Annotated in this window: 59 protein-coding genes (2 of these 59 only partly in view); 24 read left to right on the plus strand and 35 right to left on the minus strand. The window is 67.1% G+C overall.

The features are described 5' to 3' along the window. From JHW45_RS09890 to JHW45_RS09905, 4 genes are all read right to left on the minus strand, one after another. On the minus strand, positions 1–27 hold the start of the coding sequence (locus tag JHW45_RS09890) for a F0F1 ATP synthase subunit B' (protein ID WP_272857537.1). It extends 579 nt beyond the left edge of the window; only the first 27 of its 606 coding nucleotides appear in the window; the start codon lies at positions 25–27; its stop codon lies off the left edge, out of view. 76 nt (positions 28–103) lie between these two features. Then, on the minus strand, positions 104–340 hold the full coding sequence (locus JHW45_RS09895) for a F0F1 ATP synthase subunit C (protein WP_101751961.1): 237 nt from the start codon (positions 338–340) through the stop codon (positions 104–106). 68 nt (positions 341–408) lie between these two features. After that, a complete protein-coding gene (locus tag JHW45_RS09900) occupies positions 409–1149 on the minus strand; it encodes a F0F1 ATP synthase subunit A (protein WP_272857538.1) in 741 nt (246 codons plus the stop codon). A 14-nt stretch (positions 1150–1163) separates the two neighbouring features. Next, complete coding sequence (locus tag JHW45_RS09905; protein WP_272857539.1) at positions 1164–1511, minus strand: AtpZ/AtpI family protein; 348 nt, start codon at positions 1509–1511, stop codon at positions 1164–1166. A gap of 203 nt (positions 1512–1714) precedes the next feature. Here JHW45_RS09905 and JHW45_RS09910 point away from each other — a divergent pair, with 203 nt between their 5' ends. From JHW45_RS09910 to JHW45_RS09925, 4 genes are read left to right on the plus strand one after another with little or no spacing between them, the layout of a single operon-like run. Next, the gene (locus tag JHW45_RS09910) at positions 1715–2062 is read left to right on the plus strand and encodes an ArsR/SmtB family transcription factor (RefSeq protein WP_272857540.1); all 348 of its coding nucleotides are present in this window, start codon (positions 1715–1717) and stop codon (positions 2060–2062) included. Next, entirely contained in the window at positions 2059–2946 is an 888-nt protein-coding gene (locus JHW45_RS09915) for a PfkB family carbohydrate kinase (RefSeq protein WP_272857541.1), read from the plus strand. The genes JHW45_RS09910 and JHW45_RS09915 overlap by 4 nt, the downstream gene beginning before the upstream one ends. After that, on the plus strand, positions 2943–3866 hold the full coding sequence (locus JHW45_RS09920; protein WP_272857542.1) for a pseudouridine-5'-phosphate glycosidase: 924 nt from the start codon (positions 2943–2945) through the stop codon (positions 3864–3866). The genes JHW45_RS09915 and JHW45_RS09920 overlap by 4 nt, the downstream gene beginning before the upstream one ends. Before the next feature lie 32 nt (positions 3867–3898). After that, the gene (locus tag JHW45_RS09925; protein ID WP_272857543.1) at positions 3899–4594 is read left to right on the plus strand and encodes a DUF502 domain-containing protein; all 696 of its coding nucleotides are present in this window, start codon (positions 3899–3901) and stop codon (positions 4592–4594) included. On the opposite strand, the gene JHW45_RS09930 is transcribed toward JHW45_RS09925, so the two are convergent. Next, on the minus strand, positions 4540–5607 hold the full coding sequence (locus JHW45_RS09930; protein ID WP_272857544.1) for a patatin-like phospholipase family protein: 1068 nt from the start codon (positions 5605–5607) through the stop codon (positions 4540–4542). The genes JHW45_RS09925 and JHW45_RS09930 overlap by 55 nt on opposite strands. Before the next feature lie 101 nt (positions 5608–5708). Next, complete coding sequence (gene prfB / locus JHW45_RS09935; RefSeq protein ID WP_272857545.1) at positions 5709–6836, minus strand: peptide chain release factor 2; 1128 nt, start codon at positions 6834–6836, stop codon at positions 5709–5711. Between the two features lie 172 nt (positions 6837–7008). Between prfB and JHW45_RS09940 the strand changes: the two genes are divergently transcribed. Both JHW45_RS09940 and JHW45_RS09945 read left to right on the plus strand, forming a co-directional pair. After that, entirely contained in the window at positions 7009–7551 is a 543-nt protein-coding gene (locus JHW45_RS09940; protein ID WP_272857546.1) for an MgtC/SapB family protein, read from the plus strand. 47 nt (positions 7552–7598) lie between these two features. Continuing rightward, positions 7599–8072 carry a hypothetical protein gene (locus tag JHW45_RS09945; RefSeq protein ID WP_272857547.1) on the plus strand — a complete coding sequence of 158 codons (474 nt, stop codon included), beginning with the start codon at positions 7599–7601 and terminating at the stop codon, positions 8070–8072. A gap of 132 nt (positions 8073–8204) precedes the next feature. Here JHW45_RS09945 and JHW45_RS09950 read toward each other — a convergent pair whose 3' ends face one another. The 3 genes from JHW45_RS09950 to JHW45_RS09960 form a co-directional block, all read right to left on the minus strand. Then, positions 8205–10757, minus strand: coding sequence for a penicillin-binding protein 1A (locus JHW45_RS09950; RefSeq protein ID WP_272857548.1), 2553 nt, complete (start codon positions 10755–10757; stop codon positions 8205–8207). A gap of 92 nt (positions 10758–10849) precedes the next feature. Continuing rightward, on the minus strand, positions 10850–12067 hold the full coding sequence (locus JHW45_RS09955; protein WP_272857549.1) for an N-acetylmuramoyl-L-alanine amidase: 1218 nt from the start codon (positions 12065–12067) through the stop codon (positions 10850–10852). Continuing rightward, positions 12064–13197 carry a pyridoxal phosphate-dependent aminotransferase gene (locus tag JHW45_RS09960; RefSeq protein ID WP_272857550.1) on the minus strand — a complete coding sequence of 378 codons (1134 nt, stop codon included), beginning with the start codon at positions 13195–13197 and terminating at the stop codon, positions 12064–12066. Before JHW45_RS09960 ends, JHW45_RS09955 begins: the two co-directional genes overlap by 4 nt. Before the next feature lie 149 nt (positions 13198–13346). Between JHW45_RS09960 and JHW45_RS09965 the strand changes: the two genes are divergently transcribed. Further along, on the plus strand, positions 13347–14099 hold the full coding sequence (locus JHW45_RS09965; RefSeq protein WP_272857551.1) for a DsbA family protein: 753 nt from the start codon (positions 13347–13349) through the stop codon (positions 14097–14099). Positions 14100–14118: 19 nt separating this feature from the next. Here the strand turns inward: JHW45_RS09965 and betA are convergent, their stop codons facing one another. The 3 genes from betA to betI are packed head-to-tail and all read right to left on the minus strand — an operon-like array spanning position 14119 to position 17787. Next, positions 14119–15750: a choline dehydrogenase gene (betA, locus tag JHW45_RS09970; protein ID WP_272857552.1), complete on the minus strand. Its 1632-nt coding sequence runs from the start codon at positions 15748–15750 to the stop codon at positions 14119–14121. Positions 15751–15778: 28 nt separating this feature from the next. Next, the gene (betB, locus tag JHW45_RS09975) at positions 15779–17218 is read right to left on the minus strand and encodes a betaine-aldehyde dehydrogenase (protein ID WP_272860592.1); all 1440 of its coding nucleotides are present in this window, start codon (positions 17216–17218) and stop codon (positions 15779–15781) included. Next, on the minus strand, positions 17215–17787 hold the full coding sequence (gene betI / locus JHW45_RS09980; protein ID WP_272857553.1) for a choline-binding transcriptional repressor BetI: 573 nt from the start codon (positions 17785–17787) through the stop codon (positions 17215–17217). Before betI ends, betB begins: the two co-directional genes overlap by 4 nt. A gap of 87 nt (positions 17788–17874) precedes the next feature. On the opposite strand from betI, the gene JHW45_RS09985 reads away from it, so the two are divergent. The 4 genes from JHW45_RS09985 to JHW45_RS10000 all read left to right on the plus strand — a co-directional run bounded on the left by JHW45_RS09985 (position 17875) and on the right by JHW45_RS10000 (position 22083). Then, a complete protein-coding gene (locus tag JHW45_RS09985) occupies positions 17875–18816 on the plus strand; it encodes a choline ABC transporter substrate-binding protein (protein ID WP_272857554.1) in 942 nt (313 codons plus the stop codon). A gap of 101 nt (positions 18817–18917) precedes the next feature. Continuing rightward, the gene (gene choW / locus JHW45_RS09990; protein ID WP_272857555.1) at positions 18918–19766 is read left to right on the plus strand and encodes a choline ABC transporter permease subunit; all 849 of its coding nucleotides are present in this window, start codon (positions 18918–18920) and stop codon (positions 19764–19766) included. Continuing rightward, complete coding sequence (choV, locus tag JHW45_RS09995) at positions 19763–20791, plus strand: choline ABC transporter ATP-binding protein (RefSeq protein ID WP_272857556.1); 1029 nt, start codon at positions 19763–19765, stop codon at positions 20789–20791. The genes choW and choV overlap by 4 nt, the downstream gene beginning before the upstream one ends. Before the next feature lie 128 nt (positions 20792–20919). Then, positions 20920–22083, plus strand: a complete 1164-nt coding sequence (locus JHW45_RS10000; protein WP_272857557.1) for an NAD-dependent epimerase/dehydratase family protein — start codon at positions 20920–20922, stop codon at positions 22081–22083. Between the two features lie 30 nt (positions 22084–22113). Here JHW45_RS10000 and JHW45_RS10005 read toward each other — a convergent pair whose 3' ends face one another. Further along, entirely contained in the window at positions 22114–22497 is a 384-nt protein-coding gene (locus tag JHW45_RS10005; protein ID WP_272857558.1) for a DUF2147 domain-containing protein, read from the minus strand. Between the two features lie 140 nt (positions 22498–22637). On the opposite strand from JHW45_RS10005, the gene hisA reads away from it, so the two are divergent. Further along, on the plus strand, positions 22638–23354 hold the full coding sequence (hisA, locus tag JHW45_RS10010; RefSeq protein WP_272857559.1) for a 1-(5-phosphoribosyl)-5-[(5-phosphoribosylamino)methylideneamino]imidazole-4-carboxamide isomerase: 717 nt from the start codon (positions 22638–22640) through the stop codon (positions 23352–23354). 18 nt (positions 23355–23372) lie between these two features. Here hisA and JHW45_RS10015 read toward each other — a convergent pair whose 3' ends face one another. Then, positions 23373–23636, minus strand: a complete 264-nt coding sequence (locus JHW45_RS10015; RefSeq protein ID WP_272857560.1) for a hypothetical protein — start codon at positions 23634–23636, stop codon at positions 23373–23375. A 213-nt stretch (positions 23637–23849) separates the two neighbouring features. Between JHW45_RS10015 and hisF the strand changes: the two genes are divergently transcribed. From hisF to aat, 5 genes are all read left to right on the plus strand, one after another. Next, the gene (gene hisF / locus JHW45_RS10020) at positions 23850–24611 is read left to right on the plus strand and encodes an imidazole glycerol phosphate synthase subunit HisF (RefSeq protein ID WP_272857561.1); all 762 of its coding nucleotides are present in this window, start codon (positions 23850–23852) and stop codon (positions 24609–24611) included. Beyond that, positions 24608–24919: a phosphoribosyl-ATP diphosphatase gene (locus JHW45_RS10025; RefSeq protein WP_272857562.1), complete on the plus strand. Its 312-nt coding sequence runs from the start codon at positions 24608–24610 to the stop codon at positions 24917–24919. Before hisF ends, JHW45_RS10025 begins: the two co-directional genes overlap by 4 nt. 118 nt (positions 24920–25037) lie before the next feature. Next, a complete protein-coding gene (accB, locus tag JHW45_RS10030; protein ID WP_272857563.1) occupies positions 25038–25556 on the plus strand; it encodes an acetyl-CoA carboxylase biotin carboxyl carrier protein in 519 nt (172 codons plus the stop codon). A gap of 7 nt (positions 25557–25563) precedes the next feature. After that, entirely contained in the window at positions 25564–26910 is a 1347-nt protein-coding gene (gene accC, locus JHW45_RS10035; RefSeq protein WP_272857564.1) for an acetyl-CoA carboxylase biotin carboxylase subunit, read from the plus strand. A gap of 10 nt (positions 26911–26920) precedes the next feature. Continuing rightward, on the plus strand, positions 26921–27550 hold the full coding sequence (gene aat / locus JHW45_RS10040; protein WP_272857565.1) for a leucyl/phenylalanyl-tRNA--protein transferase: 630 nt from the start codon (positions 26921–26923) through the stop codon (positions 27548–27550). On the opposite strand, the gene JHW45_RS10045 is transcribed toward aat, so the two are convergent. The 5 genes from JHW45_RS10045 to JHW45_RS10065 all read right to left on the minus strand — a co-directional run bounded on the left by JHW45_RS10045 (position 27517) and on the right by JHW45_RS10065 (position 30925). Next, positions 27517–27879, minus strand: coding sequence for a DUF2155 domain-containing protein (locus JHW45_RS10045; protein ID WP_272857566.1), 363 nt, complete (start codon positions 27877–27879; stop codon positions 27517–27519). The two genes, aat and JHW45_RS10045, sit on opposite strands and share 34 nt — an antisense overlap. After that, on the minus strand, positions 27876–28355 hold the full coding sequence (gene mlaD, locus JHW45_RS10050) for an outer membrane lipid asymmetry maintenance protein MlaD (protein WP_272857567.1): 480 nt from the start codon (positions 28353–28355) through the stop codon (positions 27876–27878). Before mlaD ends, JHW45_RS10045 begins: the two co-directional genes overlap by 4 nt. After that, a complete protein-coding gene (locus JHW45_RS10055; protein WP_272857568.1) occupies positions 28356–28730 on the minus strand; it encodes an NADH:ubiquinone oxidoreductase subunit NDUFA12 in 375 nt (124 codons plus the stop codon). Between the two features lie 129 nt (positions 28731–28859). Beyond that, positions 28860–30125, minus strand: coding sequence for an ATP-dependent Clp protease ATP-binding subunit ClpX (clpX, locus tag JHW45_RS10060; protein WP_272857569.1), 1266 nt, complete (start codon positions 30123–30125; stop codon positions 28860–28862). Between the two features lie 167 nt (positions 30126–30292). Continuing rightward, a complete protein-coding gene (locus tag JHW45_RS10065; RefSeq protein WP_272857570.1) occupies positions 30293–30925 on the minus strand; it encodes an ATP-dependent Clp protease proteolytic subunit in 633 nt (210 codons plus the stop codon). Positions 30926–31091: 166 nt separating this feature from the next. Between JHW45_RS10065 and pth the strand changes: the two genes are divergently transcribed. Genes pth through JHW45_RS10085 form a run of 4 tightly spaced genes read left to right on the plus strand, consistent with a single transcriptional unit; the run spans position 31092 to position 33857 of the window. Next, positions 31092–31802 (plus strand): aminoacyl-tRNA hydrolase, encoded by a 711-nt coding sequence (gene pth / locus JHW45_RS10070; RefSeq protein WP_272860593.1) that lies wholly within the window; start codon positions 31092–31094, stop codon positions 31800–31802. Then, positions 31799–32881, plus strand: a complete 1083-nt coding sequence (locus JHW45_RS10075; RefSeq protein WP_272857571.1) for a DUF2332 domain-containing protein — start codon at positions 31799–31801, stop codon at positions 32879–32881. The genes pth and JHW45_RS10075 overlap by 4 nt, the downstream gene beginning before the upstream one ends. A 27-nt stretch (positions 32882–32908) precedes the next feature. Then, positions 32909–33286 carry a DUF2237 family protein gene (locus tag JHW45_RS10080; RefSeq protein WP_272857572.1) on the plus strand — a complete coding sequence of 126 codons (378 nt, stop codon included), beginning with the start codon at positions 32909–32911 and terminating at the stop codon, positions 33284–33286. A 52-nt stretch (positions 33287–33338) separates the two neighbouring features. Then, positions 33339–33857 (plus strand): DUF4893 domain-containing protein, encoded by a 519-nt coding sequence (locus tag JHW45_RS10085; protein WP_272857573.1) that lies wholly within the window; start codon positions 33339–33341, stop codon positions 33855–33857. A gap of 98 nt (positions 33858–33955) precedes the next feature. Here the strand turns inward: JHW45_RS10085 and JHW45_RS10090 are convergent, their stop codons facing one another. The 6 genes from JHW45_RS10090 to rpsA form a co-directional block, all read right to left on the minus strand. After that, entirely contained in the window at positions 33956–34774 is an 819-nt protein-coding gene (locus tag JHW45_RS10090) for a hypothetical protein (protein WP_272857574.1), read from the minus strand. Between the two features lie 109 nt (positions 34775–34883). Beyond that, positions 34884–36110, minus strand: a complete 1227-nt coding sequence (trpB, locus tag JHW45_RS10095; protein WP_272857575.1) for a tryptophan synthase subunit beta — start codon at positions 36108–36110, stop codon at positions 34884–34886. A 133-nt stretch (positions 36111–36243) separates the two neighbouring features. Beyond that, positions 36244–36876 (minus strand): phosphoribosylanthranilate isomerase, encoded by a 633-nt coding sequence (locus tag JHW45_RS10100; RefSeq protein ID WP_272857576.1) that lies wholly within the window; start codon positions 36874–36876, stop codon positions 36244–36246. A 9-nt stretch (positions 36877–36885) separates the two neighbouring features. Next, positions 36886–37341 carry a LapA family protein gene (locus tag JHW45_RS10105; protein WP_272857577.1) on the minus strand — a complete coding sequence of 152 codons (456 nt, stop codon included), beginning with the start codon at positions 37339–37341 and terminating at the stop codon, positions 36886–36888. Positions 37342–37410: 69 nt separating this feature from the next. Continuing rightward, positions 37411–37695 (minus strand): integration host factor subunit beta, encoded by a 285-nt coding sequence (gene ihfB, locus JHW45_RS10110; protein ID WP_272857578.1) that lies wholly within the window; start codon positions 37693–37695, stop codon positions 37411–37413. A 234-nt stretch (positions 37696–37929) separates the two neighbouring features. Continuing rightward, positions 37930–39609: a 30S ribosomal protein S1 gene (gene rpsA, locus JHW45_RS10115; RefSeq protein ID WP_272857579.1), complete on the minus strand. Its 1680-nt coding sequence runs from the start codon at positions 39607–39609 to the stop codon at positions 37930–37932. A gap of 309 nt (positions 39610–39918) precedes the next feature. Here rpsA and modA point away from each other — a divergent pair, with 309 nt between their 5' ends. From modA to modC, 3 genes are read left to right on the plus strand one after another with little or no spacing between them, the layout of a single operon-like run. Beyond that, the gene (gene modA / locus JHW45_RS10120) at positions 39919–40659 is read left to right on the plus strand and encodes a molybdate ABC transporter substrate-binding protein (protein WP_272857580.1); all 741 of its coding nucleotides are present in this window, start codon (positions 39919–39921) and stop codon (positions 40657–40659) included. A gap of 1 nt (position 40660) precedes the next feature. After that, complete coding sequence (gene modB / locus JHW45_RS10125) at positions 40661–41356, plus strand: molybdate ABC transporter permease subunit (RefSeq protein ID WP_272857581.1); 696 nt, start codon at positions 40661–40663, stop codon at positions 41354–41356. Further along, positions 41353–42432, plus strand: a complete 1080-nt coding sequence (modC, locus tag JHW45_RS10130; RefSeq protein ID WP_272860594.1) for a molybdenum ABC transporter ATP-binding protein — start codon at positions 41353–41355, stop codon at positions 42430–42432. Before modB ends, modC begins: the two co-directional genes overlap by 4 nt. On the opposite strand, the gene JHW45_RS10135 is transcribed toward modC, so the two are convergent. The 10 genes from JHW45_RS10135 to JHW45_RS10180 form a co-directional block, all read right to left on the minus strand. Next, positions 42378–43256 carry a metallophosphoesterase family protein gene (locus JHW45_RS10135; protein WP_272857582.1) on the minus strand — a complete coding sequence of 293 codons (879 nt, stop codon included), beginning with the start codon at positions 43254–43256 and terminating at the stop codon, positions 42378–42380. The genes modC and JHW45_RS10135 overlap by 55 nt on opposite strands. Continuing rightward, positions 43253–44203: a diacylglycerol/lipid kinase family protein gene (locus JHW45_RS10140; RefSeq protein ID WP_272857583.1), complete on the minus strand. Its 951-nt coding sequence runs from the start codon at positions 44201–44203 to the stop codon at positions 43253–43255. Before JHW45_RS10140 ends, JHW45_RS10135 begins: the two co-directional genes overlap by 4 nt. 66 nt (positions 44204–44269) lie before the next feature. Further along, positions 44270–44470: a formate dehydrogenase subunit delta gene (locus JHW45_RS10145; RefSeq protein WP_272857584.1), complete on the minus strand. Its 201-nt coding sequence runs from the start codon at positions 44468–44470 to the stop codon at positions 44270–44272. Then, positions 44460–45284, minus strand: a complete 825-nt coding sequence (fdhD, locus tag JHW45_RS10150) for a formate dehydrogenase accessory sulfurtransferase FdhD (protein ID WP_272857585.1) — start codon at positions 45282–45284, stop codon at positions 44460–44462. Before fdhD ends, JHW45_RS10145 begins: the two co-directional genes overlap by 11 nt. A 1-nt stretch (position 45285) precedes the next feature. Next, the gene (gene fdhF / locus JHW45_RS10155) at positions 45286–48219 is read right to left on the minus strand and encodes a formate dehydrogenase subunit alpha (protein WP_272857586.1); all 2934 of its coding nucleotides are present in this window, start codon (positions 48217–48219) and stop codon (positions 45286–45288) included. Then, positions 48216–49733 carry a formate dehydrogenase beta subunit gene (locus JHW45_RS10160; RefSeq protein ID WP_272857587.1) on the minus strand — a complete coding sequence of 506 codons (1518 nt, stop codon included), beginning with the start codon at positions 49731–49733 and terminating at the stop codon, positions 48216–48218. The genes fdhF and JHW45_RS10160 overlap by 4 nt, the downstream gene beginning before the upstream one ends. After that, positions 49730–50206, minus strand: coding sequence for a formate dehydrogenase subunit gamma (locus JHW45_RS10165; RefSeq protein ID WP_272857588.1), 477 nt, complete (start codon positions 50204–50206; stop codon positions 49730–49732). The genes JHW45_RS10160 and JHW45_RS10165 overlap by 4 nt, the downstream gene beginning before the upstream one ends. An 85-nt stretch (positions 50207–50291) precedes the next feature. After that, positions 50292–51179 carry a LysR family transcriptional regulator gene (locus tag JHW45_RS10170; RefSeq protein WP_272857589.1) on the minus strand — a complete coding sequence of 296 codons (888 nt, stop codon included), beginning with the start codon at positions 51177–51179 and terminating at the stop codon, positions 50292–50294. A gap of 54 nt (positions 51180–51233) precedes the next feature. Further along, complete coding sequence (locus tag JHW45_RS10175; RefSeq protein ID WP_272857590.1) at positions 51234–54389, minus strand: efflux RND transporter permease subunit; 3156 nt, start codon at positions 54387–54389, stop codon at positions 51234–51236. Between the two features lie 55 nt (positions 54390–54444). Beyond that, positions 54445–55487 carry the 3' portion of an efflux RND transporter periplasmic adaptor subunit gene (locus JHW45_RS10180; protein ID WP_336385783.1) on the minus strand. The gene runs 382 nt beyond the window's last position, so 1043 of the gene's 1425 nt are visible here — the last part of the coding sequence; the start codon falls outside the window, past its right edge; its stop codon occupies positions 54445–54447.

Here is a 55487-nt window from a genome sequence, read left to right on the forward strand (position 1 = left end):
CGCGGCCTCTTGCAACAGGCTGAACATGTCCTATCCCCTGGCCTTCAAAGTCACGAAGGGGTGGAGGTTGCACACCCCCACCCCGCCGCAAGGATGGGATGGATCAGACCGCGAACATCAGCAGAAGCGCGACGAGGAACGCGAAGATCCCCAGGGCTTCCGCGAAGGCGATGCCGATGAACAGCGTGGCGGTCTGGCCGGCGGCGGCCGACGGGTTGCGCAGGGCACCCGACAGGAAGTTCCCGGCGACATTGCCCACACCGACGGCGGCAGCGCCCGAGCCGATGGCAGCCAGACCGGCACCGATATACTGACCCAGTTCGGCGATATTACCTTCCATGATGATACTCCTTGCGGTTGGAAGTTGTGAATTCGGGTTGAGATGTGGTCCTGAACCGCGCCGGCCCGTCAGTGGGCCGGATGCAGCGCGTCCTTCAGATAGACGCAGGTCAGGATGGTGAAGACATAGGCCTGGATGAAGGCGACCAGCACCTCAAGCCCGTACATCGCAGTGACGGCCAGCACCGAGACGGGGCTGATCAGCGCGATTGCCGAGAACCCGGCGAAGACCTTGATGACGGCGTGGCCGGCCATCATGTTGCCGGCAAGACGAATGGAGTGGCTGACCGGGCGCACGAAATACGAGATCACCTCGATCACGGCCAGAACCGGACGCAGCACCAGGGGCGCCGAGGTGACCCAGAACAGGCCCAGGAAATCGGTGCCGTTCTTGACGAAGCCCAGCACGGTCACGCTGATAAACACCGCCAGCGCCAGGACGCCCGTCACCGCGATATGCGAGGTGGTGGTGAACGCCATCGGGATCAGGCCCAGCATGTTCGAGAACACGATGAACATGAACAGCGTCATGATGTAGGGAAAGTATTTCAGCCCGTCGCGGCCGACGACATCCTCGACCATCTTGTGGATCATGCCATAGGCCAGTTCGGCGATGGATTGCACGCGGCTGGGCACGATGGCGCGACCGCGGGTTCCGGCCACCAGCAGCGCGGCGATCGCCAGCACGGCGATGAACATCCACAGCGTCACGTTGGTGGGGGTATACCAGTGAACCTCGCCCTGACCGAACAACGGCTTGACCATGAACTGATCCATCGGGTGGAAGGACAGGCCGGTTGATTCTTCCATCTCGGTCGCCACGATCAATCCCTCTCATCCGTTCCCGACGCCGGGTCGGGGGTCCTGCCAAGTTCGGCCGCGGTGCGCATCATCACCTTGATGCCGGCCGCGAAGCCGAAGAAAATGAACAGGATCATCAGGAACGGCGTGGTGCCGAACAGACGATCCAACCCGATACCGATGCCGAAGCCGATCCCGATGCCGGCCACGATCTCGATCACCATGCGCCAGGCGACATGCGCCTGGTCATAGCTTGCCATCTGGCCCTTGGCCTTCGGCTTGGGTGACAATTCGGACAGCCGGCTTTCCAGATCGCGCAGCCGCGCCGCATCGTCGCGACCCTCGCTGCCATTCCGGGGCCCTTCGGCCATCTCTCACGCCCCCGTTATTCTTGCGGGGTGTCTAGGGTGGAACGCCGGCCAAGTCAAGCAACTGGCCCGGCGTGACAAGCTGTTGATTCGACGCGCCTTTACTGGCCGTGCAATTTCCGCCGACGGCTTGCAATCCGCGCCGCGACCCGACATTATTCAACCACCGGGTTGACCATTCGCCCTCTCTGAACGCCGGGATCGCCATGGCCGCGCCCTTTCCTGAACGGCTGGACCTGATTTTCGCCGCGCTGGCCGACCCCACGCGGCGGCAATTGCTGTCGATGCTGCTGGAGGACGACATGGCAGTCAGCGACGTGGCCCAGCCCTTTCGGATGAGCCTTGCGGCCATCTCGAAACATCTTGCGGTGCTTGCGGCGGCCGGGCTGATCCGGCAGGAACGCAGGGGCCGGATCACCTGGTGCATGCTGGACCCCGAGGGGATGCGCCTGGCCTCGGTCTGGATGCAGGGTTTCGGGCAGTTCGATCCCGTCGATCTGGACGCGTTCGAGCGGTTTCTGGACAACGAGATGCGGGAATGGGCCCAGGAATGACGACGACGACGCGCCCCGATATCCTGTGCATCGGCGCGATGCTGTGGGACGTGATCGGCCGCGCCCCGCGACGCATGGCGCCGGGCGCCGACATCGCCGGCCGCATCCGCCACATTCCCGGCGGCGTGGCGCTGAATGTCGCGGTCGCGATGGCGCGGTGGGGGCTTTCGCCGGCGGTGCTGTCTGCCGTGGGCCGCGATCCCGAAGGCCAGGCCCTTGTCGCCGAGGCCGGGCGTCTGGGCGTGCTGACCGGCTGGCTGACCCGCGACACCGGCCTGCCCACCGACTGCTATATGGCCGTCGAGGACAGTCAGGGCCTGATCGCGGCCATCGCCGATGCCAACAGCCTTGAACGGGCGGGCGAGTCCATCCTGTCGCCGCTGTCGGCCGATCTGGCCGGCTGGACCGGCCCGGTCGTGCTGGACGGCAACCTGACCGAGGATCTGCTGGCCGCCATCGCCGTCGATCCGCGTCTGGCGCAGGCCGATCTGCGCGTCGTGCCGGCCAGCCCCGGCAAGGCCGAGCGGCTGGAGCCGCTGATCGCGGCGCGGCGCGGCTGTTTCTATCTCAACCGGCTTGAGGCCGAGATCCTGGCCGGCCGGGCCTGCCCCGATGCCGCGACCGCGGCCGAAGCGGTGGTGGCGCGCGGCGCGGCCCGCGTGCTGGTCACCGACGGGCCTGACCCGGCGGCCGAGGCGGTGGCGAACGGTCCGACCCTGACCGCCCGGCCGCCGACGGTCAGCGTCGCGCGCGTGACGGGCGCGGGCGATTGCTTTCTGGCCGCGCATCTGGCAGCGGCGCTGTCGAACCAGCCGCGCCAAACGGCGTTGCGTCAGGCGGTCGAGGCGTCGGCCGCGCATGTTTCCGGAAAGGACGTTCCATGATCGACACCCCGCTGCTTTTTTCCCCCGAAGTTCAGCAGGCGCTGACCGGCAACCGCCCGGTGGTGGCGCTGGAATCCACGATCATCACCCACGGCATGCCCTATCCGCAGAATCTGGACATGGCGCGCGACGTGGAACAGACGATCCGCACCGAAGGCGCGGTGCCCGCCACCATCGCGGTGATGGATGGCCAGATCCATGTCGGGCTGACCGATGAGGCCCTGGAACGGCTGGCCCGGACCCCGCCCGACGAGGTGATGAAGCTGAGTCGCGCCGATCTGGCCGTCTGCCTGGCGACCGGGCGCACCGGTGCGACGACCGTGGCCGCCACCATGATCTGCGCCCATCTGGCCGGGATCGCGGTGTTCGCGACCGGCGGCATCGGCGGTGTGCATCGCGGCGCGGAACACAGTTTCGACGTGTCGGCGGATCTGCAGGAACTGGCGCAGACACCCGTCACGGTGGTCGCGGCCGGCGCCAAGGCGATCCTCGATCTGCCCAAGACGTGGGAGGTGCTGGAAACCCTCGGCGTGCCGGTGATCGCTTACGGTCAGGACGAACTGCCCGCCTTCTGGTCGCGCAGCAGCGGCATTCCCGCGCCGCTGCGCATGGACGATCCGGCCGGGATCGCCGCCGCCGCACGGATGCGCGCCCGGCTTGGCCTGGGCGGGGGCCAGTTGGTCGCCAACCCGATCCCGCCCGAGGACGAGATCACGCAGGCCGAGATTCTGCCGGTGATCCTGAAGGCGCTGGACGAGGCCCAGACGCAGGGCGTGGCCGCGAAATCGGTGACGCCCTTCCTGCTGCAACGCATCTTCGAGATGACCGAGGGCAGGTCGCTGACCTCGAACATCGCGCTGGTGCAGAACAACGCGCGACTGGGCGCGCGGATCGCCATCGAAATGGCGAAACCGGCCTGACCGCCGGCGCGCCCTGACCGGACCCTTCGCCCATGCGCCCGCCAGATCCCAGACCCCTGCAACGGACGCCCCGGCGGCCCCGCCTGCTGGTCCGGATGCGCGCCAATTTCCTGGCCGGGCTGGTGGTGGTCGCGCCCATCGGCATCACCGTGTGGCTGATCTGGACGCTGACCGGCTGGATGGACAGTTGGGTTCTGCCGCTGATCCCCGCGCGCTGGCGGCCCGAACAATATATCGGCATCAACCTGCGCGGCGTCGGCGTCGTGTTCTTCCTGCTGTTCACGGTCGTGATCGGATGGGCCGCCAAGGGCTGGGTCGGCCGGTCGCTGCTGCGCACGGGCGAGACGCTGGTGAACCGGATGCCGATCGTGCGGTCGATCTATGGCGCGCTGAAGCAGATCGCCGAAACCATCCTGTCGCAGTCCGAGGCCCGTTTCGACCGCGCCTGCCTGATCGAATATCCGCGCAAGGGGCTGTGGGCGGTGGGCTTTGTCACCGCCCCCGCCAAGGGCGAGTTGCCGCAGGTGGCGGGCGAGCCGCTGCTGGCGGTGTTCGTGCCGACGACGCCGAACCCGACATCGGGCTTTCTGATCTATGCGCCCGCCCGCGCCGTCAAGGTGCTGGACATGTCGGTCGAGGATGCCGCCAAGCTGGTGATCTCGGCCGGTCTGGTCTATCCCACGACGCCCGAGCCGCGGAACAGTTCGGACAGATCGACCGTGTCCTGAACGTTCAGCGCATCGGCATGATCGTTCAGGAACGTGTCGGCCGAGACCTGACCCGCCTCTTTCATCCGCGCCATCAGTCCCGGTGCGGGCATCATCTTGGACCGCGCGTTCAGATCGTTCATCAGCGTGTCGTCCAGGATCATGTGGATCAGCGGGTTTTTCATCCCGCGAGAGGTCAGGCGCTGTTCGGCATGCAGACGCTTGACGAAATTGATCGCGCGCAACTCGGCCATCAGCGAACTGTTGAAGCTGACCTCGTTGACGCGGTCCGAAATCTCGACCGGGGTGCGCGGCACGCCGTCGCGCATCAGCGGGTTGATGTTTACGATCACGATGTCGCGCGGCAATTCCTGCCGATACAGCGGAAACAGCGCCGGGTTGCCGGTGAAGCCGCCGTCCCAGAACGCCTCCAGCTGGCCGGTATCGGTATCCTGGATCTCGACCGCGCGGAACAGGGTCGGCAGGCAGGCCGAGGCAAGCACCGCATCCGTGGTCACCGCCTTGCGGGTGAAGACCCTGATCCGCCCGGTGCGGACATTGGTCGCGGTCACGAACAGTTCCGGGCCGCGGTCGTTGCCGAAATCGGGATAGGGCAGTTCGCGCAGGACCGGCCCCAGCGGATTGACATAGAACGGGCCGTAATCATACGGGCTGAAGATCCGGCTCAGCCCGTCCAGCCACGCGGCGGGCGAGAACATCTCGGTCAGGCGGTGCATGCCGCGCGGCATCGGCATCAGCGAATGCATCCAGCGCACCAGACGGTTGTCCGACAGCTGGCAGACCTCGTTCCACAGATATTCCAGATTCCGCTGCGCCGCGCGCCGCCCGGCCGGCCCGGAATGGCACGACAGCCCGCCCTTGACCGCCGCCGCGTTCAGCGCCCCGGCCGAGGTGCCGCTGATCGCGGCCAAATGCAGCCAGTCTTCCTGCAAAAGCCGGTCCAGCACCCCCCAGGCAAATGCGCCATGCGCGCCGCCGCCCTGCAAGGCCAGATTGATGTGTTTCTCTTTCACCGCTGGCTCTCCTGCATGTGGCGATCCGGCCGTGACCCGATATTGCCGTTGATCTTCTGACCCGTCCGGTCACGCCCCGCGCGTCGTTCGCGCCGGACCCTTCAATCCTCGGCCTGCGCCTCGGCGCGGCTTTTTCCCGACACGTCCAGCGCCAGGGTCGCGGCCATGAACGCATCCAGCGCCCCGTCCAGCACGCCCTGCGTGTCGCTGGTTTCCTCGCCGGTGCGCAGGTCCTTCACCATCTGATAGGGATGCAGCACATAGGACCGGATCTGGTTGCCCCAGCCGGCATCGCCCTTGGCGGCGTGCTGGGCGTTGATCTCGGCATGGCGGCGGTCCAGTTCCATCTGGTAGAGGCGCGATTTCAGCGCCGCCATCGCGTTCGCGCGGTTCTGGTGTTGCGATTTTTCCGAACTGGTCACGACGATCCCGGTCGGCAGGTGGGTGATCCGCACCGCCGAATCGGTGGTGTTGACGTGCTGGCCACCCGCGCCCGATGACCGATAGGTGTCGATCCGGATCTCGTTGTCGGGCACGGTGATCTCGATATTCTCGTCCACCACCGGATAGACCCAGACGGACGAGAACGAGGTATGGCGTCGCGCCGCGCTGTCATAGGGGCTGATCCGGACCAGCCGGTGCACCCCGCTTTCCGATTTCAGCCAGCCATAGGCGTTGTGCCCGCCGATGCGATAGACGGCGCTGCGGATCCCCGCCTCTTCGCCCGCGGTTTCGCTGATCAGTTCGACCTCGTATCCCTTCTTCTCGGCCCAGCGCACATACATCCGCGCCAGCATCGCGGCCCAGTCGCAGCTTTCGGTGCCGCCCGCGCCCGCATGGATTTCCAGGAACGTGTCGTTGGCGTCCGCCTCGCCGTTCAGCAGCGCCTCAAGCTCCTTCTGCCGCGCCATCTCGGACAGCGATTTCAGGTTGCCCTCGGCCTCGGCTACCAGATCGGCATCGCCCTCTTCCTCGGCCAGTTCGACCATCTCGGCATTGGCGTTCAGATCGGCCTCGATCCGTCGATAGGTCTCGATCGCGTCCAGCAGCGCCTGTCTGTCGCGCATCAGCTTTTGCGCACGCACCGGGTCGGACCACAGATCGCCATCCTCGATCATCGCGTTCATCTCTTCCAGACGATGCGGCGCGGTCTGCCAGTCCATGCGCTGCCCCAGCAGGGACAGCGATTTGCGAATGGACTCGATCGTGGACTGCGTCTCGGCACGCATGGCGGATTCCTTGTCAATTTCAGAGGCGACAGATAACGCGCACCAGCCCCGCGAACAAGAGAGGGTCGGCGCGGCCCCGTCCCGCCCTGCCCGCCACGCGCCCCGCAACCCGCGGCCGGTATCGCGCGTTGGCCCGCCACCTGCCGATCCAGCAAGCGGAACACGACCGACCATGACCATCCTGACCGACGCCTTCGCCGATCTTTTCGGTTCGCTGCAATCCATGTCGTTCATCGCCGTTCTGGCGCGGCTGATCCTGGCCCTGGTTCTCGGTGCGATGATCGGGTGGGAACGCGAGGTGAAATCGCGCGCCGCCGGGCTGCGCACCCACATGCTGATCGCGCTGGCGGCGGCGATGTTCACCATCGTTGCGATGGAGTTGACGCATTTCCCCACCGACCGCCCCGACACGCTGCGCATCGACCCGCTGCGCCTGATCGAGGCGGTGACGGCGGGCGTGGCCTTCCTCGCCGCAGGATCGATCATCACCAGCGGCGGAAATGTCCGCGGCGTCACCACCGGCGCCTCCATGTGGCTGTCGGGCGCGATCGGGCTGGCCTGCGGCACCGGCAGCGGCGTTCTGGCGGCGATGGGCACAGCCCTTGCGCTGATCATCCTGTGGATCATCCGCATGACGATCAAGCCCCTGGCCCATCGCGACAGCCAGCCGGACCGGCAGGATCCTGCGCACCAGGGTAACGAAGCGCGCGATTGACCGGCAGATCGGCTAGACTGGTGCCTGCACAAGACACGGAGGACGCCATGAAACGCCGCCATCTGATCCTGCCCGCCCTTTGCGCCGCACTTGCCGCCTGCGCCCCTGCCGGAACCACCACGACCCAGACCGCGACCGGCTGGCCCATCGCGCCGCGCGTCAATCCCGACGACTACATGATGCGCGACGCCGCCTCGCTTGGCCTGACCGGGGCCGAGATCCTGCCCGAAGCCGCCGCGGCGATCCGCACCCGGCTAGCGGGCGAACCGGCGGCCGAAGGCAATGCCGCGGACACGGTCAACGCCTATGATGCGGGCGACGGGACCGGGGCGGTGGTGCTGACACGATCCGGGCTGCCGGACGATTCGATCCGGGCCGAACAGCACGTGGTCGAATTCCAGCTGCGCCCCGATCCCCAGGTCGAAGGCCGCGTGCTTGCGGTGCCGCAGGCTTACGGGATGCGCCAGCAATGCTATCGCGCCGCCGATCCCGATGCCTGGACCAATCAGCCCTGCCCGTAAGGCACAAGGCACTGCCCCTCGCCCTCTTGTCCAAATACCTCGGGGGAGTCGCGCAGCGACGGGGGCAGCGCCCCCTGATCCATCTCTTGCGGTCGGGCCACCGGCCCGGCCGCGCCGCTTTCATGCCCATTCTCAGTAAAGACCGCCCGACGACATGGTGCCGAAATCGGTGCGCTTGGGGATCACCTTGCGCTTGCCGGTCGAGGTGGTGATCGAGGTCGCCCCGCCCGAGGCCGATCCCGCCTTCCACGGCAACACCACCTCGCCATCGTCGAAGCCCGACACGACATAGGGCGACAGCCAGTCCGGGTCGGTGCCGTCGCGGAAATATTCCGCGATCACGTTGGCGCCGGTCGCGTTGTCGTCCAGCCGCTGCCCGGTGATCCGGTCGATCTTCACCCAGTGGCCGCCCGGCGGCACCCGGAACTCGGACCCGCCATATTCGGCCACCGCCTTGCGCATGAAGGCGTTGAAGACCGGAACGCACAGCGTGCCGCCATAGGCGTTCGACCCCAGCGTGCGCGGCTGGTCATAGCCCAGATAGCAGCCGGCGACGATGTTCGAGGAAAACCCGATGAACCACACGTCCTTGGCGTCGTTGGTCGTGCCGGTCTTGCCGGCGATGGGGACCGGCAGGTTCACGCTCTTGCCCGATCCGCGCTTGACCACGCCCTCCATCATCGAGGTCAGCTGATAGGCGGTCACCGCATCCATCACCCTTTCGCGGTTGCTGTCGATCACCGGGCCCTGCCCCGCCGGCAGCGCCTGCATGCCGCAGGTCTCGCACACCCGCCGGTCGTGGCGATAGACGGTGCGGCCGCGCCGGTCCTGCACCCGGTCGACCAGCGTGGGTTCCACCCGCTCGCCGCCATTGGCGAACATGGCATAGGCCGCCACCATCTTGAACAAAGTCGTTTCCTGCGCCCCCAGCGCGTTGGCCAGGAACGGCTTCAACTGGTCATAGGCGCCGAATTTCTCGGCATACTGGGCCACCGTCTCCATGCCGATATCCTGCGCGATGCGGATCGTCATCAGGTTGCGCGACTGTTCGATCCCGGTGCGCAGGGGCGTCGGCCCGTAATGGCGGCCGCCGGCATTCTTCGGCTCCCACAGCCCGAAAGGGGTGTTCAGACGGATCGGTTCGTCCACGACGATGGTGGCGGGGGTATAGCTGTTGTCCAGCGCGGCGGCATAGACAAAGGGCTTGAAGGCCGATCCGGGCTGGCGCATCGCCTGCGTCGCGCGGTTGAAGACCGAGGATTGATAGGAAAACCCGCCCTGCATCGCCATCACGCGGCCGGTATTGACGTCCATCGCCATGAACCCGCCCTGCACCTGCGGCACCTGCCGCAGGGTCCAGCGGATGAAGCTGCCGTCGCTGTCGCTGGTCATGGCGCGCACCAGCACCACGTCGCCCACCGACAGCAGATCGCCGGCCACGCGCGCCCGCGCCTCCAGCCGGCCGGTGTCGCGGTTCAGGGGGCGCGCCCATTGCACGTCGGCGGCCGGGATCCAGTGGCCGTCGCCATCCTCCTCGATCCCCTCGATGCCGATGCGCGCATCCTGATCGCCCAGTTGCAGCACGACCGCCGGATACCAGCCCGGAATGTCGCGCGGCACGCGCGTCTCATACAGCGCGCCGCGCCATTCCGCCTCGTCGTCCAGCCTGTCGGCGGCGATCGTCTCGCCGGTGCCGCGCCAGACGCCGCGGCCGCGGTCGTAATCCTCCAGCGCGTCGCGCAGCGCGTTGGCGGCGGCATCCTGAAGATCGGGCTCGACCGTGGCGCGGATGGTCAGCCCGCCGCCAAAGAACTCCTCGTGGCCGAACTCGCGGCTCAGCTGCCGCCGGATCTCGTCGGTGAAATAATCGCGCGGCGGCATCTGGCTGTTGAACGAGGGATAGTCGCCGTTCTGCACCGTCTTCAGCGGCAGCCTGGCCTCGGCCTCGTAGGTGGCCTGATCGACATAGCCGTTCTGCCACATCTCGCGCAGGACATAGTTGCGCCGCTCGGTCACCCGTTCCTTGGCCCGGACCGGGTGATAGCGGCCCGGCGCCTGCGGCATCGCGGCCAGCATCGCCGCCTCGTGCGGGGCCAGTTCGGCCAGCGACTTGTTGAAATAGGTCTGCGCGGCGGCGGCCACGCCAAAGCTGTTCTGGCCCAGGAAAATCTCGTTCAGATACAGTTCCAGGATCTGGTCCTTCGACAGCGACCGTTCCAGCCGCGAGGCCAGGATCAGTTCCTTGACCTTGCGTTCGACGCTGCGATCCGAGGACAGCAGAAAGTTCTTCATCACCTGCTGCGTGATGGTCGAGGCGCCGCGAACCGTGCTGCCGCCGGTCGCCGCGGCCTGATAGGCGGCACCCAGGATGCCGCGCAGATCATAGCCCGGATGGGTGTAGAAATTCTTGTCCTCGGCGCTGATGAAGGCTTCCTTCACCAGGTCGGGAACCTCCTCGATGGGCACGAACAGGCGCCGTTCCTCGGCGAATTCGTCGATCAGGCGGCCTTCGCCGGAATAGATGCGGCTGATCGTCTTGGGGGTGTATTGGGCCAGCGTCTCGTGGCTGGGCAGGTCGCGCGAATAGACCCAGAAGATGCCGCCGATGGTCAGCGCCGCAAAGAACGCCGCCGTCACCACCCAGGAAAAGATCGCACCGAAGAATGACAGGATGCCGCGCAGCACGTGAGATGGCCTTTCGTTCCGCTTTTTCCGTCTATAGCGGCGCGCCTTCGACGGGTCAAAACAACACTGGTCCCTCACGGAACCGTGCGCCGTCAGTGGCGCAGCATCGCCGAGCGTGCCCGGTCGTCGCGCGCCCAGCCGGTGATCGCGTCGGCCACCACCTCGACCATGCGCGCCCGCCATGACGGATCGGTCAGATTGGCCCGGTCGCTGTCGTCCGAGATGAAGCCCAATTCCAGCAGCGCCGAGGGGATGTCGGGCGATTTCAGCACCGAAAACGCCGCCCCCTTCACCGGCCGCCCATGCATCCCGATCCCCATCAGCGCCATGCGCGATGTCAGCCAGCGGGCGAAATTCTCGGATCGCGGCTGCGTGTCGGTGCGGGCGAAGTCCATCAGCGTGTCGGCCAGCGCGTCGTCCTGCCCCGCCAGATCGACGCCGGCCACCAGATCGTCGCGGTCGTGGCGCATCGCCAGTTGCCGCGCCGCACGCCCGTCCGAGGCCGGGTTCCACAGATAGACGGTGGCCCCCGCCGCCTGCCCCTGCGGCAGTGCATCGGCGTGCAGCGACAGGAACAGCTGCGCCCCGGCCGCGCGCGCGCGGGTCATCCGTTCCTCAAGCCGCACGAAACTGTCATCCTCGCGCGTCATCGCCACCTCGACGCCGCGGGCCTGCAACGCCGCGCGCAGATCGTGGGCGAAGGACAGGACCAGATCCGCCTCGCTTGCGCTGCCCGCCTGCGCGCCGGGGTCGATCCCGCCATGGCCCGGGTCCAGCGCGACGACCAGCTTCTCCGGCGGCGCGGCGGGCGCAAATTCGGCCGGCGGCGGCAGGTCGCGCAGGGCGGTCGCGGCACTGGGCCGGGGGGCGAAATCGGCCTCGTCGACCGGGTGCAGGGCGATTGTGATCTGCGGCTGCGGCGCGGTCGTGCGCTGCCCCGCGCTTTGGACGCGATAGGGGCCGGGCAGTTCGATCACCACCCGCGACCAGCCGCGCCGGTAATGGCCCCAGCGGATCGCCGGAACCAGATCGGCCCCGAACAGATCGTCGGGCCGGCTGCCGGCGAAATCGACGCCCTGAAGATCGACGATCAGCCGGATCGGATCGCCGACCAGATAGACGCGATAGGGCACCGCCCGCGTCAGCGTCAGCCGCAATTCCATCGGCGGCGGCCCGCCCCAGCCCAGCAGCTTCCCGCGCCCGGTCACGGTCAGCGACGACGCGCCGGGCTGCAATGTCGCAGGCTCTTGCGCGGCGGCAAGCCCGGGCCAGACCAGCAGCAGCGCGAAAATCAGCGCCAGCCGTGTCATCTGCTTTCCATGAACGCGGCCAGACGGCGCAGCCCTTCGGCGATATCCTCGGTCGCGCGGGCATAGCTGAAGCGCAGGGTCCGGGCGCCGCGGTCGGGGTCGAAATCCAGCCCCGGCGTCACGGCCACCCCGGCCTTGTCCAGAATGTCCGCGGCCAGTTGCAGGGAATTGTCGGTCAAATCCGAGACATCGGCATAGATATAGAACGCCCCTTCGGGCGGCGCGATCCGGGTGAAGCCGGCCTTGGGCAACCCGTCCAGCATCAGGCGCCTGTTTTCGGCATAGACGGCCAGGTTTTCGTCGGCCTCGTCCATGCAGTCCAGCGCGGCCAGCGCCGCGACCTGGCTGGCATGGGGCGGGCAGATGAACATGTTCTGGGCCAGCCGCTCGACCGTGCGCAGATGGGTTTCGGGCACGACCATCCAGCCGACCCGCCAGCCGGTCATGGAAAAGTATTTGCTGAAAGAGTTTATGACGAAAACATCATCCGTCACCTCAAGCGCGGAATGGCAGCGGTCGCCATAGGACAGCCCGTGATAGATCTCGTCCGAGATGACGGCCATGTTCCGCTCCGCGGCCGCCTGCGTCAGCGCCCGCAGTTCGTCCAGACGCAGCACGGTTCCCGACGGGTTGCCGGGCGAGGCCAGGATCAGCCCCTGCGCCTTTGGCAGATCCTGCGGGCGCGGCTGATAGCGGTCTTCGGGCCGGGTCGCGATACCCACAGGTTCCAGCGACATGGCCCGCAGGATCTGGCGATAGCTGGGATAGCCGGGCAGGCCCATCGCCACCCGCTCGCCCGCATCGAACAGGGCCGAAAACGCCAGGATGAACGCGCCGCTGCTGCCGGGGGTGACGACGACGCGCGCCGGGTCCAGATCGATCCCGTACCAGCGGCGGTAAAGACCCGCGATCCCCTGCCGCAGCCGGGGCAGCCCCAGCGCGACGGTATAGCCCAGGGGCTGCGACAGCGCGCGGGCCAGCGCCGTGCGCGCGCCCTGCGGTGCGGGCGTGCCGGGTTGCCCGACCTCCATGTGGATGATGTGGCGTCCCGCCGCCTCGGCGCGGGCGGCCGCCTGCATCACATCCATGACGATGAACGGATCGACCTGTCCGCGAACGGATTCTCGCATTGCTCGTGCCTTCGGTGTTTTTTTCCGTCATATCGCGCCCGCCCCCCGGACTAAAGCCTTTTGCGGCTTCACGCAGCCGTGTGCGCGCGATTCTTGCCAATGCCGGCCATGCGGGCCAAGTTGCGGCCGACCCATCCGAGAGGACTGCGATGAAACGCCTGATCGCCGCGCTGCTTCTGACCGCGACCCCGACCTTCGCCTTCGACATCTCGGCCATGTCCGAGCAGGAGAAATCCGCCTTCGGCGATGCGGTGCGCGAATATCTGATGGCCAATCCCGAGGTGCTGATCGAATCGATCAACGTGCTTGAGGAACGGCGCGCGGCCGACGCCGCCATCAACGATCAGGAACTTGTCGCCTCGAACCGCGACGCGATCTTCGATGACGGCCACAGCTGGATCGGGGGCAATCCCGATGGCGATCTGACCATGGTCGAATTCATCGACTATCGCTGCGGCGTCTGCCGCCAGTTCAACGACGAGGTTCACGATCTGGTCGAGGATGACGGGAATATCCGCCTGATCCTGAAGGAATTTCCGATATTGGGGCAGGACAGCGACAATTCTGCCCGCTTTGCCATCGCGGTCAAGCAGATCGCCGGCGACGCGGCCTATATGCAGGCCCATGACGCGCTGATCGCGCTGCGCGGCCCGGCCACGATCGAGGCGCTGAAGAAGATCGCGGACCGGATCGGCGTCGATGCCGATAAGGTGGTGAACACGATGAACACCGAACCTGTGACCGCCGTTCTGCGCGAAAATCACCAGCTGGCCGAACGCATGGCGATCCAGGGCACCCCGACCTTCGTGATCGGCGACGAATTGCTGCGCGGCGTCCCCGCCGCCGGGCTGACCGCCACCGTCAGCCAGATCCGCGACACGCAGGACGCCGGCAAAGGCTGACGCGGCTTGCGGCCGGCAGCTATTCCGCCGCCTCCAGCGCGGCCAGGTCGTCGGCCATCATCTGCCGTCCAAGGATGTGATCGGCGGCCTTTTCGCCGGTCATGATCGACGGCGCGTTCAGGTTGCCGTTGGTGATGCGCGGAAAGACCGAACTGTCCGCGACGCGCAGCCCCTGAACCCCGATCACCCGCAATTCCGGATCGACCACCGCATCGGGATCGTCCGCCGCGCCCAGCCGGGCGGTGCCGCAGGGATGATAGGCCGATTCGGCGTGTTCGCGGATGAAGGCGTCGATCTGGTCGTCGCTTTGGACATCCGCGCCCGGCTGGATCTCATCCCCGCGATACTCGGCGAAGGCGGGCTGATCGAAGATCCGGCGGGTCAGGCGGACGCAGGCGCGAAATTCTTTCCAATCATCCTCATGTGACATGTAGTTGAAGTGAATTTCAGGGGACAGGCCCGGATCGGGCGAGGTCAGCCGCACCGTGCCGCGCGATTTCGACCGCATCGGGCCGACATGCGCCTGGAATCCGTGCCCCTGCGCCGCCGCCTTGCCGTCATATCGCACCGCCAGCGGCAGAAAGTGATACTGGATATCGGGATAATCGACGGCGTCGTCCGACCGGATGAAGCCGCAGCTTTCGAACTGGTTCGACGCGCCCAGCCCGGTCTTCTGAAGCAGCCATTCGACCCCGACCCGGCTTTTGCCCAGAAGATTGTAATAGGTATACAGGCTGACCGGCTTCAGCGACTTGTATTGCATATAGATTTCAAGGTGATCCTGCAGATTCGCGCCCACGCCCGGCCGGTCGGCGCGGACGGCGATGCCGTGGTCGCGCAGATGGTCGGCCGGGCCGATCCCCGACAGCATCAGCAGTTTCGGCGTGTTGATCGAACTGGCCGACAGGATCACCTCGGACCCCGCGCGAACGATGCTTGTGCGGCCCGCCGCCTCGATCTCGACCCCGCAGGCGCGGTTGTCTTCGAAGACGACGCGGTGCGCCAGCGCGCGGATCACCGTCAGCCTGCCGCTTTTGCGGGCCGGGCGCAGATAGGCATTGGCGGCCGACCAGCGGCGGCCCTTCCAGATGGTCGCCTCCATCGGGCCGAAACCTTCCTGATAGGGGCCGTTGTAATCCTCGTTGCGGGGCCAGCCGGCCTGCTGTCCCGCCTCGATGAAGGCGTTGAACAGCGGGTTGCGCCGCTTGCCGCGGGTCACGTGCAGCGGCCCGCCGGTGCCGCGCCACGGCGACCGGCCGCCATGCCAGGTTTCCATGCGGCGGAAATAGGGCAGCACATGCGCATAACCCCAGCCGGTCGCGCCGGCGCGTTCCCAGTGATCGAAATCCTTGCGGTTGCCGCGCACGAACACCATGCCGTTGATCGACGACGACCCGCCCAGCACCTTGCCGCGCGGCGTCACCAGCCTGCGCCCGCCCAGATGCTGTTCCGGCGCGGTGGAAAACCCCCAGTCATAGCGCGGCATGCTCATCGGATAGGACAGGGCGCCGGGCATCTGGATGAAGATGCCGAAATCGCTGCCGCCATATTCGATCAGCGTGACCGTCCGCCCCGCCTCGGTCAGGCGATAGGCCAGCGCGCAGCCGGCCGAGCCTGCCCCCACGATCACATAATCCGACTGGGCCGCCATGCGCACCCTCCTGTCCGTCACCAATGTTTCAGTAAGGGGCCTCGACCCCGCCCATGCCGACATAGACCGACTTGAGCTGTGAATAATGTTCGATCGCCGCGGCCGAATTCTCGCGCCCGATGCCCGACATCTTCACCCCGCCGAAGGGCATCTGCACCGGGGTCAGGTTATAGGCGTTGATCCAGCAGGTCCCGGCCTCCAGCGCGGCGGCGACGCGGTGGGCGCGGGTGAGGTCCTGCGTGAAGACGCCGGCGGCCAGCCCGAATCCGGTCGCGTTGGCGCGGGTCACGACCTCTTCCTCGTCATAGAAGGTCAGCGCCGTCATCACCGGGCCGAAAATCTCGTCGCGGGTGATGGTCATGTCGTCGGTCGCGTCCACGAAAACGGTGGGCGGGATGAACGCCCCCTCGCCCGCGCCGCCGCACAGCAGCCTTGCGCCGGCCCGCTCTCCTTCCGCGATCATGGTGCGGATCTTGTCGGCCTGCCGCGCGCTGACGATGGGGCCGTGCTGGGTGTCGGGGTCCAGCGGATCGCCCATGCGGATATGGCGCGCGCGTTCGGCCAGACGGTCCAGGAACATCTCTCGGATGCCTTCCTGCAGGAAGACCCGCGTGCCGTTGGAACAGATCTGGCCCGAGGAATAGAAATTCGCCAGCATCGCCGCGCTGACCGCATCTTCCAGACTGGCATCCTCGAACACGATCAGGGGCGACTTGCCGCCCAGTTCCATCGTCACATGCCGCATCCCCTCGGCGGCGGCGGCATAGACGCGCCGCCCTGTCGGAACCGACCCGGTCAGCGACACCTTGGCGACATGGGGATCGGTGGTCAGCGCCGCGCCGACATCGCCGCCGCCCTGCACGACGTTGAAGACGCCGTCGGGCAGGCCCGCCTCGGACAGGATTTCGGCCAGTTTCAGCGCGCCAAGGGGCGTTTCCTCGGACGGTTTGAAGACCATCGCATTGCCCATCACCAGCGCCGGGGCCGCCTTCCAGCAGGCGATCTGGCTGGGATAGTTCCAGGCCCCGATCCCCGCGCAGACGCCCAGCGCCTCGCGCCGCGTATAGGCCCAGTCCTGCCCCAGCGGGATCATCTGGCCGGTCAGGCTGGCTGCAAGCCCGCCGAAGAATTCCAGCGCCTGCGCCCCCGATTCCCAGTCCGCCACCAGCGTTTCCTGAATCGGCTTGCCGGTATCCAGCGTTTCCAGCCGCGACAATTCCGCGTTGCGGTCGCGGATGATCGCGGCGGCGCGGGTCAGGACGCGGCCGCGGTCAGACGGCGCAAGCGCGGCCCATGCCGGCTGCGCCTGGGCCGCGATGGCGCAGGCATGGGCGACCTGTTCGACGCTCGCCTCCTGCAGCGACGCGATCCGTTCGCCGGTATAGGGATAAAGGACGTCAAGCGCCCTGCCCTCGCCTTCGACAAAGCGGCCGGCGATATGCAGGCTGGCCTGAGGTTGGGCATTCAGCGACATGCAAGCGCCTCCTTGAGATAATCGGTCATGGTTTTCAGGGCCGACGCGGCATCGGTCGGACCGGGTTTCAGGACCGCGCGCAGATAGACGCCGTCGATCAGCGCGCCGATGGTGCGCGCGGTGCGCACCGGATGTTTGGTCAGCGGGCGCAGCGCGACGATCAGGTTCGACTGAAGCCTGCGGTGATAGACCCGCAGCAATCGCGCGGCCTCGGGCTCGGTCAGCGCCAGCACATAGAAATTCAGCCAGGCGCTGACGGTTTCGCGCTGAAAGTTCTGCGGCTCGAAATTCGCCTCGATGATCGCGTCCAGCCGGCGGTCATGGCCGTTGCGATGCAGCGCCGACAGCACCGAATTGCCATAGACCCGCAGGATGTACCGCATCGCCTGCAGGAACATCTGGTCCTTGGAGCCGAAATAGTGATGGGCCAGCGCCGGCGACATGCCGGCCCGCCGCGCGATCTGCGCCACGGTCACGTCCAGAGAGCCCGCCTTCCCGACTTCGTGGATGACCGCATTGATCAGCGCGGCTTTTCGGATAGGCTCGGCTCCAAGTTTCGGCATTCCGCACCTGCTGTCGGAGTTTTTCGGTTGCTTTTCGAACTTAACCCGTCTTTAATTGATTAGTCAATCAATAACAGGGAGCCGAACATGAGCCTCTTTCGCATCGCCACGGCGCTGGTGCTGGGCAGCGCGCTGGCCACACCCGCGCTGGCCGCCGAACCCGAACAATGCCGCGACGTCACCTTTTCGGATGTCGGCTGGTCCGACATCACCGCGACCACGGCGCTGGCATCGACCGTGCTGCAGGCCCTGGGATACGAGACCGAGACCAAGATCCTGTCGGTCCCGGTCACCTACTCGGCGCTGTCCACCGACGACGTCGATATCTTTCTTGGCAACTGGATGCCGACGATGCAGGCCGATATCGGCCCCTATGACGAGGCCGGCACCGTCGACACCGTGCGCACCAACCTGACCGGCGCCAAATACACGCTGGCCACCAACAAGGCGGGCGCCGATCTGGGCATCGACGACTATGCCAGGATCGCTGAGCACAAGGACGCGCTGGACGGCAAGATCTATGGGATCGAGCCGGGCAATGACGGCAACCGCCTGCTGCTTGAGATGGTGGCCGAGGACAAGTTCGGCCTTGGCACGTTCGAGGTGGTCGAATCCAGCGAACAGGGGATGCTGGCGCAGGTCAGCCGGGCCAGTAATTCCGACACGCCCATCGTCTTTCTGGGGTGGGAACCGCATCCGATGAACGCCCAGTTCGAGATGACCTACCTGACCGGCGGCGACGACATCTTCGGGCCGGATCTGGGCGGGGCCGAGGTGCGCACCAACACCCGCGCCGGCTATGTCGAGGAATGTCCGAATGTGGGCAAGTTCCTGCAGAATCTGGAATTCACCCTGCAGATGGAAAACGAGGTGATGGGCAAGATCCTGAACGACGGCCAGGACCCGATGACCGCCGCCAGGGAATGGCTGGCCGACAACCCCGACGCCGCGACCGGCTGGCTGGACGGCGTGACGACCTTTGACGGCAACGATGCCCAAGCCGCGCTGGACGAGGCCCTGAACGGCTGACGACGCGCCCCGCCCGTTCCGGGCGGGGCCCTTATCCGCACCCGCCACGTCGCGCCGCCCCTCTGCGGTGCCGGACGCGACCTTGCAACAAGGGACAGTGCATGGATCAGCTGACGACGCTGGTGACCGACAACAAGATCCCGGTCGGAAGGACCGCAAAGACCATCTTCGACTGGCTGAACGCGAATGCCGCATGGCTGTTCAACGCGATCTCGTCCTCGATGGACTGGCTGATCGCCCGCATCCTTGCGGCGCTGGAATTCCCCCATCCCTTCCTGTTCGTGGCGCTGGCGGTGGCGCTGACATGGGCGTTGCAGCGCAACTGGCGCACCTGCCTGCTGATCGCGCTTGGCCTGCTGTTCATCCTCAACCAGGGCTATTGGGAGGAAACGCTGCAATCGCTGACGCTGGTGCTGGCGGCGTGCATCGTCTGCATGGCCATCGGCGTGCCCATCGGCATCGCCGCCGCCCACCGGCCGCGGCTTTACGCCTGGATGCGGCCGGTGCTGGACCTGATGCAGACGCTGCCCACCTTCGTCTATCTGATCCCGGCCATCGTGTTTTTCGGCATCGGCATGGTGCCGGGCCTGCTGGCCACGGTGATCTTCGTGCTGCCCGCGCCGATCCGTCTGACCCAGCTTGGTATCGCCTCGACCCCCGATTCGCTGGTCGAGGCTGCGCGCGCCTTTGGCGCCACCAACCGCCAGCTGCTGTGGAAGGTCGAACTGCCCAGTGCGCTGCCCCAGATCATGGCGGGGCTGAACCAGACGATCATGCTGTCGCTGTCGATGGTGGTGATCGCGGCGCTGGTGGGCGCCTCGGGGTTGGGGGTTCCGGTGGTGCGGGCGCTGAACAGCGTGAACACCTCGCTTGGCTTCGAATCGGGGTTCGTCATCGTGATCGTGGCGATCATGCTGGACCGGATGCTGCGCATGGAGGGCCGCAAATGACCCAGACCGCGCCGAACGCCGTCGAGTTCGACAATGTCAGCATCGTCTTTGGCGACCAGCCCGAACTTGCCCTGCCGCTGATGGACGAAGGGCTGGACCGCGGCCCGATCAAGGACGAGACCGGGCAGGTTCTGGGCGTCCACGATTGCAGCGTGAATGTCCGGCAGGGCGAGATCCTGGTGCTGATGGGCCTGTCGGGGTCCGGCAAATCGACGCTGCTGCGCGCCGTCAACGCGCTGAACGATGTCTGCCGCGGCGAGGTGCGGATCTGGGACGGCGAAAAGATGATCTCGGTCACCGGCGCCGGCCGGCGGGCGCTGCGCGATCTGCGCCTGCGCCATGTCGCGATGGTGTTCCAGCAATTCGGCCTGCTGCCCTGGCGCACGGTGCGCGAGAACGTGGGCCTTGGGCTGGAACTTGCCGGCATGTCCGCGGCCAGGCGGCGCGAGATGGTGGACCGGCAGCTGGAAACCGTGGGGCTGTCCGAATGGGCCGACCGCAAGGTGGGCGAATTGTCGGGCGGGATGCAGCAGCGCGTGGGTCTGGCGCGCGCCTTTGCGACCGAGGCGCCGATCCTGCTGATGGATGAGCCGTTCAGCGCGCTGGACCCGCTGATCCGGGCGCGGTTGCAGGACGAATTGCTGGAGGTGCAGGCCAAGACGCAGCGCACGATCATCTTCGTCAGCCACGATCTGGACGAGGCGTTCAAGCTGGGCAACCGCATCGCGCTGATGGAGGGCGGGCGGATCGTGCAGATCGGCACCGCGCGCCAGATCATCGCCAATCCGGTCAACGATTATGTCGCCGATTTCGTCGCCAACATGAACCCGCTTGGCGTGCTGACGGCGGCGGACGTGGCCCAACCGGGCGACGCGCCGGGAACGCCCGTGCCGCGCGACATGCCCGTGCGCGAGGTGATGGGAATGCTGGCCGATGCCGACGCCCTGCCGGTCGAGGGCGGCGGGCACATCACCCGCGACGCGGTGCTGGCGCGCCTGATCGACCCGCGCGGCACCGTCGCCTGACCCGGCGCTTCTTCGCCGGTCAGCCCGCCCCGCGCGACGGATTTGCGACAGTGCCGCCGCATGGGATGGCGCCCGACCCCGCGCCCCTTTAAGAAGCGGGCGGAAGGATCGGATACGAAGGCAATCTCATGAAGATCATCGTTCTGGGTGGAGACGGTTTCTGCGGCTGGCCCACCGCGCTGCATCTGTCCGCGCGCGGCCATGACATCATCGTCGTGGACAACCTGTCGCGCCGCAAGATCGATGTCGAGCTTGAGGTGAACAGCCTGACCCCGATCCGCCCCCTGGGCGAACGCGTGCGCGCCTGGCACGAACTGACCAACCACACGATCCGGGTCGAGAATTTCACCGTCGGCAAGCATTATCACCGCCTGCTGACGCTGCTGCGCGAGGAGCGCCCCGACGCGGTGATTCATTTCGCCGAACAGCGCGCCGCGCCCTATTCGATGAAATCCAGCTGGCACAAGCGCTACACGGTCAACAACAACCTCAACGCCACCAACGACGTGCTGGCGGCCATCGTCGAATCCGGGCAGGACATTCATCTGGTGCATCTGGGCACGATGGGCGTCTATGGCTATGGCACGGCGGGGATGAAGATCCCCGAAGGCTATCTTGACGTCATGGTCGAGACCGAGAACGGCCCCCACCGGCAGGAAATCCTGTATCCCGCCAATCCGGGCAGCATCTATCACATGACCAAGACCCAGGATCAGCTGTTCTTCTTCTATTACAACAAGAATGACGGCGTCCGGATCACCGATTTGCATCAGGGCATCGTCTGGGGCACCCAGACCGAGGAGACGCGGCGCGACGACCGGCTGATCAACCGCTTCGATTACGACGGCGATTACGGCACGGTGCTGAACCGGTTCCTGATGCAGGCGGCGGTCGATTATCCGCTGACCGTGCACGGCACCGGCGGCCAGACCCGCGCCTTCATCCACATCCAGGACACCTGCCGCTGCATCGAACTGGCGCTGCTGAACCCGCCCCGGCCCGGCGACCGGGTGAATATCCTGAACCAGATGACCGAAACCCACCGGGTCCGCGATCTGGCGCAGATGATCGCCGATCAGACCGGGGTCGAGATCGCGTTCCTGAAAAACCCCCGCAACGAGGCGGACGAGAACGATCTGCACGTGGCCAATGACCGTTTCCTTGGGATGGGGCTTGATCCGATCAAGCTGGAAGACGGTCTGCTGGCCGAGGTGCAGGAAATCGCGCGCAAATACGCCGACCGCTGCGACCGCGACAAGATTCCCTGCGTGTCGCAATGGCGCGCCGTGTGACGCGGCGCGCCGGATCGTCGCGGTGACGGGTCAGCGGATGCGCACCCAGGTCTGGCTTTTGCACAGCAGCCCGCCCGCGACGCAGCCCGACAGGCTCATCCGGTCGCCCGACACGCTGGCCTTGCCCTGATAGATCTTGTTGTTCGACGGGCGCCAGACCTTGCCCTGATAATTGCCGCCGCCGGCGGGCGCCATGTCGATCACGATCTGACGGCCCAGATTGGGCGATCTGTATTCACTTTTGTCCTTGAAGGTGCGGCTGATCGTGCCGCAGAACGCGTTGCCGCACGGCGCGATGGTGACATAGGCAAAGGCGCCCTCGTCAGGCTGGGTCTGCCAGACGCCTTCGATCGGGTCGGCGGCCGCAGCACCTGCGGACAGCAAAAGGGCGGCGATCACGGCAAGTTTCTTCATCGTCTCTCCTCCTCGGGACGGGTCGCGGGCAAGTCTGCGTCGCGTGCCGATTCCCGGCAAGACTGACGTCGGGTCCGCCCCTTCCCCTTGCCCCGCCAAAATGGCAAAGGGGGCGCGACACCACGACGGAAAGAGCCACGATGATCCTGTATCCCGCCATCGACCTGAAGGACGGCAACTGCGTGCGTCTGCTGCGCGGCGACATGGCGGCGGCGACCGTCTTCGGCGACGACCCGGCCGCGCAGGCGCGCGCGTTCCAGGACGCGGGCGCGGAATGGCTGCATCTGGTCGATCTGAACGGCGCGTTCGAGGGCAGACCGGTCAACGCCCCGGCGGTCGAGGCGATTCTGGCTGCAATCGACATCCCGGTCCAGCTTGGCGGCGGCATCCGCAACATGGACACGATCGAGGCCTGGCTGACGCGCGGCGTGCGGCGGGTCATTCTGGGCACGGCGGCGGTCGAGAATCCGGATCTGATGCGCGAGGCCGCCGATGCGTTCCCGGGCCGGATCGCGGTGGGGATCGACGCGCGCAACGGCAAGGTGGCCACGCGCGGATGGGCGACGGACACCGAAACCCTCGCCACCGATCTGGCCCGCCGGGCCGAGGATGCGGGCGTGACGGCGATCGTCTATACCGATATCGACCGCGACGGGGCGATGCAGGGACCCAATATCGCCGCGACCGAAACGCTGGCGCGGTCGGTCAACGTGCCGGTGATCGCCTCGGGCGGCGTGTCGTCGATGAAGGATCTTCAGGCGCTGGCCCAGACCCGCGTGATCGCGGGCGCGATTTCGGGCCGGGCGCTTTACGATGGCGCGCTGGATCTGTCCCAGGCGCTGGCGGCGCTGCGCTGAGGCAGCGCCGGTATTGCGTCAGCCCGGAACGCCCAGGCCCAGCGGCGCATTCGCGCGGCCATGTGCGCCCGGACGACGCATCGGGCGGGGCGCGTCAACCTCGACCGGGATCGCGGCAAAGGATGCCAGACCGCCGGCCAGGTAATCGGCCCCTGCGTTCACGGCGTTCGTCGAAGGCTTACGCCGGACCGACGCGCGCAGCGCGCCCAGTCCCGCGGCCAGGTATTCGATACCCGCTGCGGCGGCGTTCAGGATCTTGCGGTTCGGTGCGTTGCTTGCCATGTCTTTATGTCCTTCTGCGGCAGACCCGTTCACGATGCCGGGTCTTACATTCTGATATATGGTGCTTTTTTCCCGCAAAACCAGCCCCGGCCCGTGCAAGGGCGGTATGACCTGCACGCATCGCTTGGGGGCGGCGGGCGGTGTCACGCCGCTCTGGCCGGCGGGGTCATTTCGCTCTAGAACCGGCGCAGGCGCAGGAAAGGCTTAGACGCGATGCTGAAGACCCGGATCATTCCCTGTCTCGACGTGGCCGACGGCCGCGTGGTCAAGGGCGTGAATTTCGTCGATCTGGTCGATGCGGGCGACCCGGTCGAGGCTGCGCGCGCCTATGACGCGGCCGGCGCGGACGAGATCTGCTTTCTGGACATTCACGCCACCCACGAAAATCGCGGCACCATGTTCGATCTGGTCACGCGGACCGCCGAACATTGTTTCGTGCCGCTGACCGTGGGCGGCGGCGTGCGCACGCCCGACGATGTCCGTGCCCTGCTGCTGGCCGGGGCGGACAAGGTCAGCTTCAATTCCGCCGCCGTGGCCGATCCCGACGTGGTGGCCGCCGCCGCCGACCGGTTCGGCAGCCAGTGCATCGTCTGCGCCATCGACGCCCGGACCGTCGCCCCCGACCGGTGGGAGATATTCACCCATGGCGGGCGCAGGGCCACCGGCATCGACGCGGTCGAGTTTGCCCGCATGATCGAGGCGAAGGGGGCCGGGGAGATCCTGCTGACCAGCATGGACCGCGACGGCACGCGCGCGGGCTTCAACCTGCCCCTGACCCGCGCCATCGCGGATGCGGTCAACGTCCCCGTCATCGCCTCGGGCGGGGTGGGCACGCTGGATCACCTGGTCGAGGGCGTGATCGAGGGCCATGCCAGCGCCGTTCTGGCCGCCTCGATCTTCCATTTCGGCACCTTCACCATCGCCGAGGCCAAGGCCCACATGGCTGCGGCCGGCATCCCGATGAGGCTGACATGAGTGCGCTGCAACGCCTGTCCGATACCGTCGCCGCCCGCGGATCCGCCGATCCCGACGACAGCTGGACCGCCCGGCTGCTGGCGGCCGGACCCGAAAAATGCGCCGAGAAATTCGGCGAAGAGGCGATCGAGGCTGTCATCGAGGCCGTCAAAGGCGACCGCGACCGCCTGATCGGAGAGGCGGCGGACGTTCTGTATCACCTGCTGGTCATGCTGGCCGCGCGCGACCTGTCGCTGGCCGATGTCGAGGCGGAACTGTCGCGGCGCGAGGGGGTGTCGGGCATCGCCGAAAAGGCCGCCAGAAAGTGACGGTCGAAATCCGGCGGCGACGCGAATCCCTTCCCCTTGACTGCCTTACGGGGCTATAAGCGACCGAACCGCCGCAGATGCGACAGACAGGCGGCACCAGAACACGGCAGAGGACGGCATGAGCAACGATTCTGAAAACGGCAAGCATCACGAAGGCGACGTGGCCTTCATCCGGTCGCTGGCCGAACTGCTGAACGCCAGCGAACTCAGCGACATCTCCGTCAAGCGCGAATACGGCGATCACGACCGGCTGACCGTCAAGCTGTCCAAGCACGGCAGACAGGTCACCTATTCCGGCGCGCCCGCCGCCCAGCCCGCCATAGCCCCCGCAGCGCCCGCCGGTTCGGCGCCGTCCGCCGCCGCGCAGGGTGCCGCGCCCGGACCCGAAGATCCGGTGAACCTGCCCGGCATCGTCACCTCGCCCATGGTGGGCACCGCCTATCTGTCGCCCGAACCCGGCGCTGCGGCCTTCGTCCAGATCGGCCAGTCCGTCGCCGAGGGCGAGACGCTGATGATCGTCGAGGCGATGAAGACCATGAACCACATCCCCTCGCCCCGCGCCGGCACCGTCAAGCGCATCCTGATCGACGATGGCAGCCCGGTCGAATTCGGCGCCCCCCTGATGGTCGTCGAGTGAGGGCCGCATGTTCCGCAAGATCCTGATCGCCAACCGGGGCGAGATCGCGCTGCGCGTGATCCGCGCCTGCCGGGAAATGGGCATCGCCTCGGTCGCGGTCCATTCCACCGCCGACGCCGAGGCCATGCATGTGCGCATGGCCGACGAATCCGTCTGCATCGGCCCGGCGCCGTCCTCGGCCAGCTATCTGAACATGGCCGCCATCGTGTCGGCCTGCGAGATCACCGGCGCGCAGGCGATCCATCCCGGCTATGGGTTCCTGTCCGAAAACGCCGTGTTCGTGCAGATGCTGGAGGATCACGGCATCACCTTCATCGGGCCGCGCGCCGAACATATCCGCATCATGGGCGACAAGATCACCGCCAAGGACACGATGAAGGCGCTTGGCGTGCCCTGCGTGCCCGGCAGCGACGGCGGCGTCGAGGATGTGGACAGCGCCCGCAGGGTCGCGGCCGAAATCGGCTATCCGGTCATCATCAAGGCCACCGCCGGCGGCGGCGGGCGCGGGATGAAGGTCGCGCTTGACGACAACGGTCTGGAAAGCGCCTTCCGCACCGCCCGCGCCGAGGCGAAGGCCGCCTTCGGCAACCCCGACGTCTATATCGAGAAATATCTGCAACGACCCCGCCATATCGAGATCCAGGTCTTCGGCGACGGCCAGGGACGCGCCGTCCATCTGGGCGAACGCGACTGTTCGCTGCAACGCCGCCACCAGAAGGTCCTGGAAGAGGCGCCCGGCCCCGTCATCACCCCCGAACAGCGCGACCGGATCGGCAAGACCTGCGCCGACGCAGTTGCCAAGATCGGCTATGCCGGCGCGGGGACCATCGAATTCCTGTTCGAGGACGGAGAGTTCTATTTCATCGAGATGAACACCCGGCTTCAGGTCGAACACCCGGTGACCGAGGCGATCTTCGGCGTCGATCTGGTCCGCCAGCAGATCCTTGTCGCCGCCGGCGAGGGGATGGAGTTCGAACAGGCCCGGCTGTCGATCCGCGGCCACGCGATCGAGGTGCGCATCAACGCCGAAAAGCCGCCGACCTTCAGCCCCTGCCCCGGCCGCATCAGCCAGTATCACGCCCCCGGCGGGCTGGGCGTGCGCATCGATTCGGCGCTGTATCAGGGCTATTCCATCCCGCCTTACTACGACAGTCTCATCGGCAAGCTGATCGTGCATGGCCGCGACCGGCGCGAGGCACTGGCCCGGCTGGACCGCGCTCTTGGCGAGATGATCGTGGACGGCATCGACACGACCATGCCGCTGTTCCGCGCCCTGCTGCAAGAGCCCGACATCCAAAGCGGCAATTACTCGATCCACTGGCTGGAACGCTGGCTGGAACAGCAATTCGGCTGACGCGACCGCGATGCTGACCGCTGCGCAATTGCTGTCGGGCTATGCGCGCGGGGTGTTCCCGATGGCCGAAAGCGCGGATGATCCGAACCTCTACTGGTTCGATCCGCCGATCCGGGGCGTGTTGCCGGTGGGCGGCGTGCATGCCGCGCGGTCGCTGCGGCGCGATCTGCGGCGGGGCGGGTGGTCCGCGCATCTGAACCGCGATTTCGATGCCATCGTGGCCGCCTGCGCCGCGCGGGACGAAACCTGGATCAACGCGCAGCTGGCGCGGCTGTATCGCGAACTGCATCTGGCCGGCCACGCCCACGCCATCGAGATCCGGCAGCAGGGCAGCTTTGCCGGCGGGCTGTTCGGGGTCACGCTTGGCGCGGCGTTCTTCGGCGAATCGATGGTTTCGCATCGCAGCAACGGGTCGCGCATGGCGCTGCTGTGGACCTCATCGCATCTGGCGCGTTGCGGTTTCACGCTGTTCGACACGCAGTTCCTGACCCCGCATCTGGCCCGCATGGGCGGGATCGAGATCAGCCGCGACCAGTATCGCCGCCGATTGTCGGCCGCGCTGCGCATCCGTGCCGATTTCACGGCGGCGCCGCTGCTGCCCGCCGATCAGCTTTGGCAGGAAATCACCCAGACGTCATAGCGGGCATCGTCCAGCGCCGACAAGGCGGGCGAACTGGCGATCATCCAGCCGCTGAACAGCGTCACGTTCTGCGCCAGATCGGTAATGGCCAGCTGCGCATAGGCGTCAGAGCTGGGATCGCCGGCGGGATAGCGGCATTCGCCCAGACGCACCTCCAGCCGGCCGAAACGCGTCGCCTCGCCGACCTGCAACCGGATCTCGGTCGTGCGGCCCGACACCTTGTCCAGACCGCGCAGCAACGCACCGTCCGCGCGCGCCACCTCATCCGCGGCCAGCGCGACCGCGGCGGGCAGGAATGTCAGCAGGGCGGTCAGCGCGGCGCGGATCACGGGCCCGGCTCCGCGTCCTGCGACTGGCTGTCGACGAATTTCATCATCAGCTGGATCAGGCTGACCGCGCCCTGCACATCCTCGATCTCGTCGCCGGGCGCCAGATCGTCGGGGCTGCCGCCGGGCTGGATCTGGATGTAGGAGCCGCCCAGCAATCCGTCGGACTGGATGATCGCGGCGCTGTCGGCCGGCAGGACGACCGTGTCGGGAAGGGTGATCGCGGCATCGGCCATGTAGGTCTGCGGATTCAGCCGAACTGACGCGACGCGCCCGACCTTGACGCCCGCCAGCCGGACCTCGGTCCCGACCTCGACGCCGTCGACATCGGGAAACGAGGCCGTCAGTTCGTAACCGCCCGACCTGAACAGATCGCCCCAGGACGCCCAGGCCAGAAACCCCGCCGCGACGATCAGCACGATGGCCCCGGCGATCAGTTCGGCGCGCTGTTCGGCCCGATGCTCGGCGTGGGCGGTCATCTATTCCGGCTGCCAGGCATCGTAATCGCGCCGCACCGCCGGTTCGGCACGATACAGCGATCCTTCGGGATAATACGCCGCCGGCGTGCCGGTCATGTTCGGCACATGCGGCTTTTCCCAGACCTTGCGCGGCACCGGCACCTCGGTCGGCGGCTCGTCCCAGGTGTGGTGCAGCCAGCCATGCCATTCCGGCGTCACCCGGCTTGCCTCGGATTCGCCCTTGTAGATTACCCAACGGCGCGAGCCGTCCTTGTTCTGATAGAAGACGTTGCCCTGATCGTCCTCGCCGACCTTCTTGCCGTTCCGCCACGTCCAGAACTGGGTGTTGATGGTCTGGCTGTTCCACCAGGTCAGGGTGCGAAGCAGAAACGACATCAGTGCGAACCTTCCTTCAAGGGCTGTCCGAGATATGGCGCAAGCGGGGGCCGACGTCCAGAGACTGCGCGCCCTGCCGCGCCCGCGCGTCGCGGCGCAGCGGCCCGCCGCCGCGCAGGCCCCGACGGTTCAGCCGGCCGAGGCGCTTTCCTTTTTCTGGTCGGCATGGATCAGCAGCGGCTTGACCGATGCGTTCTCGACCGCATCCTCGTTCACGACGACTTCCTCGACGCTGTCCAGACCCGGCAATTCGAACATCGTGTCCAGCAGAATGTCCTCCATGATCGAGCGCAGCCCGCGCGCGCCGGTCTTGCGCTTGATCGCGCGCCGCGCGATGGCGTTCAGCGCATCGTCGGTGAAGGTCAGTTCAACCCCTTCCAGATCGAACAGCCGCTGATACTGCTTGACCAGCGCGTTCTTGGGCTTGGTCAGGATGATGATCAGCGCCTCTTCGTCCAGATCGGTCAGCGTCGCGATCACCGGCAGACGGCCGACGAATTCCGGGATCAGGCCGAATTTCAGCAGATCCTCGGGCTCAAGCTCCATGAAGACCTCGCCCACGCCGCGATCGTCGTTGTCCTTGACCGTCGCGCCGAAACCCATCGCGGTGCCCTTGTTGCGCTGCGAGATGATCCGGTCCAGCCCCGCGAACGCCCCGCCGCAGATGAACAGGATGTTGGTCGTGTCGACCTGCAGGAATTCCTGCTGCGGATGCTTGCGCCCGCCCTGCGGCGGCACGCTGGCAACCGTGCCCTCCATGATCTTCAGCAGGGCCTGCTGCACGCCTTCGCCCGACACGTCGCGGGTGATCGAGGGGTTGTCGGACTTGCGGGTGATCTTGTCGACCTCGTCGATATAGACGATGCCGCGCTGCGCGCGTTCGACATTGTATTCGCTGGCCTGCAACAGCTTGAGGATGATGTTCTCGACATCCTCGCCGACATATCCCGCCTCGGTCAGCGTGGTGGCATCGGCCATGGTGAACGGAACGTCCAGGATCCGCGCCAGCGTCTGCGCCAGCAACGTCTTGCCGCAGCCGGTCGGGCCGATCAGCAGGATGTTCGACTTGGCCAGTTCGATATCGGATTTGCTGCCGTGGTTCAGCCGCTTGTAGTGGTTGTGCACCGCCACCGACAGGACGCGCTTGGCATGTTCCTGCCCGATCACATAGTCGTCAAGAACCTGACAGATCTCTTTCGGCGTGGGCACGCCGTCGCCGGATTTCAGACCGGTGGATTTGGTTTCCTCGCGGATGATGTCCATGCACAATTCGACGCATTCATCGCAGATGAATACGGTCGGACCCGCAATCAGCTTGCGGACCTCGTGCTGGCTCTTGCCGCAAAAGCTGCAATAAAGCGTGTTCTTGCTGTCGCCGCCGGACTGGTTCGCCATCGTCCACTTCCTTGCTTGCCGCCGGACCCTTTCGGAACCCCGCGGGCGGTGCCGGTTTCCTTTCCGTGCTCCGCTTCGGTGATCGTCCGGGGCGGCCCGTCGCGGCCGCCACGTCTGGTTCGCGCCATGTTAGGGGTGACACCGCCGCGTCACAATCCCCATCACGGCTATTTCTTCTCGGGCTCGGCCTTGCCGCGCGGCTCAAGCACCTCGTCGATCAGGCCCCAATCCTTCGCCTCGACGGGGGACATGAAACGGTCGCGTTCCAACGCCTCCTCGACCTCTTCCAGCGATTTGCCGGTATGGGCGACATAGATCTCGTTCAGGCGGCGCTTCAGCTTTTCGGTCTCGCGCGCGTGGATCAGGATGTCGGTCGCCTGCCCCTGATACCCGCCCGAGGGTTGGTGGACCATCACCCGGCTGTTGGGCAGCGAATAGCGCAGCCCCGGCTCTCCGGCGGCCAGCAGCAGCGATCCCATCGAGGCCGCCTGCCCCACGACCAGCGTCGAGACGCGCGGCCGGATATACTGCATCGTGTCATAGATCGACAGGCCCGACGTCACCACGCCGCCGGGGCTGTTGATATACATGCTGATGTCCTTGGACGGGTTCTCCGCCTCGAGAAACAGCAACTGCGCGCAGATCAGGGTGGACATGCCGTCATGGACCGGCCCGGACACGAAGATGATGCGTTCCTTCAGCAGACGCGAGAAGATGTCATAGGCACGCTCGCCCCGCGAGGTCTGTTCGACCACCATCGGCACGAGGGTGTTCATGTAGAATTCTGCCGGATCGCTCATCTTCTGTCCTTGCCTGTTATTCCCGGTGCCGCGAGTCGACAGGGTTTCGTCCCATCTCTTATCCGCGAAAGGTTGACAGAGTCTTAGTAACCGGCAAGGTCCGCCGCAAGGGATGGAACGAAATTCCCGGCATGTCAGGCTGATGGCGGGGCGGCAGGAGGGGTCGATGAAACTGATCGTGGGGCTGGGCAATCCGGGCGCGAAATACGCGGGGAACCGGCACAATATCGGCTTCATGGCGGTGGACCGGATCGCGTCCGATCATGGGCTTGGACCGTGGAAGGCGCGATTTCAGGGGCTTGCCGCCGAGGGACGGCTGGGCGAGACGCGGGTGGTGCTGCTGAAGCCGCAAGGTTTCATGAACCTGTCGGGCCAGTCGGTCGGCGAGGCGATGCGCTATCTGCGGCTGACGCCCGCCGACGTGATCGTGATGCATGACGAGCTGGACCTGGCGCCGGGCAAGTGCCGGGTGAAACAGGGCGGCGGCCATGCCGGCCATAACGGCCTGCGCTCGATCCACCAGCATATCGGGCCGGATTACGCGCGCATCCGTCTGGGCATCGGCCATCCGGGCCACAAGGACCGGGTGACGGGCCATGTGCTGTCCGATTTCGCCAAGGCCGATCAGGACTGGCTGGACGATCTGCTGCGCGGGGTGTCGGATGGCGCGGCGGCGCTGGCGGCGGGCGATGCCGGGCGGTTCCAGAACGCGGTGGCGCAGCGCACGGTCCCACAGCGCGGCAACGCCCCCCGCCCCGCAGACCAGGGCGCGGCACGGAAACCGGCCGCGGACCCGCCTGCCGAAAAGGACGAACCGGCGCAAAAGCCCGCCAGTTTCAGCGACCGGCTGCGCGCGCTGACCGAACGGTTCAAGTGAGCGAAAGCGCCGTCCGCGCCGCGTTCCGCGATCAGGCCCGGGCCTGCGCCGCGTTGGGATCATCCTTCACGGCGGCGGTGTGCGACCGGCTGGGCCAGTCCCTGCAAACGGATCAGGGCCCTGTCGCCGCGCGCGTCCTGGGCTGGCGGGGCGATCCGTCGGGGCGGGCCGACTCGGTGCCGCTGCGGCTGTGCGGCGCGCTGCATGCGCTGGTTCTTGACGGCGACGATCCGGCGCTGGCGCAAGCCTATCGCGCGCGGGTCGTGGATGAGGCCGCGATCCTGACCGCGCTGCGTGTCCACGCGGATCGCGTGCTGGAATGGCTGGACCACGCTCCGCAGACGAACGAGGTCGGCCGATCCGCCGTCCTCATCGCCGCGGCCCGGTTTCTGGCCGCGCTGTGTCCGCAGCCGATCCGGGCGCTGGAACTGGGCGCGTCGGCCGGGCTGAACCTGAATTTCGCCCGCTATCGTCTGGCACCGGGTTCGGACCCTATGAACCCTTCGGACGAGGGCGATGCGGCGGATTGGGTCGTTCTGCGTCCCGACTGGCAGGGCGACGTTCCGCAGGGCGGTTTCGACGTGGCCAGCGCCGAGGGCGTCGATCTGCATCCGCTGGACCCGCAGACGGACGGTCTGCGGCTGATGGCCTATTGCTGGGCCGATCAGGAGCGGCGGCTGTCGCGGCTGCGCGCGGCGCTGCATCTGGCGCGCACGCATCCGCCGCGCGTGGTTGCGGGCGATGCGGGCGACTGGCTGCGCGACCGGCTGGCGCGGCCCGCGCCGGATCGGCTGACGCTGGTCTTTCATACGGTGGCGCATCAGTATTTCCCGCCCGCCACGCAGTTTGCCTGCGCCGACGCGCTGCGCCGGGCCGCCGATGCCGCAGCCGCCGGGGGCGGCCCGGTCGCCCATTTCTCGATGGAGGCGGATGGCGGCGACGGCGCGGCCCTGACCCTGCGGCTGTGGGACGGGCGGGCGCGGGGCTGGCATCTGGGACGGGCCGATTTCCACGGAAGATGGGTCAGCTGGCATCCCGTCGCGATCCAAGGGCTTGGCGATGGCCGACGCGAGGGTTAGCCTTGACGAAGACACGAGGAGAAGGTGATGGAGCCATCGCTGAACGTCCTGGGCGGCAAGCTGCAACCCTGTTCCATGGACCCGCTGACCGGATTCTATCGCAACGGCTGCTGCGACACGGGGGCCGAGGATGTCGGCAGCCATACGGTCTGCGTCGTCGTCACGGCCGAGTTTCTGGCCATGTCCGCCTATCTGGGCAACGATCTGGCCACGCCGCGGCCGGAATTCCGCTTTGCCGGGCTGAAGCCGGGCGACCGCTGGTGCCTGTGCGCGGCACGGTTTCTGCAAGCGGCGCAGGAGCAGGTGGCGCCGAAGGTGGTTCTGGACGCCACCCATGTCTCGGCGCTGAGGATCGTCCCGCTGGAACTGCTGCGTGCCCATGCGCTTGCCGATCCGAAGGATTAGCCTGTCGGCGGTCCTGGCGATAGGTCTTGCCTCGCCTGTTGCCGCGCAGGCGATGCGCGCGGACGATGCCGCACGTCTGGCCGCGTTCGACGCCAAGCCGACGCAGGCGCTGTTGTCGGCCTTCGCCCATGGCAGCCCCGATGACGTGGCGATCCTGTCGGATGCGCTGCGCGGCGCGGGGTGGCCGGCCGAACAGGCGCTGGCGACCCTGCCGGGCGACTGGACCTGCCAGACGATCAAGCTGGGCGGCCTGCTGCCCATCGTCGTCTATGCCCCGTTCCGCTGCCGGATCGACGAGGCGGGCGGGTTTGAAAAGCTCAGTGGATCGCAGCGGACCCGAGGCCATCTGTCGATCCGGGACGGGCGCGTGATCTATCTGGGAACCGGCTTTGTCGCGGGCGACACGCCGCCCGATTATGCCGCTCTGCCGGACCACGTCGATCCGGGGGCCATGCCGCAATTCATGCCCGAGATCGGGATCGTTCAGGTCACCGGGCCGGATGCGGCGCGTGTCCTGCTGCCGCTGCCGCATCTGGAATCGGACCTCAACCTGCTGGTGCTGCGCCGATAAGGTGCACGGTCTGCCGTGCGGTTCGGCAAGGCGGCAACGAGAAGCGGCCGAAGACGAAATCTCCGGCCGCGTCGCAGGTCTATCGGATTGGTCGCGGGTCAGCCGCTCGTGCCGCCATCCCCGTCACCGCCATTGCCATCGCCGCCGGAGTCCGACCCGTCCCCCGAACCGGAATCGCCGCCGTCCGAACCACTGTCCGAACCGCTGTCCGATCCACCGTCCGAACCGCCATCAGCGCCGCTATCCGAGCCTCCGTCAGCGCCGCCGTCAGCGCCGGTGTCCGAACCGCTCTCCGATCCCGCGTCGCTGTCGGCTCCATCCGACCCCGCCGCGCCATCGCCGCCGGCATCGCTGCCGTCATTGCCGCTGGCGCCATCGTCCGCGCCGCCCTCACTGTCCGCCGTTCCATCGGCTTGCGCGTCATCGGAGGTGCCCCCCGTCCCCCCATCCGCAGCGCCGTCGTCGGTATCCGGGCTGGCGCTGTCCTCGTCGGTGGTATCAGCGTCGCGGTCGGGCCGGGACTGGGGGCGGTCGCCGGCCGAGCTGTCCTCGCCATCGGGGCGCAGATTCTGGCCGTCGATGGACACCAGACTGCCGTTCGCCACGCTGTAGACCAGTTCGATCGGCACGCCCGCGCGCTGCGCCGTCACCGTCATCAGCGCGCCCTGGCGCAGGATATGCACATCGGTAAAGCCCTGCGCGATCAGCGTTTCAGCAATAGCCTGATCGTTGTCGATCTGTTCAAGAATCGGGATGTCGCTTTCGGTCACGGCCCCGACCGAGGGTTCGGCCTGCAATGCCGGGGCGGGCACGATCACGGTGCCGGATGTCTGCGCCAATGCGGTCGTGCCCGCCAGCGCGGTCAGGACGGCCAGCGAGCCGCCCCATGTCAGCGTCTTCATGGTCTTGCCTGGCATGATTAACCTCCGTCATGCGGTTCGAAGGTCAACGCCAGGGCGCACCGTCCGGTTCAATCGGGCGCACGCGCGGTCGCCGGATCGGCGACGATCCGCCTTGTCCTGCCGGTCAGGCCTGAAGATCGACGCCCAGATGCTTGGCGACGGTGAAGATATCCTTGTCGCCGCGGCCGCACATGTTCATCACGATGATGTGGTCGCGCGGCAGGTCGGGGGCGATCTTCATGACATGGGCCAGCGCGTGGCACGGCTCCAGCGCGGGGATGATGCCTTCGGTCTCGCAGCTCAGCTGGAACGCGCGCAGCGCCTCGTCGTCGGTGATGCTGACATATTCGACCCGGCCCATATCCTTCAGCCAGGCATGTTCCGGCCCGATCCCGGGATAGTCCAGACCGGCGCTGATCGAATGACCCTCAAGGATCTGGCCGTTCTCGTCCTGAAGAAGATAGGTGCGGTTGCCGTGCAGCACCCCCGGGCGTCCGCCTGTCAGGCTGGCGCAGTGCTGCATCCGGTCGTCCACGCCCTTGCCGCCCGCCTCGACCCCGATGACGCGGACCTGGGCATCGTCGAGGAACGGATGGAACAGGCCCATCGCGTTCGACCCGCCGCCGATGGCCGCGACAAGCGTGTCGGGCAGCCGTCCCTCGCGCGGCATGATCTGTTCCCGGACCTCCTTGCCGATGATCGACTGGAAATCGCGCACCATCGCCGGATAGGGATGCGGACCGGCGACCGTGCCGATGCAATAGAACGTGTCGCGCACATTCGTGACCCAGTCGCGCAGCGCATCGTTCATCGCATCCTTCAGCGTGCCGCGCCCGCTGGTGACAGGCACCACATCGGCGCCCAGCAGACGCATGCGGAAGACGTTCGGGGCCTGCCGGTCGACGTCATGGGCACCCATATAGACCACGCATTTCAGCCCGAAGCGCGCGCAGACCGTGGCCGTGGCCACGCCGTGCTGGCCCGCGCCGGTTTCGGCGATGATCCGGGTCTTGCCCATCCGGCGCGCCAGCAGGATCTGGCCCAGCACGTTGTTGATCTTGTGCGCGCCGGTGTGGTTCAGCTCGTCCCGCTTCATGTAGATCTTCGCGCCCCCAAGCCGGTCGGACAGGCGTTCGGCGTGATAAAGCGGGCTGGGACGACCGACATAATGGGTCCACAGATCGTCCATCTCGGCCCAGAAATCCGCATCCGTCTTGGCGCGTTCGTATTCCGCCTCAAGCTCGAGGATCAGCGGCATCAGCGTTTCGCTGACAAAGCGGCCGCCATGGATGCCGAAGCGGCCCTGTTCGTCGGGGCCATGCTTGAAGCTGTTCACCAGATCGTCGGCCATGGGTCTGCCTTCACGGTTGGGACATGGGTATTTGGACAAAGAAGAAGCCCGGACCGGTGTCTTACAGCCGATAGGGCGCGGGGTGAAGCCCATGCGGTCGTGCAAACGCCGCGCCGGATCGCGAGACGGGGGGTCAGCCGGCGGCGCGGATGAAATCGCGGATCAGGTCGCTGTCCTTGATGCCGGGCGCGGATTCGACGCCGGAGCTGACATCGACGGCCCGCGCCCCGGTCAGGCGGATCGCCTGTGCAACGTTGTCGGGCGTCAGGCCGCCGGCCAGCATCCATGGCCGCAGCCAGCGCCGTCCGACCAGCAGCCGCCAGTCGAAGGCCAGACCGTTGCCGCCGGGCAGCGTCGTGGTGCGCGGGGGCTTGGCATCGACCAGTAGCATGTCGGCCACCAATCCGTGATCGGTCAGCGCGGCCAGATCCTCGGGGCCGGCGATGCCCACGGCCTTCATCACCGGCAGCCCGGTCAGGGCCTTGATCGCACTGACGCGCGCCGGGGTTTCCCCGCCGTGAAGCTGGATCAGGTCCAGCGGCGTCTGCTGCAACGTCGCCTGCAACAGCGCATCGTCGGGATCGACGAACAGCCCGACCCGCGCCACGCCCGGCGGCACATCGGCACCCAGGGCGCGCGCCTGGGCCGGAGAGACGGCGCGCGGGGATCTGGCGAAAAAGACAAAGCCCAGATAGCGCGCGCCTGACGCGACCGCCGCCGCGACGTGCCCGGGCTGGCTGAGCCCGCAGATCTTGACCTGGGCCATGGCGGCGCGTCAGCGCGGGCCGGGCAAGGCGGTGCCGGGTGCCGCGCCGGCCGAGGCGACGGCGCGCTGGCCGGAGGCGGCATTGGCAGGCGGGGGCGCTGCGGGCGCAGTTTTCGGCTTCGGGCGATCCACGATGGCCAGGATTTCATCGCGCGGGGCGGCGTGGCGATCGCGCAGATTGCCGACCTCGGATTCCAGCCGCGCCACCTCGGCGCTGCGCTGGCGCGCCTCGCGGCGGATATGCGCCTCGCGCAGATATTCCCAGATCAGCCCGGCCAGCATCCCGGCCGCGAAGGCCAGGAAGATCACCAGGAACAGCGGCAGGTTCACCGACCACCGTCCGCCCAGATACTGCCCGAAATTCGCGGGAAAGGCCGACAGGGTGACCATGTCGCGATTGGCCAGCGCCACCGCAACCAGCACGATGGCAAGCAGGACGAGAAACAGCAGTCGGATGAAGCGCATCGGAAATCCTTGAACTCGCTGGCCGCGCCGGTCCCAATGCCGCACGGCCCTGGCGTCATTCTACGCCGGTCACGCCTCGCCGTTCAACCGATCGCGCAGCAATTTTCCGGTCTTGAAGAACGGCACGTGTTTTTCCTCGACCTCGACCGCCTCGCCGGTGCGGGGATTGCGGCCGGTGCGGGCATCGCGCTTCTTGACCGAGAAGGCGCCGAAACCGCGCAATTCCACGCGATTGCCGCGCGCCATCGCGTCGATGATCTCTTCGAAGACGGTGTTGACGATCCGCTCGACATCGCGCCGGAAGAGATGCGGATTTTCATCGGCGATCTTCTGGATCAGTTCGGAACGGATCATCCTTTTCCCCCTTGCACGCGGCAATGATGCGGTCGGCGCCGGCGACATGTGGATCGACCGTCACCCGTCCCGACAATCGCGCAACGCATGAAACAATTCCCCGGTTTCATAGCGATGCCAGCTTTGGCCGCGCCGCGCAAGCCGGTTGGACGGCGCAACCCCCGACAGGGACAAGAAAAAAGGCCCGCCTTCCCTGCGTGGAAGACGGGCCTGCAAAGCCTTGTTCGACGGCGATCAGCCGTTGCGGTTCAGCGCCGCGCCAAGGATGTCGCCCAGCGACGCGCCCGATTCCGAGCTGCCATACTGGTCGATCGCCTCTTTCTCTTCGGCGATCTCGCGCGCTTTGATCGACAGGCCCAGACGGCGGGTCTTGGTGTCGATATTGGTCACGCGCGCATCGACCTTGTCGCCGACCTGGAAACGCTCGGGGCGCTGGTCCTGGCGGTCGCGGGCCAGATCTGAGCGGCGGATGAACGACTTGACGCCGTTATACTCCACCTCCACGCCGCCATCCTCGATGGCCGTCACCTCGACCGTCACGATCGAGCCGCGCTTCACACCGTCCACGGCCTCGGCCATATGCTCGTTTTCAAGCGCCTTGATCGACAGGCTGATCCGCTCTTTCTCGACATCGACGTCCTGCACGACCGCCTTGACGACGTCGCCCTTGCGGAAGTCCTGGATCGCGTCTTCGCCGCGCGTGTCCCAGCTGATGTCCGACAGGTGGACCATGCCGTCGATGTCGCCTTCCAGACCGACGAACAGGCCGAATTCGGTGATGTTCTTCACCTCGCCCTCGATCACGGTGCCGGTCGGATGGGTCTCGGCGAACACCTCCCACGGGTTGCGCATGGTCTGTTTCAGACCCAGCGACACGCGGCGCTTGGCTTCGTCGATTTCCAGCACCATCACGTCAACCTCTTGCGAGGTGGACACGATCTTGCCCGGATGGACGTTCTTCTTGGTCCAGCTCATCTCGCTGACATGGACCAGACCCTCGACCCCGGCTTCCAGTTCGACGAAGGCGCCGTAATCGGTGATGTTGGTCACGCGGCCGGTATGGACGCTGCCGATCGGGAACTTGCTGGTGACGGTATCCCACGGATCGGCCTGAAGCTGCTTCATGCCCAGGCTGATGCGGTGGCTGTCCTTGTTGATCTTGATGACCTGGACATCGACATTCTCGCCGATGGACAGGATCTCGGACGGGTGGTTCACGCGCCGCCACGCCATGTCGGTGACGTGCAGCAGGCCGTCAACACCGCCCAGATCCACAAAGGCGCCGTATTCGGTGATGTTCTTGACCACGCCCTTGACGGTCTGGCCTTCGGTCAGGTTGGCGATGACCTCGGCGCGCTGTTCGGCGCGGCTTTCTTCCAGGATCGCGCGGCGCGAGACGACGATGTTGCCCCGGCGGCGGTCCATCTTCAGGATCTGGAACGGCTGTTTCAGACCCATCAGCGGGCCGGCATCGCGCACGGGACGCACATCCACCTGCGAGCCGGGCAGGAACGCGACGGCGCCGCCCAGATCGACGGTGAAGCCGCCCTTGACGCGGCCGAAGATGGCGCCTTCGACGCGCTCTTCATCGGCATAGGCTTTTTCCAGACGGTCCCAGGCTTCCTCGCGGCGGGCCTTTTCGCGGCTGATGCTGGCTTCGCCGCGGGCGTTTTCGACCCGGTCAAGATAGACCTCGACCTCGTCGCCGACGGACAGCTGGGCGTCTTCGCCGGGGTTCGCGAATTCCTTCAGATCGACGCGGCCTTCCATCTTGTAGCCCACGTCGATGATGGCCTGTCCCGCCTCGATGGCGATGACCCGGCCCTTGACGACGCTGCCCTCGGTGGGCGTGTCGATGTCGAGGCTTTCGTTCAGGAGGGCCTCGAACTCCTCCATGGTCGCTTTAGCGCACATATATAATCGGTTTCCTTCATGGCGATTTCACTGGCCAGACGGTTGGCTCCGCCGGTCTGTATGATGCCCTTCGTGGCAACGACAAAGGGTCGCGGCTGCACGCCCGACCCGAATGAATGCGGCCTGTTGTGACCACGTCGCCCGATTGACTGCGGCCCATATATGCGCGCGGGGCGCGATATTCAACCAAAACCTGACCGAAGCAACCTGACCGGGGAGCGGTTATGTCCGGCCGGAAATATCGCTTGCCATGCCCGCCGGGCCGGGGTGATATGTCCGCTGAAACATATCGAACTGTCGGAGAGCCCGATGCGCGCCAGCCTGATCGCCGCCTGCCTGCTGCTTGCCCCCCTGCCCGCCGCCGCCGAGATCACCGTCTTCGCCGCCGCCTCGCTGAAGAATGCGCTGGACCGGGTCGCGCAGGATTTCACCGCGGCCACGGGCGAAGGCGTCGTCGTGTCCTATGCCGGGTCGGGTCAGCTGGCGCGGCAGATCATCGCCGGGGCGCCGGCCGATCTGTTCATCTCGGCCAACCCGCAATGGATGGACGAGGTTCAGGACGCCGGTCTGGTCGCGGACGGCGCGCGCCGCGATCTGCTTGGAAACACTTTGGTCCTGATCGCGCACGGCACGGCGGCGGAACCGGTGGACATCGCCCATCTGCCCACGCGGTTGCAGGGCGGACGGCTGGCGATGGCGCTGGTCGATTCCGTGCCTGCGGGCCAATATGGCAAGGCGGCGCTGACCCATCTGGGCCTGTGGGACGCGCTTGCCCCGCATGTCGCCCAGACCGACAATGTCCGCGCCGCGCTGGCGCTGGTCGCGACCGGAGAGGCGCCGTTCGGCATCACCTATGCGACCGACGCCGTGGCCGAGGACAATGTCAGCGTCGCCGCCGAATTTCCCGCAGACAGCCATCCCGCCATCGTCTATCCGGCCGCGCTGCTGAGCGGTGCGGCGGAACCGGCCGGCCGCGCCTTTTTCGACGCGCTGTCGGGCGATGCGGCACGGGCCGCGTTCGAGGCGCAGGGTTTCCGGGTTCTGGACTAGCGTGACCGACTGGCTGGAACCGCAGGAATGGCAGGCCGTGGCGCTGTCGCTGCGCGTCTCGACCGTGGCGGTGCTGGCGTCGCTGCCCTTCGGTATCCTGGTGGCGCACGCGCTGGCGCGGTGGCGGTTTCCGGGGCGCGGTCTGCTGAACGGGCTGGTGCATCTGCCGCTGGTGCTGCCGCCGGTCGTCACCGGTTACCTGCTGCTGCTGACCTTCGGGCGGCGCGGCACGGTGGGTGCGTTTCTGGACCAGTTCGGCATCGTGTTCGCCTTTCGCTGGACGGGGGCGGCGCTGGCGGCGGCGATCATGGCGTTTCCGCTGATGGTGCGCGCGATCCGGCTGGCCATCGAGGCGGTCGATCCCCGGCTTGAACAGGCGGCGGCCACGCTTGGCGCCGGGCGTGGCTGGGTGTTTCTGACCGTCACCCTGCCGCTGATCCTGCCCGGCATCCTTGCGGGCATGGTGCTTGCCTTCGCCAAGGCGATGGGCGAATTCGGCGCGACGATCACCTTCGTGGCCAATATTCCCGGCCAGACCCAGACGCTGCCCTCGGCCATCTATGCGTTCCTGCAGGTGCCCGGCGGCGAGGATGCGGCGGCGCGGCTGGTGCTGATCGCGGTCGCCATCGCGATGGGCGCGGTGTTCCTGTCGGAATGGCTGGCCCGCGTGATCGCGCGCCGCATCCGGGGGGCGTGATGCTGTCGGTCGCGATCCGCCACGATTTCCCCGGTTTTTCACTGGATGCCGCGTTCCGCGCCCCGCCGGGCGTCACCGCCCTGTTCGGGCGGTCGGGATCGGGCAAGACCACCATCGTCAACGCGGTCGCGGGCCTGATGCGCCCCGATCACGGCCGGATCGAGGCCGACGGGCGGGTCCTGTCGGACAGCGTCACGGGCCGGTTCCTGCCGCCGCATCGGCGCGGCGTCGGCTATGTCTTTCAGCAGGCGCGGCTGTTTCCGCATCTGAACGTGCGCCAGAACCTGCTTTACGGCCGCTGGTTCGCGCGCGGACCGGGGGCCGATTTCGGGCGGATCGTCGATCTTCTGGGCATCGGTGCGCTGCTGACGCGCCGGCCCGCGGCGCTGTCGGGCGGCGAACGGCAGCGCGTGGCCCTGGGCCGCGCGATCCTGTCGAACCCCCGCCTTCTGCTGATGGACGAGCCGCTGGCGGCGCTGGATCAGGCCCGCAAGGCCGAGATTTTGCCCTATCTGGAACGGCTGCGCGATGAAACCGGGTTGCCGATCCTGTATGTCAGCCATTCGCCGGCCGAGGTGGCGCGGCTGGCCACGACCATCGTGCTGATCGAGGCCGGCCGCATCGTCGCCGCCGGTCCCGCCGCCGCGGTCCTGTCGGACCCTGCGACCGCCCCGGTCCTGGGCCTGCGCGAGGCGGGCGCGATCCTGACCGGCCGGGTCGCAGCCCATGACAGCGACGGGCTGAGCCGTCTGGACCTGCCGGCCGGCCCCGTCTGGCTGGCCCATGTCGAGGCCGTGCCCGGCACCGTGTTGCGACTGCGCATCCTGGCGCAGGACGTGATGATCGCGCTGGACCGGCCGCAGGGGATTTCCGCGCTGAACGTGCTGCCAGCCACGATCCGCGACCTGACGCGGGCCGAGAGCGGCGTTCTGGTCCGGCTGGATGTCGGGGCCGAGACATTGCTGGCGCGGATCACGCAGCGTTCGGCCAAAGGGCTGGATTTGCGGCCGGGACTGGCGGTTCACGCGGTGCTGAAGGCGGTCTCGGTCGCGCCGGGCAGCGTCGGCACCGGCTGACCACCTGCGGCGGAGTGATCTGCCGGCGTCGCCGGGTCCAGCGCCTGCCAGCCCTGCACCCCGCGCCGGAACGCCAGCATTTCGGGCGGGCGGAACCCGTCCTCGTCCATGCGGGCGATGTGGCGTTCGATGGTCAGATGATCGCCCTCGATCTCAAGCACCGCGAACTCGTTCTGCAGATCGCCCAGCCGCGCGCACAGCGCCGTGCCCGCCTGGATCTGCAGGATGTGGCGATGGCCGTGCGCCAGCAGCGCCTGCGCCGTCCACAGATGCAGATGCCCGCTCAGCACGATCTGCGCGCCCGCATCCTCAAGCCGGCGCAGCGCCTGCGGGGCGCGGCGCGCCAGTTGCTTGTCGATCCCCGGCAGATGTTGCAGCGGGTGATGCAGCGCCACGATATTCGTGGCCAGCGCGTCGAAGCCCGCGATCAGGCGGCCGATCTCTCCGTCGCGGATCACGCCCCGCTGCCATGTGAACGGATCGACGCTGTTCAGGCCCAGAACGCGGACGCGGCCCGCCGCGCGGGTCGGGGCAAGCTGGGGGTCGATCGCCTGGCGGTATTCCACCCACGGCGCGACGAACCGCACCGGGATGTTATACAGCGGCACATCGTGATTGCCCGGCACCGCCATGACCGGCGCGTTGATCCGTGCCAGAAACCGCGCCGCGTCGCGGAACTGCCCGGGACGGCCGCGATGGGTCAGATCGCCGGTGACGACGACAAGATCGGCGCGCGCGCGGTTGACGCGATCCAGCAACGGCCCGACCAGCGCCTGCCGGTGAAAGCCGAAATGCAGATCCGACAGATGCGCGATCCGGGTCACGCCGCGCCATCCTGCGTCTTGTCGGTGCCGTCTACGGGCAGCAGCACCCGCAACCCGCCATGCCAGACCTTCAGCTTCAGCGGCGAGGCCAGCACCGTCTTTTCCCCGTCATGCGCGATCAGCTGGCGTTTGCGGGGCGTCGAAATGGTCAGCTCACTCGTGGTCAGCAGGTCGAAATCGCTGTCCTTGGCGGATTTACCGAAGGCCAGCCGCAGCGCCGACCCGATCAGCGGCAGGGGCTGTTTGGCCTTGGCGATCAGCACCGCGAAATCGCCCTGCCTGATCGCGTCGGCCCCGTCCAGCCCGAACGTGTCCAGTTGATAGGCGCTGCGGGCGACGAAGACCAGCGCGGTGGTGAATTGCTGCGTCTTGCCATCGACGCAGGCGGTCAGGGTCATCGGCCGGCGCAGGCGCGGCAGCGCCACCAGCACCGACCAATAGGCCGCAAGGCGCGAACGTCCCCACCGCTTGTAGATGGTTTCGCGGGTCTTCAGGATATAGGGATAGGCGCCCAGGCTGACATTGTTCAGAAACACCAGATTCTCGACGCACCCGATATCGATGCTGGCGATGCGGGCATTCGCGATCGTCTCAAGCGCATCGTCCAGTTCCTCGCCCACGCCCAGATCGCGGGCGAAATAGTTGAAGGTGCCGCCGGGCAGCACGCCCATGACCGCGTCGGTCCCGGCCAGCGCGCCGGCGATGGCCGACTGCGTGCCGTCGCCGCCCGCCGCCACGATCACGTCGAACCCGTCATCGACCGCCCGGCCAGCCATCTTCACCAGATCCTGCCCGCGCCCGGTCTTGCGCAGGTCGAATTCGGCGCAGCGCGGGCGCAGCGCCCTGGTGACGGCATCGCTGAAGCCGCCCTCGTCCTTGCGCCCCGAGCCGAGATTCATGATGACGCAAACTCGGCTTTGCGACAGGTCGAAGGCGCGGTCCGGCATGGGGGATTCCGTCGGAAATGGGATGGGTTGCGGTTCGATCACCAACCCGCCAGACCGCGCAAGGTTTCACAACCGGCGCGCGGCTTCTTTCACCGACGGATTCAGGTCGTCGCCGCCGGCCTGGATATATTGCAGCAACTGCGCGCGCATCCGGGGTTCCCAGTAATCGCGCAGATGTTCGGCGATGCGTTCGGCGGAATCGCCCGGCTGGCTGTTGAAGAAGCCGGCGATCTGGTTGGCCATCATGACCATCTTTTCAGGCGACATCTGACACCTCGGTGTTCAGCCGTTCGGGATGCGAGAACAGGTCGAACCCCTCGCCGCGGGCAAAGGCCGCCAGGGTGATACCCGCGCCCTGCGCCAGCCGCAGCGCATGGGCGGTCGGGGCCGACACGGCGATCAGGAAACCGCCGCCCGCCATCGCGCATTTCTGCACCATCTCGACCGACACGCGGCTGGTCAGAACGAATGCCCCCTGCCCCGCATCCAGCCCCTGCCGCGCCATCGCGCCGATCAGCTTGTCCAGCGCGTTGTGGCGGCCCACATCCTCGCGCGCCAGCACGACCCCCTGTCCGGGCAGCAGAAATCCCGCCGCATGGACCGCAAGGCTTTGATCGTGCAGCGGCTGCCAGTCGCGCAGCGATTCGGCGGCCGACGCCACCTCGGCCGCGCCAAGGATCGGCCCCGCGCCGTGCAGATCGGGCAGGCTGCGCGACGCCTCGGCCAGGCTGTCGATGCCGCACAGCCCGCAGCCCACCGGCCCGGCCAGCGTCCGCCGCCGCGTCGCCAGCGCCGATGCGCGGTCGCCCTGCAACCACATCCGCGCCTCGATCCCCTGATCGTGATCGACGATCTCGCACGAGGCGATCTGGCCCGGATCGGTCACGATCCCCTCGGTCAGCGAAAACCCGGTGGCGAAGTCGCCGATATCGGCGGGCGTCGCCATCATCACCGCCAGCGTGGTGCCGTCATATACCATCGCGACCGGCGTCTCCTCGGGCAGGATGCGGCGCACGGGATGGCGGCTGCCCGGTCGGACATGGTCGGCGGCGGCCGTCGTCAGGGGGTCGGGAAGCGTCATGTCATTCGGCCGCCGGCAGGATCCGGCGCGACTGTCGGGCGTGTTCACGGTAATCTTCCTGCCATTCCGACGGCCCGTTCGAGCGGCTGACCTGCACGGCGGTCACCTTGTATTCCGGGCAGTTCGTCGCCCAGTCGGAATATTCGGTGGTGACGACATTGGCCTGCGTGTCGGGGTGGTGGAAGGTGGTATAGACCACGCCGGGCGCGACACGGTCGGTCAGCGTCGCCTTCAGCGTCGTCTCGCCCGAGCGCGAGGCCAGCCGGACCCAGTCGCCCTCGGCCACGCCGCGCAGTTCGGCGTCGTGGGGATGGATCTCCAGCAGATCCTCGGGGTGCCACAGGATGTTCGCGGTCCGCCGCGTCTGCGCGCCGACATTGTATTGCGACAGGATGCGCCCGGTGGTCAGCAGCAGCGGGAAACGCGGCCCCGACCGTTCGTCGGTGGGCACGTATTCGGTGACGATGAAATGCCCCTTGCCGGACACGAAGTGATCGACATGCATGGTCGGCGTGCCGTCCGGCGCGTCGGTGTTGCAGGGCCATTGCACGCTGCCCTTTTCTTCCAGCATCTCGAAGCTGACGCCGGCAAAGCTGGGCGTGGTCGCGGCGATCTCGTCCATGATCTGGCTGGCATGGGTATAGTGCCAGTCCGCGCCCATCGCATTCGCCAGAAGCTGCGTCACCTGCCAGTCCTCGTATCCGTTCAGCGGCGCCATCACGCGGCGGACGCGGTTGATGCGGCGTTCGGCGTTGGTGAACGTGCCCTCCTTTTCCAGAAAGGTCGATCCGGGCAGGAAGACATGGGCATAGTTTGCCGTCTCGTTCAGGAACAGGTCGTGGACGATCACGCATTCCATCGCCGCCAGCCCCGCCGCGACATGCTGCGTGTCGGGGTCCGATTGCAGGATATCCTCGCCCTGGCAGTAAAGCCCCTTGAACGTGCCATCGACGGCGGCATCCAGCATGTTGGGGATGCGCAGACCGGGTTCGGGGTCGATTGCCACGCCCCAGGCGCGTTCATAGATCCGGCGCACATCGGGCAGCTTCACGTGGCGATAGCCGGGCAATTCGTGCGGAAAGCTGCCCATGTCGCAACTGCCCTGCACGTTGTTCTGGCCGCGCAGCGGGTTCACGCCCACCCCCTCGCGCCCGACATTGCCGGTCAGCATGGCCAGATTGGCGATCCCCATGACGGTGGTCGAGCCCTGGCTGTGTTCCGTCACGCCCAGCCCGTAATAGATCGCGCCGTTGCCGCCGGTGGCATAAAGCCGGGCGGCCTCGCGCAGCTCGGCGGCGGGCACGCCGGTCAGGGCCTCGGTGACTTCCGGGCTGTGGCGGTCCTGGCGGATGAAATCGACGTAATGCTGGAATTCGTCCCAGTCGCAGCGTTCGCGGATGAAATCCTCGTTCACCAGCCCTTCGGTGACGATCACATGGGCCATCGCGCTGACCACCGCCACGTTGGTGCCGGGGCGCAGGGGCAGATGGAACGCCGCCTCGACATGCGGGCTGCGGACCATGCCGATGCGGCGCGGATCGACGACGATCACCTTTGCGCCCTGCCGCACGCGCCGTTTCATGCGCGAGGCGAAGACCGGATGCGCATCGGTCGGGTTGGCGCCGATGATCACGATGACATCGCTGCGATCGACGCTGTCGAAATCCTGCGTCCCGGCCGAGGTGCCGAAGGTCTTGCCCAGCCCGTATCCGGTGGGCGAATGGCACACGCGGGCGCAGGTGTCGGTGTTGTTGTTCCGAAACACCGCCCGCGCCAGTTTCTGCACCAGATAGGTTTCCTCGTTGGTGCAGCGGCTTGAGGTGATGACCCCGATGGACCGGCGGCCATGCCTGTCCTGCAACGCCTTCATCCGGTCCGCGGCGAATCTCAGCGCCTCGTCCCAGTCCACCTCGCGCCACGGATCGGTGATCCTGTCGCGGATCATCGGCTTCAGGATGCGGTCGCGGTGATTGGCGTAACCATAGGCAAAGCGCCCCTTGACGCAGCTGTGCCCGTGATTGGCCTTGCCGTGCTTGTAGGGCACCATGCGGACCAGCTGATCGCCGTTCAGCTCGGCCTTGAACGAACAGCCGACGCCGCAATAGGCGCAGGTGGTGATCACCGCGCGCTGCGGCGTGCCCAGCTCGATCACCGATTTTTCCTGAAGGGTCGCGGTGGGACAGGCCTGCACGCAGGCCCCGCAGCTGACGCAGTCCGAGGTCAGGAAATCGTCGCCCGCCGTGCCGGCGCTGACCTTGCTGTCGAACCCGCGGCCCTCGATGGTCAGCGCAAAGGTGCCCTGCACCTCGTCGCAGGCCCGCACGCAGCGCGAGCAGACGATGCATTTCGACGGATCGAAGGTGAAATAGGGGTTGCTTTCGTCCTTGGGCGTATACAGCGGATTGGCCTGATCCACCGGCATCCGCAGCCGCGCCTCGGCCTGGCTGCGCGCGCCGGTGCCCGATTGGTCGAAATGGTTCTGACCGGGGGTATAGCGCACGTCGCGCAGCCCCACCTGCCCCGCCGTGTCCTGCAACTCGCAATCGCCATTGGCCGAGCAGGTCAGGCAGTCCAGCGGATGGTCGCTGATATACAACTCCATCACGCCCCGGCGCAGCCGCTGGATGCGGCCGGTCTGGGTGTGGACCACCATCCCCTCGGCCACCGGCGTCGTGCACGAGGCGGGGGTGCCCTTGCGCCCCTCGATCTCGACCACGCACAGCCGGCACGACCCGAACGCTTCCATGTTGTCGCTGGCGCACAGCTTGGGCACCATGATCCCGGCCAGCGCCGCGGCGCGCATGACCGACGTGCCCTCGGGGACGGTCACGTCCAGCCCGTCAACGGTCAACGAGACCGGACGGCCGCTGCGGGCGGGGGTGCCCAGATCGCGTTCGTCGTCCGGGGGAAACTGGGGAAGGATGAAGTCCTTCATTCTGCGGCCTCCTTGCGGGTCGCGAAATCGTCGGGAAAGCCGCGCAGCGCGGACATCACCGGATACGGTGTGAACCCGCCCAACGCGCATAACGACCCGTCGCGCATTGTATCACAAAGATCGGTCAAAAGCGCGACCGCCCTGGCGTCGCCCGCCGCGATGCGGTCGATGGTCTCGACGCCGCGCACCGCGCCGATGCGGCAGGGCGTGCATTTGCCGCAGGATTCGACGGCGCAGAACTCCATCGCGAAGCGCGCCATCTGCATCATGTCGGCGGTGTCGTCGAACAGCACCAGCCCGGCATGACCGATCAGCCCGCCCTGTTCGTCGAATTCCTCGTATCCCATCGGCGTGTCGAACTGGTCGGGGCGCATATAGGCACCAAGCGGCCCGCCCACCTGCACCGCCTTGACCGGCCGGCCGCTGGCGGTGCCGCCGGCGATGTCGTTCACCACCTCGCCCAGGGACAGGCCGAACCCGGCCTCGAACAGCCCGCCGCGCCGTGCGTTGCCCGCAATCTGCAAGGTCACCGTCCCGCGCGAGCGGTTGTGGCCCAGCCCGGCATACAGATCCGCGCCGCGTTCGAAGATCACCGGCACGCTGGCCAGGCTGATGACGTTGTTGACGACCGTGGGCTGGCCCAGAAACCCCGACAGCGCCGGCAGCGGCGGCTTGGCGCGCACCACACCGCGCTTGCCCTCAAGGCTGTTCAGAAGGCTGGTTTCCTCGCCGCAGACATAGGCGCCCGCGCCCTTGCGGATTTCCATGTCGAATTGGTGGCCGGTGTCCAGCACCGATGGCCCCAGCAGGCCGCGTTCGCGCGCGATTTGCACGGCGGCGTTCATCACCCTGATCGCGTCGGGATATTCGCTGCGCAGATAGACATAGCCGCGCGTCGCGCCGACGCCGATCCCGGCGATGATCATGCCTTCGATCAGGGTGAATGGATCGCCCTCCATCAGCATCCGGTCGGCGAATGTGCCGCTGTCGCCTTCATCGGCGTTGCAGACGATGTATTTCTGCGCCGCCCGCGCCTGCATCACCGTCTTCCACTTGATGCCGGTGGGAAATCCCGCCCCGCCGCGCCCGCGCAGGCCGCTGTCGGTGACCTGCTGCACGATGGCGTCGGGGGTCATGGCGGCGGCGCGGCGCAGCCCGGCCAGTCCGCCGCGCGCCGCATATCCGTCCAGATCCAGCGGTTCGGTCACGCCGCAGCGGGCGAAGGTCAGGCGGGTCTGGCGGCGCATCCAGTCCAGATCCTCGACCAGGCCAAGGCTGTCCAGCGTGCCGTCCAGCAGCGCGCCCGCATCCTCGGGCGCGACCGGGCCGAAGCCCACGCGCCCTTCATCCGTCTCGACCTCGACCAGCGGTTCAAGCCAGATCATCCCGCGCGTGCCGTTGCGCGCGATCTGCACGTCGATGCCGCGCGACGCGGCCTCGCGCGCGATCGCCGTCGCGACCTCGTCGGCGCCGACGGCCCGTGCGGCGCTGTCCATGGGAACCCAGATCTTCATGCCCCGGCCTCGTCCAGCAGCCTGTTCATCCGCGCATCGTCCAGCCGCGCGACGACGCGGTCGTCCAGCATCGCGGCCGGCGCGCAGGCGCACATGCCCAGGCAATAGACCGGCTCGACCGTCACCGCGCCGTTCGCGGTGGTGTCGTGCCAGCCGATGCCAAGCCGGTCCAGCGTCGCGTCGGCCAGCGCCGCCCCGCCCATCGACTGGCAGGCTTCGGCCCGGCAGATGCGCAGGATATGCCGGCCCGCCGGGACCTTGCGGAAATCGTGATAGAAGCTGACGACGCCATGCACCTCGGCCCGGCCCAAGTTCAAAAGATCCGCCAGAACCTGCAAGGCGGCGTCGGGGATGCAGCCATAGGCGTCCTGCACCGCGTGCAGCATCGGCAGAAGCGGACCTTCCAGCCCGGTCAGGGGCGCGACAAGCGTCCGGATCTCCTCATCCGAGGGGGCTGGCGATGAAAACGTCATGGCTGGCCTTTCGACAGGTTCGATGCCACAGCAAACAGGGTTGATGATCGAAAATCAATAACGCAGTTCCGTCAGTCGATAGGGTTCAGCTATCGGAAACCATGCGCCGCGCCTCGGCCAGCAGCGCCTCCAGCACCGGGGTGTGCGGCTCGCGCCAGGGTGCGACCAGACCGACCGCATGGGTGCTTTGCGGCGGCTCCAGCGGGACCAGCGCCAGCGTCTTGCCCTGCGCCAGAAACACCGCGATGTCCTCGGGCAGGATGGTCAGCCAGCCGCCTTCCAGCACATGCGCGACCAGCACCACGGTCGAACTGGATTCGACCGTCGCCTGCGGCGTCACGCCGGCCGACATCAGGTTGCGGTTGATGATCCGCCGGTTCTGCATGTCCGACGACAAAAGGCACAGCCGCTGCCCGGCCAGATCCGACCACGCCACACGGCGCTGCCGCGCCAGCGCCGATCCCTGGTTGCAGACCAGCATGTAGCGTTCGTCATACAGCGGAACCGTGCTGACCTTGCCCAGGGGTTCGTTGTCCAGATACGAGATGCCCGCGTCGATATCCAGATCGTCGATCATTTGCAGGATCTCGGCCGAGGTGCGCGACAGGATGGTGAAGCCCACGTTTGGATGGGCGATGCCGAACCGCGCGCTGATCTTGGCCGCCCATGTCAGCGCGGTGGGGATCACGGCGATCCGCAGGCGCCCCGACAGGCCGTGACGGGTGGCGCGCATCTCCTCGCGCAGTTGCCGTGCGTCGCCCACGATCCGGCGCGCCCAGACCAGCGTGGACTGGCCTTCGGGCGTCAGCCCGCCGAACCGCGATCCGCGAAAGATCAGCAGCACGCCCAGCTGCGCCTCAAGCTGCCGGATGCCGGCCGACAGGGTCGGCTGCGCGATGCCCAGCGACCGGGCGGCGCGGCCGAAATGCCCTTCCTTGGCCACCGCCAGAAACATTTCCAGCTTGTCGATCACCGCCTGTCACCCCTTGCGCCTGCCCGGCCATCAAGCCGGGCGCGGCGGTCCGGGTCAACCGGTCGGCGCGGTGTCGGGCGACGTATCCGGCGCGGCGTCGGAGGCGGGATCGTCGTCGTATTTGTCCTTGCGGCCCAGCAGACGCCGCATCAGCACATAGAACAGCGGCGCGAACAGGATGCCGAACGCGGTTGCGGCCAGCGTGCCGCCCAGCACCGTGGCGCCGATGGCGTTGCGGCCATTCGCGCCCGCCCCGGTGGACAGCGCCAGCGGCAGCACCCCCAGCGAGAACGCGATCGAGGTCATCAGGATCGGGCGGAAACGCTGGCGCGCGGCCTCGACCACGGCGCGATACAGCGGCACCCCGGCCTCGGACTGTTCGCGGGCGAATTCGACGATCAGGATGGCGTTCTTGCCGGTCAGACCGATCACCGTCAGCAGCCCGACCTGAAAGAACACGCCATTGTCGAACTGCCCCACGAACGCCCCCAGCAACGCGCCGAGGATACCGATGGGCATGACCAGGATGACCGCCAGCGGGATCGACCAGCTTTCATACAGCGCCGCAAGACACAGAAACACCGCCGCCAGCGACAGCCCGTAAAGCAGCATCGTCTGGTCGCCCGATTCGCGTTCCTCCAGCGACAGGCCGGTCCAGGCGACGTCGAAGCCGCCCGGCAGCTGGCTGACCATCTGTTCGATCTCGGCCATCGCCTCGCCCGAGGTGACGCCTTCGGCGGGGCTGCCCTGAATCTGCATCGAGGGAATCCCGTTATAGCGGTTCAGACCCTGCGGACCGAACGTCCATTCCCCCTCGGAAAAGTTCGAGAACGGCACCAGCCCGCCCGACACGTTGCGCACCCGCCACTTGTCGAAATCCGACGGGGTGGCGCGCGAATCCGGCTCGCCCTGCACATAGACGCGCTTGATCCGGCCGCGATCGACGAAATCGTTCACATAGGCCCCGGTCCACGCGACGCGCAGCAGGTTGGCCACGTCGTTGGCGGTGATGCCCATCGCGCCGGCCTTGCGCCAGTCCACGTCCAGGCGGAACTGCGCCGCATCCTCCAGCCCGGAGGGGCGGACCTGGGCGATCATCGGGTTCTGCGCGGCCATGCCCAGAAGCTGGTTGCGCGCATCCAGAAGCTGATCGTGCGACTGGCCGCCGCGCGCCTGAAGGAAGAAATCGAAACCCGACACGTTGCCCAATTCGATCACCGAAGGCGGCACGATGGGAAACACCATCGCGTCCTGGATCTGGCTCAGCGCGCCAAAGGATCGCCCGGCCAGCGCCTGCACCGACAGCGACGGGTCCAGCCGTTCCTTCCAGTCCTTCAGGCGCACGAAGGCCAGACCCACATTCTGCCCCTGCCCGGCAAAGCTGAACCCGGCGACGGCAAAGACCGATTCGACCGCCTCCTGTTCCTGGGTCAGGAAATACTGTTCGATCTGGTCCAGAACGTCGTTCGTGCGTTCGGTCGTGGCGCCGGTCGGCCCCTGCACCAGCACGAACATGATCCCCTGATCCTCGTCGGGCAGGAAGCCCTCGGGCGTGCGGATGAACAGCAGGACCATCGCCGCGCCCAGCGCGGCATAGATCAGCAGCATCCGCAACGGCCGGCGCACCAGCCAGCCCACCGCGCTGGTATAGCCGTTCGTGGTGCTGTCGAAGCCGCGGTTGAACAGGCCGAAAAGCCCGCGCGTCCGGGGCTGCGAATGGCGCAGGAACTGCGCGCACAGCGCCGGGGTCAGGGTCAGCGCCACGACCACCGACAGCCCCATCGCCGACACGATGGTGATGGCGAATTGCTGATAGATCACGCCGGTCGAGCCGGGGAAGAAGGCCATCGGCACGAACACCGCCGACAGCACCAGCGCGATGCCGACCAGCGCGCCGGTGATCTGGCCCATCGACTTGCGCGTGGCCTCGCGCGGCGACAGCCCTTCCTCGTCCATGATCCGCTCGACGTTTTCGACCACGACGATGGCGTCGTCCACCAGAAGGCCGATGGCCAGCACCATCGCCAGCATCGTCAGCGTGTTGATGGTGAACCCGAACGCCGCCATGATCCCGAACGTGCCCAGCAGCACGATGGGCACGGCCAGCGTCGGAATCAGCGTCGCCCGCCAGCTTTGCAGGAACAGATACATCACCGCCGTGACCAGGATGATGGCCTCGATCAGGGTCTTGACCACCTCCTCGATCGAGATTGCGACGAAGGGCGAGGTGTCGAACGGGATGACATAGGTCACGCCTTCGGGAAAGAACTGCGCGAATTCCTCCATCCGGTCCTTGACCCGCTCGGCGGTCTCAAGCGAGTTTGCGCCCGGCGCCAGGCTGATCGCCATCCCCGATGACGGCCGGCCGTTATAGGTCGCCTCGGCGGAATAGCTTTCGGCCCCGATCTCGACCCGCGCCACGTCCTGCAACAGGACCAGGCCGCCATTCTCTTCGGCGCGCAGCACGATCTGGCGAAAATCCTCGGGCGTGGACAACAGCGACTGCGCGGTGACGGTGGCGTTCAGTTGCTGGCCTTCGGGGGCGGGCTGATCGCCGAACGCCCCGGCCGAAATCTGCGTGTTCTGCGCCGAGACGGCAGCGACCACATCCGACGGCGTGATCTCGTAGCCGGCCAGTTTCGAGGGGTCCAGCCAGATCCGCATCGCGTATCTGGCGCCGAAGACCTGCACGCTGCCCACCCCCTCGACCCGGCTGAGATCGTCCACGAGGTTGGTGACCAGGTAATCCGACAGGTCGGTCTGGTCGTAATTCTCGTTCCCGATCAGGCCCACGACCATCAGGAACCCCGAGGCGGATTTGCTGACCGTCACCCCCTGACGCTGGACGGGTTCGGGCAGCAGCGGCGTCGCCTGCGACAGCTTGTTCTGGACCTGCACCTGCGCGATGTCGATATCGGTGCCGGTCTCGAAGGTCAGCGTCGTGCTGGAACTGCCTGCGGAACTGGACGACGACGACATGTAGCGCAGCCCGTCAAGCCCGGTCATCTGCTGTTCGATCACCTGCGTCACGGTATTGGCCACCGTATCGGCCGAAGCGCCGGGATAGGTGGCGCGGATCGTCACCGAGGGCGGCGCGATCTGCGGATATTGCGCGATCGGCAGGGTCAGGATCGACAGCACGCCGATCCCCATGATGATGATCGAGATCACCCACGCGAAAACCGGACGGTCGATGAAAAAACGGGCCATGGCTGAACTTTCGCTGGTCTTCGCGCTGGTCGGTATCGCGGCGGTCGGTCTGGTTTCAGTTGCTGTCGGCGTCGGTCTCGGCAGCCGCCGCGTCCGGCGCGGCCGTGTCGGCGGCGGCAGGGGCGGCGGCAGCGGCGGCATCCGCGCTTTGCGCGTCGCCTGCCGGTGCGTTGTCTGCGGGTGCCTCGCCCGCCGGAGCGGTGTCTGCGGGTGCAGTGTCTGCCGGTGCCGCGTCGGTCGGTGCCGCGTCGGTCGGGCTCTCCCCCGCCGGCGCTTCCCCTGCCGCAGCGTCAGCAGCCGGCGGCGCGTCGGCCGCAGCATCGGTCGGCGTTTCGGCACTATCCGCGGCCTGCGGCGCGCGTTCCTCGGGCGTCACGGTCATGCCGGGGCCGATCTTCTGCAAGCCGGCCACGACGATGCGATCGCCTTCGGCCAGCCCCTCGCGCACGATCCACTGATTGCCGCGATCCTGCACGATCTCAAGCTTGCGTTCCTCGACCACGTTGTCGGCGTTGACCACCATCGCCACCGGGCGGCCGCGGCGGTCGCGGGTCACGCCTTCCTGCGGGGCAAGGATCGCGCCCTTCAGTTCGGCCTGCGGGATGTCGGCCAGCACATACATGCCGGGCAGCAACAGCCCCTCGGGGTTCGGCACCTCCATGCGCAGGGTGATCAGACCGGTCATCTCGTCCACATGCGGCTCGGCCGCGGTCAGCGATCCGGTGCGATCATAGGTCGATCCGTCGGCCAGCCGCAGGGTGACGGTGCGGTCCGCGCCCTTGGGCAGCGAGGCGGCGGGTCCCTGGCGCTGCCAGCGGATGATTTCGGCGGCGGACTGGGTCACGTCGACGCGCACCGGGTCGATCTTGCGGATGACGGCCAGCGGGCTTGCCTGACTGGCCGTCACCAGCGCGCCCTGGCTGGCCTGCGCCAGACCGATGACGCCGTCGATCGGCGCGGTGATGGTGGTGCGGTCCAGTTCGATGCGGGCCGACTGCAACTGCGCCTCGGCGGCCTTGACGGCGGCTTCGGCGGCATCGCGGGCGGCGACGGCGCTGTCCTGCGTCTGTTCGCTGGCCACCCGGCGGTCGCGCAGCT

Origin of the sequence: Paracoccus stylophorae, assembly GCF_028553765.1 — a bacterium.
Taxonomy (GTDB): Bacteria; Pseudomonadota; Alphaproteobacteria; order Rhodobacterales; family Rhodobacteraceae; genus Paracoccus; species Paracoccus stylophorae.

Bases quoted from the DNA above. Each gene is read 5' to 3' on its own strand.
- JHW45_RS09895 (WP_101751961.1), bottom strand. From the start codon at position 340: ATGGAAGGTAATATCGCCGAACTGGGTCAGTATATCGGTGCCGGTCTG.
- JHW45_RS09900 (WP_272857538.1), bottom strand. From the start codon at position 1,149: ATGGAAGAATCAACCGGCCTGTCCTTCCACCCGATGGATCAGTTCATG.
- JHW45_RS09905 (WP_272857539.1), bottom strand. From the start codon at position 1,511: ATGGCCGAAGGGCCCCGGAATGGCAGCGAGGGTCGCGACGATGCGGCG.
- JHW45_RS09910 (WP_272857540.1), top strand. From the start codon at position 1,715: ATGGCCGCGCCCTTTCCTGAACGGCTGGACCTGATTTTCGCCGCGCTG.
- JHW45_RS09915 (WP_272857541.1), top strand. From the start codon at position 2,059: ATGACGACGACGACGCGCCCCGATATCCTGTGCATCGGCGCGATGCTG.
- JHW45_RS09920 (WP_272857542.1), top strand. From the start codon at position 2,943: ATGATCGACACCCCGCTGCTTTTTTCCCCCGAAGTTCAGCAGGCGCTG.
- JHW45_RS09925 (WP_272857543.1), top strand. From the start codon at position 3,899: ATGCGCCCGCCAGATCCCAGACCCCTGCAACGGACGCCCCGGCGGCCC.
- prfB (WP_272857545.1), bottom strand. From the start codon at position 6,836: ATGCGTGCCGAGACGCAGTCCACGATCGAGTCCATTCGCAAATCGCTG.
- JHW45_RS09940 (WP_272857546.1), top strand. From the start codon at position 7,009: ATGACCATCCTGACCGACGCCTTCGCCGATCTTTTCGGTTCGCTGCAA.
- JHW45_RS09945 (WP_272857547.1), top strand. From the start codon at position 7,599: ATGAAACGCCGCCATCTGATCCTGCCCGCCCTTTGCGCCGCACTTGCC.
- JHW45_RS09955 (WP_272857549.1), bottom strand. From the start codon at position 12,067: ATGACACGGCTGGCGCTGATTTTCGCGCTGCTGCTGGTCTGGCCCGGG.
- JHW45_RS09960 (WP_272857550.1), bottom strand. From the start codon at position 13,197: ATGCGAGAATCCGTTCGCGGACAGGTCGATCCGTTCATCGTCATGGAT.
- JHW45_RS09965 (WP_272857551.1), top strand. From the start codon at position 13,347: ATGAAACGCCTGATCGCCGCGCTGCTTCTGACCGCGACCCCGACCTTC.
- betA (WP_272857552.1), bottom strand. From the start codon at position 15,750: ATGGCGGCCCAGTCGGATTATGTGATCGTGGGGGCAGGCTCGGCCGGC.
- betI (WP_272857553.1), bottom strand. From the start codon at position 17,787: ATGCCGAAACTTGGAGCCGAGCCTATCCGAAAAGCCGCGCTGATCAAT.
- JHW45_RS09985 (WP_272857554.1), top strand. From the start codon at position 17,875: ATGAGCCTCTTTCGCATCGCCACGGCGCTGGTGCTGGGCAGCGCGCTG.
- choW (WP_272857555.1), top strand. From the start codon at position 18,918: ATGGATCAGCTGACGACGCTGGTGACCGACAACAAGATCCCGGTCGGA.
- choV (WP_272857556.1), top strand. From the start codon at position 19,763: ATGACCCAGACCGCGCCGAACGCCGTCGAGTTCGACAATGTCAGCATC.
- JHW45_RS10000 (WP_272857557.1), top strand. From the start codon at position 20,920: ATGAAGATCATCGTTCTGGGTGGAGACGGTTTCTGCGGCTGGCCCACC.
- JHW45_RS10005 (WP_272857558.1), bottom strand. From the start codon at position 22,497: ATGAAGAAACTTGCCGTGATCGCCGCCCTTTTGCTGTCCGCAGGTGCT.
- hisA (WP_272857559.1), top strand. From the start codon at position 22,638: ATGATCCTGTATCCCGCCATCGACCTGAAGGACGGCAACTGCGTGCGT.
- JHW45_RS10015 (WP_272857560.1), bottom strand. From the start codon at position 23,636: ATGGCAAGCAACGCACCGAACCGCAAGATCCTGAACGCCGCCGCAGCG.
- hisF (WP_272857561.1), top strand. From the start codon at position 23,850: ATGCTGAAGACCCGGATCATTCCCTGTCTCGACGTGGCCGACGGCCGC.
- JHW45_RS10025 (WP_272857562.1), top strand. From the start codon at position 24,608: ATGAGTGCGCTGCAACGCCTGTCCGATACCGTCGCCGCCCGCGGATCC.
- accB (WP_272857563.1), top strand. From the start codon at position 25,038: ATGAGCAACGATTCTGAAAACGGCAAGCATCACGAAGGCGACGTGGCC.
- accC (WP_272857564.1), top strand. From the start codon at position 25,564: ATGTTCCGCAAGATCCTGATCGCCAACCGGGGCGAGATCGCGCTGCGC.
- aat (WP_272857565.1), top strand. From the start codon at position 26,921: ATGCTGACCGCTGCGCAATTGCTGTCGGGCTATGCGCGCGGGGTGTTC.
- mlaD (WP_272857567.1), bottom strand. From the start codon at position 28,355: ATGACCGCCCACGCCGAGCATCGGGCCGAACAGCGCGCCGAACTGATC.
- JHW45_RS10055 (WP_272857568.1), bottom strand. From the start codon at position 28,730: ATGTCGTTTCTGCTTCGCACCCTGACCTGGTGGAACAGCCAGACCATC.
- clpX (WP_272857569.1), bottom strand. From the start codon at position 30,125: ATGGCGAACCAGTCCGGCGGCGACAGCAAGAACACGCTTTATTGCAGC.
- JHW45_RS10065 (WP_272857570.1), bottom strand. From the start codon at position 30,925: ATGAGCGATCCGGCAGAATTCTACATGAACACCCTCGTGCCGATGGTG.
- pth (WP_272860593.1), top strand. From the start codon at position 31,092: ATGAAACTGATCGTGGGGCTGGGCAATCCGGGCGCGAAATACGCGGGG.
- JHW45_RS10080 (WP_272857572.1), top strand. From the start codon at position 32,909: ATGGAGCCATCGCTGAACGTCCTGGGCGGCAAGCTGCAACCCTGTTCC.
- JHW45_RS10085 (WP_272857573.1), top strand. From the start codon at position 33,339: ATGCGCGCGGACGATGCCGCACGTCTGGCCGCGTTCGACGCCAAGCCG.
- JHW45_RS10090 (WP_272857574.1), bottom strand. From the start codon at position 34,774: ATGCCAGGCAAGACCATGAAGACGCTGACATGGGGCGGCTCGCTGGCC.
- trpB (WP_272857575.1), bottom strand. From the start codon at position 36,110: ATGGCCGACGATCTGGTGAACAGCTTCAAGCATGGCCCCGACGAACAG.
- JHW45_RS10100 (WP_272857576.1), bottom strand. From the start codon at position 36,876: ATGGCCCAGGTCAAGATCTGCGGGCTCAGCCAGCCCGGGCACGTCGCG.
- JHW45_RS10105 (WP_272857577.1), bottom strand. From the start codon at position 37,341: ATGCGCTTCATCCGACTGCTGTTTCTCGTCCTGCTTGCCATCGTGCTG.
- ihfB (WP_272857578.1), bottom strand. From the start codon at position 37,695: ATGATCCGTTCCGAACTGATCCAGAAGATCGCCGATGAAAATCCGCAT.
- rpsA (WP_272857579.1), bottom strand. From the start codon at position 39,609: ATGTGCGCTAAAGCGACCATGGAGGAGTTCGAGGCCCTCCTGAACGAA.
- modA (WP_272857580.1), top strand. From the start codon at position 39,919: ATGCGCGCCAGCCTGATCGCCGCCTGCCTGCTGCTTGCCCCCCTGCCC.
- JHW45_RS10140 (WP_272857583.1), bottom strand. From the start codon at position 44,203: ATGCCGGACCGCGCCTTCGACCTGTCGCAAAGCCGAGTTTGCGTCATC.
- JHW45_RS10145 (WP_272857584.1), bottom strand. From the start codon at position 44,470: ATGTCGCCTGAAAAGATGGTCATGATGGCCAACCAGATCGCCGGCTTC.
- fdhD (WP_272857585.1), bottom strand. From the start codon at position 45,284: ATGACGCTTCCCGACCCCCTGACGACGGCCGCCGCCGACCATGTCCGA.
- fdhF (WP_272857586.1), bottom strand. From the start codon at position 48,219: ATGAAGGACTTCATCCTTCCCCAGTTTCCCCCGGACGACGAACGCGAT.
- JHW45_RS10160 (WP_272857587.1), bottom strand. From the start codon at position 49,733: ATGAAGATCTGGGTTCCCATGGACAGCGCCGCACGGGCCGTCGGCGCC.
- JHW45_RS10165 (WP_272857588.1), bottom strand. From the start codon at position 50,206: ATGACGTTTTCATCGCCAGCCCCCTCGGATGAGGAGATCCGGACGCTT.
- JHW45_RS10175 (WP_272857590.1), bottom strand. From the start codon at position 54,389: ATGGCCCGTTTTTTCATCGACCGTCCGGTTTTCGCGTGGGTGATCTCG.